The sequence below is a fragment of the Plantibacter elymi (nom. nud.) genome, assembly GCF_900177795.1.
Lineage (GTDB): Bacteria > Actinomycetota > Actinomycetes > Actinomycetales > Microbacteriaceae > Plantibacter > Plantibacter elymi.
Genome location: NZ_FXWJ01000007.1, coordinates 1 through 54,186, shown reverse-complemented (window position 1 = coordinate 54,186; position 54,186 = coordinate 1). Strand labels below are relative to the sequence as shown.

59 protein-coding genes and 1 tRNA gene (1 of these 60 only partly in view) are annotated in these 54,186 nt (G+C 69.3%); 43 read left to right on the top strand and 17 right to left on the bottom strand.

Annotation, left to right across the window (positions count from 1 at the left end; translation table 11 throughout):
- Positions 1 to 370: the final stretch of a flotillin family protein gene (locus CCK91_RS19180; protein ID WP_064295482.1), read on the top strand. The gene continues 1,151 nt to the left of window position 1, outside the view; 370 of the gene's 1,521 nt are visible here — the last part of the coding sequence; the start codon falls outside the window, past its left edge; the stop codon is at positions 368 to 370.
- 154 nt (positions 371 to 524) lie between these two features.
- On the top strand, positions 525 to 2,345 hold the full coding sequence (locus tag CCK91_RS19175; RefSeq protein ID WP_086475410.1) for a long-chain-fatty-acid--CoA ligase: 1,821 nt from the start codon (positions 525 to 527) through the stop codon (positions 2,343 to 2,345).
- Positions 2,346 to 2,425: 80 nt separating this feature from the next.
- Here CCK91_RS19175 and CCK91_RS19170 read toward each other — a convergent pair whose 3' ends face one another.
- Positions 2,426 to 2,626, bottom strand: a complete 201-nt coding sequence (locus CCK91_RS19170; protein ID WP_086475409.1) for a hypothetical protein — start codon at positions 2,624 to 2,626, stop codon at positions 2,426 to 2,428.
- A 221-nt stretch (positions 2,627 to 2,847) separates the two neighbouring features.
- On the opposite strand from CCK91_RS19170, the gene CCK91_RS19165 reads away from it, so the two are divergent.
- The 15 genes from CCK91_RS19165 to CCK91_RS19105 all read left to right on the top strand — a co-directional run bounded on the left by CCK91_RS19165 (position 2,848) and on the right by CCK91_RS19105 (position 13,743).
- A tRNA-Pro gene (locus CCK91_RS19165) sits at positions 2,848 to 2,924 on the top strand.
- A gap of 445 nt (positions 2,925 to 3,369) precedes the next feature.
- Positions 3,370 to 4,242: an ATP-binding cassette domain-containing protein gene (locus tag CCK91_RS19160; protein WP_369821921.1), complete on the top strand. Its 873-nt coding sequence runs from the start codon at positions 3,370 to 3,372 to the stop codon at positions 4,240 to 4,242.
- Positions 4,235 to 5,050, top strand: coding sequence for a hypothetical protein (locus tag CCK91_RS19155; protein ID WP_133060051.1), 816 nt, complete (start codon positions 4,235 to 4,237; stop codon positions 5,048 to 5,050). The genes CCK91_RS19160 and CCK91_RS19155 overlap by 8 nt, the downstream gene beginning before the upstream one ends.
- Complete coding sequence (locus CCK91_RS19150) at positions 5,047 to 5,862, top strand: ABC transporter permease (protein WP_086475406.1); 816 nt, start codon at positions 5,047 to 5,049, stop codon at positions 5,860 to 5,862. Before CCK91_RS19155 ends, CCK91_RS19150 begins: the two co-directional genes overlap by 4 nt.
- A 76-nt stretch (positions 5,863 to 5,938) precedes the next feature.
- Positions 5,939 to 7,111 carry a sensor histidine kinase gene (locus tag CCK91_RS19145; protein WP_086475405.1) on the top strand — a complete coding sequence of 391 codons (1,173 nt, stop codon included), beginning with the start codon at positions 5,939 to 5,941 and terminating at the stop codon, positions 7,109 to 7,111.
- Positions 7,108 to 7,821 carry a response regulator transcription factor gene (locus CCK91_RS19140; RefSeq protein WP_086475404.1) on the top strand — a complete coding sequence of 238 codons (714 nt, stop codon included), beginning with the start codon at positions 7,108 to 7,110 and terminating at the stop codon, positions 7,819 to 7,821. Before CCK91_RS19145 ends, CCK91_RS19140 begins: the two co-directional genes overlap by 4 nt.
- Positions 7,822 to 7,947: 126 nt before the next feature.
- The gene (locus tag CCK91_RS19135) at positions 7,948 to 8,319 is read left to right on the top strand and encodes an SdpI family protein (RefSeq protein WP_086475403.1); all 372 of its coding nucleotides are present in this window, start codon (positions 7,948 to 7,950) and stop codon (positions 8,317 to 8,319) included.
- Between the two features lie 196 nt (positions 8,320 to 8,515).
- Positions 8,516 to 8,626, top strand: coding sequence for a lasso RiPP family leader peptide-containing protein (locus CCK91_RS19435; RefSeq protein ID WP_119863579.1), 111 nt, complete (start codon positions 8,516 to 8,518; stop codon positions 8,624 to 8,626).
- A 94-nt stretch (positions 8,627 to 8,720) separates the two neighbouring features.
- Entirely contained in the window at positions 8,721 to 9,347 is a 627-nt protein-coding gene (locus CCK91_RS19130) for a hypothetical protein (protein ID WP_086475402.1), read from the top strand.
- Positions 9,348 to 9,419: 72 nt separating this feature from the next.
- Positions 9,420 to 10,007 carry an SdpA family antimicrobial peptide system protein gene (locus tag CCK91_RS19125; protein WP_086475401.1) on the top strand — a complete coding sequence of 196 codons (588 nt, stop codon included), beginning with the start codon at positions 9,420 to 9,422 and terminating at the stop codon, positions 10,005 to 10,007.
- On the top strand, positions 10,004 to 11,044 hold the full coding sequence (locus CCK91_RS19120) for a sporulation-delaying protein SdpB family protein (protein ID WP_086475400.1): 1,041 nt from the start codon (positions 10,004 to 10,006) through the stop codon (positions 11,042 to 11,044). Before CCK91_RS19125 ends, CCK91_RS19120 begins: the two co-directional genes overlap by 4 nt.
- 5 nt (positions 11,045 to 11,049) lie before the next feature.
- A complete protein-coding gene (locus CCK91_RS19430; RefSeq protein ID WP_119863578.1) occupies positions 11,050 to 11,160 on the top strand; it encodes a lasso RiPP family leader peptide-containing protein in 111 nt (36 codons plus the stop codon).
- 78 nt (positions 11,161 to 11,238) lie between these two features.
- A complete protein-coding gene (locus CCK91_RS19115; protein WP_086475399.1) occupies positions 11,239 to 13,035 on the top strand; it encodes an asparagine synthase-related protein in 1,797 nt (598 codons plus the stop codon).
- Positions 13,036 to 13,040: 5 nt separating this feature from the next.
- Positions 13,041 to 13,310, top strand: coding sequence for a PqqD family peptide modification chaperone (locus CCK91_RS19110; protein WP_165767096.1), 270 nt, complete (start codon positions 13,041 to 13,043; stop codon positions 13,308 to 13,310).
- Positions 13,303 to 13,743, top strand: coding sequence for a lasso peptide biosynthesis B2 protein (locus CCK91_RS19105; protein WP_165767095.1), 441 nt, complete (start codon positions 13,303 to 13,305; stop codon positions 13,741 to 13,743). Before CCK91_RS19110 ends, CCK91_RS19105 begins: the two co-directional genes overlap by 8 nt.
- A gap of 131 nt (positions 13,744 to 13,874) precedes the next feature.
- Here the strand turns inward: CCK91_RS19105 and CCK91_RS19100 are convergent, their stop codons facing one another.
- Complete coding sequence (locus tag CCK91_RS19100; RefSeq protein ID WP_086475396.1) at positions 13,875 to 14,249, bottom strand: winged helix-turn-helix transcriptional regulator; 375 nt, start codon at positions 14,247 to 14,249, stop codon at positions 13,875 to 13,877.
- Between the two features lie 117 nt (positions 14,250 to 14,366).
- Between CCK91_RS19100 and CCK91_RS19095 the strand changes: the two genes are divergently transcribed.
- The gene (locus CCK91_RS19095; RefSeq protein ID WP_086475395.1) at positions 14,367 to 14,732 is read left to right on the top strand and encodes a DoxX family protein; all 366 of its coding nucleotides are present in this window, start codon (positions 14,367 to 14,369) and stop codon (positions 14,730 to 14,732) included.
- A 34-nt stretch (positions 14,733 to 14,766) separates the two neighbouring features.
- On the opposite strand, the gene CCK91_RS19090 is transcribed toward CCK91_RS19095, so the two are convergent.
- Positions 14,767 to 15,729, bottom strand: coding sequence for a zinc-dependent alcohol dehydrogenase family protein (locus CCK91_RS19090; RefSeq protein ID WP_086475394.1), 963 nt, complete (start codon positions 15,727 to 15,729; stop codon positions 14,767 to 14,769).
- Between the two features lie 86 nt (positions 15,730 to 15,815).
- On the opposite strand from CCK91_RS19090, the gene CCK91_RS19085 reads away from it, so the two are divergent.
- Positions 15,816 to 16,445: a TetR/AcrR family transcriptional regulator gene (locus CCK91_RS19085; protein WP_086475393.1), complete on the top strand. Its 630-nt coding sequence runs from the start codon at positions 15,816 to 15,818 to the stop codon at positions 16,443 to 16,445.
- Between the two features lie 15 nt (positions 16,446 to 16,460).
- Here the strand turns inward: CCK91_RS19085 and CCK91_RS19080 are convergent, their stop codons facing one another.
- Positions 16,461 to 16,859 (bottom strand): VOC family protein, encoded by a 399-nt coding sequence (locus CCK91_RS19080; protein ID WP_086475392.1) that lies wholly within the window; start codon positions 16,857 to 16,859, stop codon positions 16,461 to 16,463.
- 96 nt (positions 16,860 to 16,955) lie between these two features.
- Between CCK91_RS19080 and CCK91_RS19075 the strand changes: the two genes are divergently transcribed.
- On the top strand, positions 16,956 to 17,945 hold the full coding sequence (locus CCK91_RS19075) for a helix-turn-helix transcriptional regulator (protein WP_086475391.1): 990 nt from the start codon (positions 16,956 to 16,958) through the stop codon (positions 17,943 to 17,945).
- 121 nt (positions 17,946 to 18,066) lie between these two features.
- On the opposite strand, the gene CCK91_RS19070 is transcribed toward CCK91_RS19075, so the two are convergent.
- Entirely contained in the window at positions 18,067 to 18,567 is a 501-nt protein-coding gene (locus CCK91_RS19070; protein ID WP_207568267.1) for a hypothetical protein, read from the bottom strand.
- Positions 18,568 to 18,612: 45 nt separating this feature from the next.
- On the opposite strand from CCK91_RS19070, the gene CCK91_RS19065 reads away from it, so the two are divergent.
- Entirely contained in the window at positions 18,613 to 18,963 is a 351-nt protein-coding gene (locus tag CCK91_RS19065; protein WP_086475390.1) for a hypothetical protein, read from the top strand.
- 24 nt (positions 18,964 to 18,987) lie between these two features.
- Here the strand turns inward: CCK91_RS19065 and CCK91_RS19060 are convergent, their stop codons facing one another.
- The 3 genes from CCK91_RS19060 to CCK91_RS19050 are packed head-to-tail and all read right to left on the bottom strand — an operon-like array spanning position 18,988 to position 21,394.
- Positions 18,988 to 19,314: a YciI family protein gene (locus CCK91_RS19060; RefSeq protein WP_086475389.1), complete on the bottom strand. Its 327-nt coding sequence runs from the start codon at positions 19,312 to 19,314 to the stop codon at positions 18,988 to 18,990.
- Positions 19,315 to 19,358: 44 nt separating this feature from the next.
- Positions 19,359 to 20,771, bottom strand: coding sequence for a flavin monoamine oxidase family protein (locus CCK91_RS19055; protein ID WP_086475388.1), 1,413 nt, complete (start codon positions 20,769 to 20,771; stop codon positions 19,359 to 19,361).
- Positions 20,768 to 21,394 (bottom strand): dihydrofolate reductase family protein, encoded by a 627-nt coding sequence (locus CCK91_RS19050; protein WP_086475387.1) that lies wholly within the window; start codon positions 21,392 to 21,394, stop codon positions 20,768 to 20,770. Before CCK91_RS19050 ends, CCK91_RS19055 begins: the two co-directional genes overlap by 4 nt.
- 185 nt (positions 21,395 to 21,579) lie before the next feature.
- Here CCK91_RS19050 and CCK91_RS19045 point away from each other — a divergent pair, with 185 nt between their 5' ends.
- The gene (locus tag CCK91_RS19045) at positions 21,580 to 22,065 is read left to right on the top strand and encodes a glutathione peroxidase (protein WP_056005205.1); all 486 of its coding nucleotides are present in this window, start codon (positions 21,580 to 21,582) and stop codon (positions 22,063 to 22,065) included.
- Between the two features lie 21 nt (positions 22,066 to 22,086).
- On the opposite strand, the gene CCK91_RS19040 is transcribed toward CCK91_RS19045, so the two are convergent.
- Positions 22,087 to 22,959: an oxidoreductase gene (locus CCK91_RS19040; protein WP_086475386.1), complete on the bottom strand. Its 873-nt coding sequence runs from the start codon at positions 22,957 to 22,959 to the stop codon at positions 22,087 to 22,089.
- A 199-nt stretch (positions 22,960 to 23,158) separates the two neighbouring features.
- Between CCK91_RS19040 and CCK91_RS19035 the strand changes: the two genes are divergently transcribed.
- The 3 genes from CCK91_RS19035 to solA all read left to right on the top strand — a co-directional run bounded on the left by CCK91_RS19035 (position 23,159) and on the right by solA (position 26,706).
- Positions 23,159 to 23,650: a PadR family transcriptional regulator gene (locus CCK91_RS19035; protein ID WP_085514431.1), complete on the top strand. Its 492-nt coding sequence runs from the start codon at positions 23,159 to 23,161 to the stop codon at positions 23,648 to 23,650.
- Positions 23,651 to 23,711: 61 nt separating this feature from the next.
- Entirely contained in the window at positions 23,712 to 25,415 is a 1,704-nt protein-coding gene (locus CCK91_RS19030) for an ABC1 kinase family protein (protein WP_086475424.1), read from the top strand.
- A gap of 130 nt (positions 25,416 to 25,545) precedes the next feature.
- On the top strand, positions 25,546 to 26,706 hold the full coding sequence (gene solA, locus CCK91_RS19025) for an N-methyl-L-tryptophan oxidase (RefSeq protein WP_086475385.1): 1,161 nt from the start codon (positions 25,546 to 25,548) through the stop codon (positions 26,704 to 26,706).
- 30 nt (positions 26,707 to 26,736) lie between these two features.
- Here the strand turns inward: solA and CCK91_RS19020 are convergent, their stop codons facing one another.
- Positions 26,737 to 28,542 carry a GAF domain-containing protein gene (locus CCK91_RS19020; protein ID WP_199862084.1) on the bottom strand — a complete coding sequence of 602 codons (1,806 nt, stop codon included), beginning with the start codon at positions 28,540 to 28,542 and terminating at the stop codon, positions 26,737 to 26,739.
- 202 nt (positions 28,543 to 28,744) lie between these two features.
- On the opposite strand from CCK91_RS19020, the gene CCK91_RS19015 reads away from it, so the two are divergent.
- The 7 genes from CCK91_RS19015 (at position 28,745) to CCK91_RS18985 (ending at position 37,289) form a co-directional block, all read left to right on the top strand.
- Positions 28,745 to 30,019, top strand: a complete 1,275-nt coding sequence (locus CCK91_RS19015) for a hydroxymethylglutaryl-CoA reductase, degradative (protein ID WP_086475383.1) — start codon at positions 28,745 to 28,747, stop codon at positions 30,017 to 30,019.
- On the top strand, positions 30,016 to 30,996 hold the full coding sequence (locus CCK91_RS19010) for a hydroxymethylglutaryl-CoA lyase (RefSeq protein ID WP_086475382.1): 981 nt from the start codon (positions 30,016 to 30,018) through the stop codon (positions 30,994 to 30,996). Before CCK91_RS19015 ends, CCK91_RS19010 begins: the two co-directional genes overlap by 4 nt.
- Positions 30,993 to 31,667: an FMN-binding negative transcriptional regulator gene (locus tag CCK91_RS19005; protein ID WP_086475381.1), complete on the top strand. Its 675-nt coding sequence runs from the start codon at positions 30,993 to 30,995 to the stop codon at positions 31,665 to 31,667. The genes CCK91_RS19010 and CCK91_RS19005 overlap by 4 nt, the downstream gene beginning before the upstream one ends.
- Entirely contained in the window at positions 31,664 to 33,133 is a 1,470-nt protein-coding gene (locus CCK91_RS19000; RefSeq protein ID WP_086475380.1) for an amidohydrolase, read from the top strand. Before CCK91_RS19005 ends, CCK91_RS19000 begins: the two co-directional genes overlap by 4 nt.
- Positions 33,133 to 34,803 (top strand): amidohydrolase, encoded by a 1,671-nt coding sequence (locus tag CCK91_RS18995; protein WP_086475379.1) that lies wholly within the window; start codon positions 33,133 to 33,135, stop codon positions 34,801 to 34,803. Before CCK91_RS19000 ends, CCK91_RS18995 begins: the two co-directional genes overlap by 1 nt.
- On the top strand, positions 34,800 to 35,981 hold the full coding sequence (locus CCK91_RS18990; RefSeq protein WP_086475378.1) for a M20 metallopeptidase family protein: 1,182 nt from the start codon (positions 34,800 to 34,802) through the stop codon (positions 35,979 to 35,981). Before CCK91_RS18995 ends, CCK91_RS18990 begins: the two co-directional genes overlap by 4 nt.
- A gap of 123 nt (positions 35,982 to 36,104) precedes the next feature.
- Positions 36,105 to 37,289 carry a sensor histidine kinase gene (locus CCK91_RS18985; RefSeq protein ID WP_086475377.1) on the top strand — a complete coding sequence of 395 codons (1,185 nt, stop codon included), beginning with the start codon at positions 36,105 to 36,107 and terminating at the stop codon, positions 37,287 to 37,289.
- On the opposite strand, the gene CCK91_RS18980 is transcribed toward CCK91_RS18985, so the two are convergent.
- Positions 37,278 to 37,823, bottom strand: a complete 546-nt coding sequence (locus CCK91_RS18980) for a CGNR zinc finger domain-containing protein (RefSeq protein ID WP_086475376.1) — start codon at positions 37,821 to 37,823, stop codon at positions 37,278 to 37,280. The genes CCK91_RS18985 and CCK91_RS18980 overlap by 12 nt on opposite strands.
- 25 nt (positions 37,824 to 37,848) lie before the next feature.
- Here CCK91_RS18980 and CCK91_RS18975 point away from each other — a divergent pair, with 25 nt between their 5' ends.
- Together CCK91_RS18975 and CCK91_RS18970 are read left to right on the top strand one after the other, a co-directional pair.
- Positions 37,849 to 38,067, top strand: a complete 219-nt coding sequence (locus CCK91_RS18975; protein WP_086475375.1) for a hypothetical protein — start codon at positions 37,849 to 37,851, stop codon at positions 38,065 to 38,067.
- Between the two features lie 89 nt (positions 38,068 to 38,156).
- Positions 38,157 to 38,621, top strand: a complete 465-nt coding sequence (locus CCK91_RS18970; protein ID WP_079706065.1) for a carboxymuconolactone decarboxylase family protein — start codon at positions 38,157 to 38,159, stop codon at positions 38,619 to 38,621.
- A gap of 6 nt (positions 38,622 to 38,627) precedes the next feature.
- Here CCK91_RS18970 and CCK91_RS18965 read toward each other — a convergent pair whose 3' ends face one another.
- Entirely contained in the window at positions 38,628 to 38,813 is a 186-nt protein-coding gene (locus CCK91_RS18965; protein ID WP_086475374.1) for a hypothetical protein, read from the bottom strand.
- A 123-nt stretch (positions 38,814 to 38,936) separates the two neighbouring features.
- On the opposite strand from CCK91_RS18965, the gene CCK91_RS18960 reads away from it, so the two are divergent.
- The 3 genes from CCK91_RS18960 to CCK91_RS18950 are packed head-to-tail and all read left to right on the top strand — an operon-like array spanning position 38,937 to position 41,586.
- Positions 38,937 to 39,614 (top strand): response regulator transcription factor, encoded by a 678-nt coding sequence (locus tag CCK91_RS18960; RefSeq protein WP_079706060.1) that lies wholly within the window; start codon positions 38,937 to 38,939, stop codon positions 39,612 to 39,614.
- On the top strand, positions 39,607 to 40,965 hold the full coding sequence (locus tag CCK91_RS18955) for a sensor histidine kinase (RefSeq protein ID WP_086475373.1): 1,359 nt from the start codon (positions 39,607 to 39,609) through the stop codon (positions 40,963 to 40,965). Before CCK91_RS18960 ends, CCK91_RS18955 begins: the two co-directional genes overlap by 8 nt.
- A gap of 57 nt (positions 40,966 to 41,022) precedes the next feature.
- Positions 41,023 to 41,586 (top strand): hypothetical protein, encoded by a 564-nt coding sequence (locus CCK91_RS18950; protein WP_086475372.1) that lies wholly within the window; start codon positions 41,023 to 41,025, stop codon positions 41,584 to 41,586.
- A gap of 84 nt (positions 41,587 to 41,670) precedes the next feature.
- Here the strand turns inward: CCK91_RS18950 and CCK91_RS18945 are convergent, their stop codons facing one another.
- Positions 41,671 to 43,500, bottom strand: a complete 1,830-nt coding sequence (locus tag CCK91_RS18945; protein WP_086475371.1) for a DEAD/DEAH box helicase — start codon at positions 43,498 to 43,500, stop codon at positions 41,671 to 41,673.
- A gap of 92 nt (positions 43,501 to 43,592) precedes the next feature.
- Entirely contained in the window at positions 43,593 to 44,429 is an 837-nt protein-coding gene (locus CCK91_RS18940) for a DUF1206 domain-containing protein (RefSeq protein WP_086475423.1), read from the bottom strand.
- A gap of 116 nt (positions 44,430 to 44,545) precedes the next feature.
- On the opposite strand from CCK91_RS18940, the gene CCK91_RS18935 reads away from it, so the two are divergent.
- The 3 genes from CCK91_RS18935 (at position 44,546) to ligD (ending at position 48,229) form a co-directional block, all read left to right on the top strand.
- Entirely contained in the window at positions 44,546 to 45,478 is a 933-nt protein-coding gene (locus CCK91_RS18935; RefSeq protein WP_086475370.1) for an alpha/beta fold hydrolase, read from the top strand.
- A gap of 173 nt (positions 45,479 to 45,651) precedes the next feature.
- Entirely contained in the window at positions 45,652 to 47,133 is a 1,482-nt protein-coding gene (locus CCK91_RS18930) for an MFS transporter (RefSeq protein WP_242664624.1), read from the top strand.
- 70 nt (positions 47,134 to 47,203) lie between these two features.
- Positions 47,204 to 48,229 carry a non-homologous end-joining DNA ligase gene (gene ligD / locus CCK91_RS18925; protein WP_086475369.1) on the top strand — a complete coding sequence of 342 codons (1,026 nt, stop codon included), beginning with the start codon at positions 47,204 to 47,206 and terminating at the stop codon, positions 48,227 to 48,229.
- A gap of 64 nt (positions 48,230 to 48,293) precedes the next feature.
- Here ligD and CCK91_RS18920 read toward each other — a convergent pair whose 3' ends face one another.
- Complete coding sequence (locus CCK91_RS18920; protein WP_064295440.1) at positions 48,294 to 48,614, bottom strand: hypothetical protein; 321 nt, start codon at positions 48,612 to 48,614, stop codon at positions 48,294 to 48,296.
- Positions 48,615 to 48,875: 261 nt separating this feature from the next.
- Between CCK91_RS18920 and CCK91_RS18915 the strand changes: the two genes are divergently transcribed.
- Positions 48,876 to 49,919 carry an NAD(P)-dependent alcohol dehydrogenase gene (locus tag CCK91_RS18915; RefSeq protein WP_086475368.1) on the top strand — a complete coding sequence of 348 codons (1,044 nt, stop codon included), beginning with the start codon at positions 48,876 to 48,878 and terminating at the stop codon, positions 49,917 to 49,919.
- 21 nt (positions 49,920 to 49,940) lie between these two features.
- Positions 49,941 to 51,164 carry an MFS transporter gene (locus CCK91_RS18910; RefSeq protein ID WP_086475367.1) on the top strand — a complete coding sequence of 408 codons (1,224 nt, stop codon included), beginning with the start codon at positions 49,941 to 49,943 and terminating at the stop codon, positions 51,162 to 51,164.
- Here CCK91_RS18910 and CCK91_RS18905 read toward each other — a convergent pair.
- Complete coding sequence (locus CCK91_RS18905; protein ID WP_086475366.1) at positions 51,161 to 51,928, bottom strand: PIG-L deacetylase family protein; 768 nt, start codon at positions 51,926 to 51,928, stop codon at positions 51,161 to 51,163. The two genes, CCK91_RS18910 and CCK91_RS18905, sit on opposite strands and share 4 nt — an antisense overlap.
- Positions 51,925 to 53,157 (bottom strand): glycosyltransferase, encoded by a 1,233-nt coding sequence (locus CCK91_RS18900; protein WP_086475365.1) that lies wholly within the window; start codon positions 53,155 to 53,157, stop codon positions 51,925 to 51,927. Before CCK91_RS18900 ends, CCK91_RS18905 begins: the two co-directional genes overlap by 4 nt.
- Positions 53,158 to 53,296: 139 nt before the next feature.
- On the opposite strand from CCK91_RS18900, the gene CCK91_RS18895 reads away from it, so the two are divergent.
- Positions 53,297 to 53,719, top strand: coding sequence for a VOC family protein (locus CCK91_RS18895; protein ID WP_369821920.1), 423 nt, complete (start codon positions 53,297 to 53,299; stop codon positions 53,717 to 53,719).
- Positions 53,720 to 54,186 lie beyond the last annotated feature (467 nt).

Sequence of the window (54,186 nt, the reverse complement as noted above, 5' to 3'; positions counted from 1 at the left end):
TCTGGCGGAGGCCGAGGCGATCGACGCGAAGGCCGAGGCGCTGAAGAAGTACGGTGAGGCCGGACTCGCGTCCGAGATCATCGCCCGTCTGCCCGAGATCACTCGTGCCGTGTCCGAGCCGCTCGGCAACATCTCGAATCTCACGGTCATCTCGACCGAGGGTGCGTCGGCTGTCACGAAGACGGTTGGCCAGGTCGTCAGCGAGGTGCCGAAGGTCGTCAAGGACATCACCGGGCTCGACCTGTCCGCCCTCCTGGGCGGGGTCGCCGGTGGCGCGCTGGGGGAGAACCTCCAGCAGGCGATGTCCGACAACGCCGCTGCGGCCGCGAAGCGTCAGCCGAAGACGCCCGCGTCACCCGACGCCGTCTGAGTCGCTGGATCATCGGGAGCCGGTCGCCTTCGGGTGGCCGGCTTCTGGCGTTGTTCCACGACTCCTCGGGCGATTCACCGGTGTCGCTTTGGAGCTTGTCAAGCGGTCCGGTCGCATCCCCGGTCGGGCATACGCGCCCGCCTAGGGTGGAGGCATGCGTGCGGTGCGCACGGGTGTCATCTGGAGGATCGTCGTGGACCATCGAGGAAACACAGCCGAGCAGCGTGAGGGCGGGCAGTCGTCGGAGCCGACCGAGGCCGGCGAGGCACAGCGTCAGCGTCTGGCCGAGCGGCCATGGCTGTCGTCCTACGCCAGTGGCGTTCCCGCCGACATCGACGAGGTTACCGAGACGGTCGTCGACCTGCTCGACACCTCGGTGAAGCGCTTCGGTGATCGCATCGCCCTGGAGTTCTTCGGTGCCGAGACGAGCTACAGCGAGCTGGGCGAACAGGTTGCGCGAGCGGCCGAGGGGCTCCGCAAGCTCGGCGTGAAGCCGGGTGACCGCGTGGCGCTCGTGCTGCCGAACTGCCCGCAGCACGTCGTCGCGTTCTATGCCGCGCTCCGGCTCGGCGCGACGGTCATCGAGCACAACCCGCTCTACACGGCTCGCGAGCTGCGGCATCAGTTCGAGGACCACGGCGCGCACGTCGCGATCGTGTGGGACAAGGTCTACGACCTCGTCGCCGACCTTCCGGCCGACGTGATGCGCGGCCGGATCGTGTCCGTCGACATCACCCAGGCGCTGCCGTTGTCGAAGCGTCTGGCGCTCCGGCTGCCGGTGAAGCGTGCGCGCGAGTCGCGTGCGGCGATGACCGCGACCCCGTCGGCCAAGCACGTGCTCCCGTGGGAGCGGCTGATCGGCGGACGGAAGCTGTCGAAGCGGGTCGTGCGTCCGACGCTCGACGACACCGCGCTCCTGCAGTACACGAGCGGGACGACCGGGGCACCGAAGGGTGCCATCCTGACGCATCGCAACCTGCGGGCGAACGCCGAGCAGGGACGCGCCTGGGTGCCTGGCCTGAGCGAGGGCGGCGAGGTCTTCTACGGGGTGCTGCCGCTGTTCCACGCCTATGGCATGACGCTGTGCCTGACGTTCGCGATGAGCATCGGGGCGCGGCTCGTGCTGTTCCCGAAGTTCGACCTCGAGCTGGTGCTCACGGCGGCGAAGAAGTCGCCGCCGACGTTCCTGCCGGCGGTGCCGCCCATCTACGACGCGCTGTCGCGTGCTTCGAGCCGCAAGGGCGTCGACCTGACGAGTGTCCGCTTCGCGATCTCAGGGGCGATGAGCCTCCCGGTGTCGACGGTCACGCGGTGGGAGGAGGCGACCGGCGGTCTGCTCGTCGAGGGCTACGGGATGACGGAGTCGTCGCCGGTGGCGCTCGGCAACCCGATCGGTCCGTCGCGTCGACCGGGCACCGTGGGTGTGCCGTTCCCGAGCACCGAGATCCGTGTCGTCGATCCCGAGAACCCGTCGGTCGATCGTGCGGCGGGGGAGTCGGGCGAGCTGCTGCTCCGTGGCCCGCAGGTCTTCCAGGGGTACTGGGGTCGTCCGGACGAGTCGCGCGAGGCGTTGCTCGAGGGCGGCTGGTTGCGGACCGGCGACATCGTGACGGTGTCGGCGGACGGCTTCGTGACCGTCATCGACCGCGTGAAGGAGCTCATCATCACCGGCGGGTTCAACGTGAGCCCGTCCGAGGTGGAGGAGACGCTCCTGTCGCACCCGGATGTCGAGTCGGCCGCCGTCGTCGGCCTGCCGCGCGATTCCGGTGGCGAGGACGTGACGGCCGCGGTCGTCATGCGTGCCGGGACGGTGTTCGACGCCGGCTCGCTGCGCGACTACTGCCGGACCCGCCTCACGGCGTACAAAGTGCCGAAGCGGGTCGTGCAGCTCGACGAGCTACCGACGTCGCTCATCGGCAAGGTGCTGCGCCGCAAGGTGCGCGACCAGCTCGTCGCGGATCGCAAGGCCGAGTAGCCGCCTGCGTCCGGGCACGTGCCCGTCCTCGCGGCACGTCGTACAAGACGTGCCGCGAGGACTTCGGCGTGCCGCAGTGGTCAGCCGCGGGACTCGGGGTGCAGCCAGTGACGTACGACGGGGATGAGCAGTGACAGTGCGACGAAGGTGATGGCGCCGCCGATGACGGCATCGTCGACCGGTGTGTTGCGGCTGACCTGCACGATGCCGGAGACGATCGCGACCGGCAGGGCGGTGAGTGCCGCGACGCGGACCTCTTTCCAGTAACGGCTGTAGCGCATGGTGGTCCTTCGTCGGGTGACCGGATCGGTCGGTTCGTCCTGTCGCGCGGGTGCGGACGAGTCACGGTAGCGTGCCCCGTGCGGGGGTGGGCAGGGGAGACCTCCCACCCGACGAGTGCGGCTTGTCTGGGCCGCGCTGTGGTCGCCGGGGCCGTGTCACGGAGCGCCCTCGGAATCCGCTAGACTGTTCGAGTTGTCTTCTCCGCCCACGGAGATGGCATCGGGCTGTGGCGCAGCTTGGTAGCGCACTTGACTGGGGGTCAAGGGGTCGCAGGTTCAAATCCTGTCAGCCCGACCAGAATGCCAGAGGCGGATCGCTCCGAACGTGCGATCCGCCTCTTGCTGTTCGGGTGCTGGCGAAGCTCGTCCTCGCAGCGCAGGAACTTCCGCGCCGTGCATTTCTGCGCACCGTGCGCGGCCTCCGCAACTGGCGGCGCGCGTGGACAGTTCCGCGAGTACGCCATCCGGCCAGACGACCTGATGAGACGATGCTCATCGTCAGGCTTCGTCGTTAGAGCGATGAGTTCGTGTGCGCGCCCCTCCGGCTTCGGTTGCGTTGCATCGAGGTGCTGCCGACGTTCTCCCTCATGACGATCCTTGCCTTTCCCACCCAGGGTTGGTAGAGCCCTGATCCTGTCGATGCGTACGTTCGTGTCAACGCTGCACGAATGACGGAGAGGCCCGGGTGTGACATGACCGTTTCGGTGAGGAACCTGACCAAGCGATACGGAAGAACCCTCGCGGTGAACGACGTCTCGTTCGATGTCGCGCCCGGCAAGGTCACCGGGTTCCTCGGACCCAACGGTGCGGGGAAGTCCACGACGTTGCGCTCCATCGTGGGCCTCGACTTCCCCACGACGGGGGAAGCACGGATCGACGGCAGCAAGTACATCGAGCTGAAGGCTCCGTTGCATGAGGTCGGCACGCTGCTCGACGCCAAGGCGGCGCACCGTTCCCGACGTGCGGTCGATCATCTTCGCTGGATCGCGGCTACCCATGGCATCCGCCGGTCCCGGATCGACGAAGTCATGGATATCGCCGGTCTCACCTCGGTGGCGAAGAAAAAGGTCGGTGGCTTCTCCCTCGGCATGGGGCAGCGGCTGGGCATCGCTGCCGCCCTCCTCGGCGACCCGGGGACGCTGATCCTCGATGAGCCGGTAAACGGTCTCGACCCCGACGGGGTCACCTGGATCCGCGAGCTCCTGCGGGGGTTCGCCGCCGAGGGACGCACGGTGTTCCTGTCCTCTCACCTCCTGGGTGAGCTCTCGCTCATCGCCGAGCACATCGTGGTGATCGGGCAGGGGAAGATCATCGCCGACGCGCCCCTGGACCAGCTCGTTCAGACCTCGAGCGTCGTGCGGGTGCGCACCCCCGACGTCGCACGCCTCGCAGCCCTCGTTGCGGGCCCCGGCATCATGACCACGACTGCGGCCCCGGATCACCTCGAGATCGAAGGGCTGCCGGTCGAGCAGATCGCTCAGATCGCCGCACGGGAGCAGGTCGTCGTGTATGGAATCGGTCAGGTCACGCGCACACTGGAAGACGCCTACAACGACCTGACCCGCGGAGCTGTCCAGTACGCACCTCAGGACGCTGAGAGTGCGAATCATGTCTGACGCCGTCGTCGTGACAAGGAGCAGACGCACGACCTGGGTGGGCCATGTCACCCTTCCGCGTGTGATCGTCGCGGAACTGATCAAGCTCACGACGCTGCCCAGCTTCGTCGTCTCCTTCGTCCTCGCTGTCGTCCTCCTCGCTGGTCTCGGCGTCATGACAGCCGTTGCTCGCATCGTCCAGCAGGATGGGGAGCAGACGGTCAGCGCCGAGCCTGGGGCGGTCCTCGCGGGCGTGCAAGGCACGCAGTTGATCATCGTCTTCGTCGCCGCTGTCTTCGCGACCACCGAATTCGCGAATCAGACGGTGCAGCCGAGCTATCTCGCCGTACCGAGACGGGTGCCTGTGCTGCTCGGCAAGGCGGTCACCGTCGGCTCGATCTCGCTGGTGTTCGGAGCGGCCGGAGCCGCCACGGCACTGGCTGGAGCATCACTGCTCCTGGGCAGCGCAGGATTGCCCTTCGACGTCTCGAACGCGTACTCCGCCCAATTGATCGTGGGCACGGCGCTGTACTTGCTGGCGATCAGCCTGATCGGACTCGCACTCGGCGCTCTGATCCGAAGCACCGTCGGCGCGATCCTGACCGGACTCGCCGTGTTGAACATCCTGCCCCTCATGCTCGGCGCGGCTCCCTTCGCCTGGCTCAGGGACGCTGCGGCGTACCTGCCATCCACCGCCGGGCTCATGATCCTGCAGCAGCAGGTACCTGAGGGAGCCACCCAGCCGTGGCCGGGACTCGCCGTCGCCGTCGCCTGGGGTGTGCTGCTCTTCATCACCGCCGCTCTCGTGACTCGGAGGACCGACGCATGACCACGACAACGCCCACCCGACCTGCTCTCCGGGGCTCGACGAGGCCGTTCGGATCGAGCGTCCGCGCAGAATGGATCAAGTTCTGGACGCTCGTGTCGAACCGGATCCTCGTGGGCATCGCGGTGTTGTTCGTCCCACTGAACGCCCTGCTGTTGTCGACATCGCTTCGCCAGCGAGCTGAAGACCCCGACCCTGCGGTCCACATCCCGTCGGTCGGCTACCTGACCTTTTTGGACAGCGTGCTCTGGCTGCAGTTGCTGATCGCGGTCATCGCTGTGCTTGCTGCGTCCAGTGAGAACGGCGGGAAGATCGGCATGTCGTTCCTGGCGATCCCGACCCGGCTCCCGGTTCTCGGTGCGAAGGCGATCGTCGTGACGCTGGTGTCCTTCGCTGCCGGCGCCGTCGGCGCTGCGGCCGGCCAGCTGCTGCCGTACGCGTTGCTCTCGGGAGTCGATGTCACCTACGTCGCCGATGGCGCTGACATCGTCTGGACGTCCCTCGCATCGGGACTCTATCTGGGACTGATCGCGGCGATCAGCCTCGGCATCATGATGCTCGTGAGGAATCTCATCGTCGGGCTCCTCCTGCCGCTCGCGCTGTACACCATCGTGCCTTCGGTGATCGGCTCGGTCGGAGGAGAAACCGGAAGCCAGATCTCGGGATTCTTCCCGACCGTCGCCGGTCGGACGGCGATCTCGGCGATGGAGAATCCGGCCGGGCTCGATGGCACCGCGGGGTTCCTCATCATGGTCGCCTGGGCCATCGTCGTCCTGATCGGTGCCGGACTGCGGTACCGGTTCGGCGACGTCTGAGCCACATCCGCCTGCTGGAAGCCGCTCAGTAGACTGCCTCACGGACCAGACGAGACGAAATGAGGGGAGATGACTGATGAACGCGCCTGACATCAGTGCCTCTCGTCCTCCCTGGCAGCTGTGGGCGCTCGATATCGGACTTGCAGCGATCGCCGTAGTGCCCGGCGTCGTCAACGTGCTCGTCGAAGAGCCGGCGCCGGCGCTGACCGTCACGTTGCTCGGAGTCACCGCCGTGGTGCTGTGCGGACGCAGGCGCGCGCCATGGGCAGTGCTCACCGTGGTAGCGGTGCTCGCGGCGATCGGAGACGGCCGGTCGTTCACGTTGGCGGTCTGTCTGGCCGTGTTCGAGGTCGCCCTCCGGGCCCCCCTCGGCCGTGCTGTCCTCGGGTACCTCCTCGCCGTCGGCGTTCCGCTGCTCGGCACCACGGTGAAGATCATGCTGGGCGTCGACGCTGCGGCCACCGGGGACGTCACGCCGGCGATCGGCGTCGGCACGAGCATCATCGACCCCTACGTCGTGCTGGCCTTCGCCGCGGGAATCGTGGTCCAGAGCACGCGCCAGCGCCGCCGCGCGCAGGACGCTCTCCTGGAGCAGCGCATCGACAGTGCTCGAGCGCTGGAACGTGCGAGGATCACCGCCGAGATGCACGATGTCGTCGGCCACGCGCTGACGGTGATGATCTCGTTGGCCAATGGTGCCCGCTCTGCGTGGCAGACGGATCCTGAGCGTTCGACACAGGCGCTGACGCATCTCGGGGAGGTCGGAGCGACAGCTTTGGAAGACATGCAGCGCACCTTGCGCGTGCTGCGAGACTCGGACCAGGAACTCGACGACGCCCTGCACCATTCCGGATACGACCTGTCCGACATCGATGCCATGATCGAGGTGTTCCACACCGCCGGGATGCCCGTGACACTCCGACACGCCGGGGATCCGATCCCCGAGAGCGCGATGCTGCACGCCGCCATCCACCGCATCGTGCAGGAGTGCCTGACCAACGTGCTGCGCTATGCGCGTGGGGCGAGGACCGTCGAGGTCTCGCTCGATTGCTCCGCCAGCGCAGGCACCGTCGCGATCACCGTCGTCGACGACGGCGCGCCCACCGATGCTCAGAGCCTCGGGACGGGGCGCGGCCTGATCGGAATCTCCGAGAGAGCGGCTTCATTCGGAGGCAGTTGCGCCTACGGTCCCAGGTCGCCTCACGGCTGGGCCGTCATGACCACACTACGAACGGAGAAGCCGAGATGATCGATGTGCTCATCGTCGACGACCAGACGCTCGCGCGCATGGGGAACTCGCTCGTGGTCGAGAGCGCTGACGATCTCCACGTCGTGGGTGAAGCGGCAACCGGTGAAGAAGCGGTCAGGCTCGTGCAAGACCTCCACCCCGACGTCGTCCTCATGGACGTCCGGATGCCCGGTATGGGCGGCATCAGCGCGACGCACGCCATCACCTCGGCCAATCCTGCGACCCGGGTCGTCGTCCTCACATCCTTCGACCTCGACCAGTACGCTTTCGGTGCCTTGGAGGCCGGTGCCAGCGCATTCCTGTTGAAGAGCGCCACTCCCGAGCGTCTGACCGATGCCATCCGGACTGTCTCTCGTGGCGACGCGGTCGTGGAGCCGCACATCACCCAGAAGCTGATCCAGCGCGCCATTCGACCACGTCCGGTGCATGCAGCTCCGCCGACCTCCGGAACGATTCCCGCTGCACTGGCCGTGCTCAGCCCGCGTGAGCAAGACGTCTTCCTCGCCATCGCCACAGGCATGACCAACGCCGAGATCAGTAAGCGACTGTTCCTGTCACCCGCGACGGTGAAGAGCCACATCAACAAGATCTTCACCAAGCTCAAGCTCCGTGATCGCGTGCACGCGGTGATCCTCGCGCATCGCCTCCAGATCACCGATCCGATGCCCGCTGACAGCTCCGTCGATTCCACCGCTCAGAGGCGCAGCTAACGAGTCGCGAGCACCACTAGCCGCCCCACGAGAATCAACCCGTGGTTGGTGGTCGACCTCGCGCGCCCGGCGATACGTTCCTTACAAGACCTCTTCCGCCCGTCAGCCGTCCTGGGAGCTCACATCATGATCGGGATCATCGCGGCAGCTCTGCTGGTACTGATCGCTGGGCTGCTTGCTCTGTGGTGGGCACGTGCCTCACGCAGAGGTACGCTGCCACAGAACTGGATCTTCGGGTACCGGACCCCGCTGACGCTGAGGGACAAGAACGCCTGGGTCACGGTCAATCGCGCGTCCGCACGGTTCGCCATCATCGCCGGCGTTGGCGCCGGCATCGCCGGTCTGGTCGCGATCATCCTCGCGCTCGTCGGCATCGAGGACATCTCATCGGTGCTCCTCGGTTCCGGCCTGGGGTGGCTCCTGATCTGGACGCTTCTCGGAGTCATCCCGGCACATCGTGCCGCCAGGATGTACAAGCAGACGCTGAGTTCTTCCTGACGGTCCTGTTCCGCCCACGCCGCAGTTCCTGAAGCTGCGCGTGTTCCGTGCTGCGCAGACCGTTCTCTCGTCGACGCAGCTCCTCGCCAGGTATCCCTGGAAGCCATTCTGCGGCAGCGTGCTGCGGCATCGTCGCTTCGACGACGCCTGGGGAGCCGTCGCCAACCACAGATTCTTCTCAAGGGGGTGAATATCCATGGACGAACGCTATGAGGCACCACGCGCGGTGCTCGTCGCCGACTTCCGGCGCGACACCGCGTTCACCAGCCGAGGTGGCTGGCCCGACCTCCTGGGCTGGTGGTACTGACGACCGCTCGCAGGTACCGAGGCACGGCGGGAGGCGAGCAACCGCCCCGCCGTGCGACCAGATCAACCGAACACGTGCAACAGAAGGAGGAATCATGAAGAACGCAGGCAAGCTGCTCGTGGCGAGTATCACCGCCGGGGCGCTCGTACTCGCCGGAACGTCCGCGGCTTCGGCGAGTGCAGTTCGTCAGGACCCGACACATCTCGTGAGCGCCGATGTCACCGCCAATGACTACAGCGACCGTGAAGTGATCGAGTTCCTGGCCTTCGGATCCGGCAGCATCGATGCTGACCACCCGGGTCTGATCGTCGCACTCGGATACGACGAACTCGCGGCCGAAGCACCACCGGCGGAGCTGGTCGACGACATCGTGGCAGGGGTCACGGAAGTGAACCCTGAGTTCCACGACCAGGTCACGGAGCGGCTGCAGAGCGGCGATCCCGTCGCAGTCGAAGCTGCACTGACCACGTACAACGACTCGATGGTCGAGTACGTGAAGAGTTCGGACGACTGGGCTGTCGGATCGGATGAAGACGGCACGGCCACCGCCTACTGCCTCGTCTTCCCGCTCGCCTTGGCCGTCGCGCTCGTCGTCGCCGTGGTCTCGACGCGCATCGTCGCATATGTCGGCCCGAGCACTCCGTCGGCGACATTGGCGTCTGACGATCGGCTGACACGTCAGGAAGCGGCAGCGGCAATCGCGTCCGTCATCACGCCCTGACACTCACGGTGCCCGTCTCGCCCCGACAGGTGGCGGGACGGGCACCCCTCACCCTTCTTGGAGGAACACCTGATGGACCCACGCGCCGACACCGCCGTGCCGAGGAGTTCTGTGATCTCATTCACGGTGACACTCATCATCCTGCTGCCGGTCCTGTTCGTCTCGGTGCTGGTCGCCGTGCCGCCGACCGCCATCTCGTTGGGGATGACCCAGGAGTTCCGCAACAACTACAGCGCGTTCGTCTCCCAAGGGTGGAACTTCTTCACCAAAGACCTCCAAGGCAATCAGTTCGGTGCCTACGAGCCCGGGCAGGCCGACCCCGCGAGCCTCCTGATCACCCCGCAGACCCGTATCGACAACGCATGGGGTCTCACCCGAAACCAGCGTGCGCAAGGACCCGAACTGGCGAACCTCGCCAATGAGATCACCGATTGGCAGAGCTGCACAACCATGCGCATCTCCTGCGCCTCGGAGCTCACGGGCGAGCCGATCGTGATCGCGAACACGAGCCCGATTCCGACCCTCTGTGGAGACATCGTGATCACACAAGAACATCAGAGCCCCTGGAGCTACCGCGGCTTCCCGTCAGCCCACGAACAGATCGTCGACAAGATCGCCCTGGTCTCGATCACCTGCGATGCCGAAGGCGACGCTCCATGACCCTCCGCACTCCTCTCCTGACCTTCGACCATCGACGCCCGTGGTTCGGTGTCGCGCGGACGATCCTCGCCTCGGGGCAGATCGTACTTCTCGCCTTCACCGATCCACGTGCGCTTCTCGTTCCTGTTGCCGGTCAGGCTCCAGCTCCGTACTGCGACGGTGTGAAAGCGATCAGTGCGTACTGCATCGGTGGCGAGGTGCTCGATCCGATCGCACGCCATTGGATCATGCTCGTGCTGCTACTCCTCGTCGCTTCCGGCTTGTATCCCCGTGCGACCGGATTCCTGCACGCCTGGGTGACCTTCTCGATCGCAGGCAGCATCGCCCTCCCTGACGGGGGAGAGCTCGCCGCAAAGGTCATCGCCCTGCTCCTGATCCCCATGTGCCTGACCGACAATCGCCTGTGGCACTGGGGACGGCCGAGAACACCACTGCGACCTGCATCGAGAGGTATCGCCTATGCCGCCCTCTGGGCTGTGCGGCTGCAGGTCGCCGGCATCTACCTCCATTCAGGACTGGGCAAGTTCGCCAGTTCGGATTGGCTCTCCGGGACGGCCGAGTACTACGTGCTCCGTGACAACATGTTCGGGGCTGCGGGATGGATGCGGGACCTCGCTGTCGCCATGATGTCTGTGCCATGGCTGGTCTTTGCCGTCACCTGGGGTTCCATCGCGCTCGAGCTCAGTGTCGGGGTCCTCCTCCTCCTCGGCACCGATCGCCTTCGCCGCCTCGCGCTGACGCTCGTCATCGTGTTCCACGTCGGGATCATCGTCACGATCGGTCTCTGGACGTTCGCGCTCGTGATGATCGGCGCAGTCGCCCTCGCCTGCATGCCGGTGAGCGCTCTCGATGATGAACGACCATCCACTGCTGTCGGCAGGCTGAACCTCGGGCGGCGACTCTTGTACCTCACTGGCGTGACGGCCAGGCCACCTGCTGTCCACGAGCCCGAGGAGCCACCAATCGTCGCCCCGCCCGTGGACCATCGCATCGAATCCCCGCACCCCGCGGTGGTCGACGCACAGGAGAGGAGGTGAGACAGATGACCGAGACCTATGAGAAGCCCCAGGTGCTCGTGGTGGGTGATTTCCGCAAGGACACCGCTTTCACGTCGCAGGGCTACTGGACCGACGTCCTCGGCTGGTGGCTCTAGCTCGCCAGCTGATCTGAGGTGGGGGCAGGCGCGTCGTCTGCCCCCACCGTCCCTCTCACACGATCGGAGTCGACCGACATGCAATTCCTCCTCTTTGCGGATCGCGCCGTCCGCAGCCCTGAGAGCGCTGCGGGCTTCACCAAACGCCTTTCTCACGCGTCCGGTCGCGATTGGCTTGTCGGCGATTGGGACGACGACGAGTGTGTTCGAGCCTCCAACGGCGCGTTCACGGTGGTGCTGCTCGGTACCGTCGGAGGTACTGCTTCCGAACTCCAGGCTTGGCTGGACTCGCAAGGCCGATCGCCGGACTTCACCACGATCTACCGCACGATCGCTGGCGCCTACTTCACGCTCGTGACAACCGCTGCAGGTGCCGTGCAAGCATTCGGAACGCTCTCCAGCTTCCGGCGATTGTCCTATTCGACCGACCCCGAGTTGCCGGTGGCATCGAACTCGCTCCGACTGCTCATCGGCGTCCTCCGTCCTCGGCTCCGCGAAGGCCTCGTGCCGCTGGCGCTCGTCGCTCCGCGCGCTCCGTGGCCACTCGGAGACTCAAGTTACTGGACCGACATCGAGAACGTGCTGCCCACGCATCAGCTCCGGTCGGACGGTTCCGGTCCGTTCCGGGTTGAGCAGCGATGGTCGCTGCCCCACGGACACGTGCCCCAGAGCGAGATCACGCCGGCCCTCACCGCCGCCCTGCACGACGCGGTGGAAGCACGAGCACGGAACGGCCGCTCCTCGCTCAGCTCCGACCTGTCGGGCGGGATGGACTCGACCTCACTGGCATTCTTCGCCCGGGAGCACGTCGATGACCTGACGACGATGCACCTCGGAATCAGCGTCGAGATGAACGACGATGCCGCGTGGGCCGATGCCGCCGCCCTGTCGTTGCAGAGCAATCACATTCGCGTCTCCCATGAAGACCTCCCCAAGTGGTTCGCCGGGTGGCACGCGTCCGAGGAGCGGTTCGCGGCGGAGCCCGAGCCTTCGATCCGTACCGAGGGGATGCACCGTGCGATGGCGGAACGTCTGCACGACGCTGGGTCCACGATCCATCTGGCCGGTTCCGGTGGTGACGAATTGTTCTATCCGGACGAGGCCGTGCTCCCGGGACTGCGGCGCGAGGCACCGAGTGCGCTCTACGGTGCGATTCGTGGGATGGCAACGCTGCATCGGTGGCCCATGGGACAGACCATCCGTGCTGCGATGAACACGACCGATGCTGCGAAGTGGCTCGTTCAGGAGACCGCGAAACTGGGAACGACCGAGTTCGAGCGTCCATCTCCAGCATGGGACGTGCCCTTCTCATTGTCCCCGTGGGCCACCGATGCAGCACGCTCCTCGGTTCAGCGTCTGGTCCTCGAGCATGCTGCAGGCAGGCATCTCGACGCTGCCTTCGCCACCGATGCCGTCGCCTACGGCATGATCACCCGTAACGGGCAGATCCACCGAGCGCTCGACGAGCAGACTCGTGAAGTCGGTGTCCGCTACGAAGCGCCGTTCCTCGACGACGCCGTGATCGATCTCGCGCTCCAGGTCCGATTGGTCGATCGGCTCAACACGCAGCGCTTCAAGCCAGGGCTCGCTGCAGCCGCCCGCGGCGTCGTGCCCGAACCCTTCTTGAACCGCCGATCGAAGGGGGACTACATCTCACTGATCTACGCCGCATTCAATGAGCGCCGGCGAGACATCGCGGCACAGCTCGACGAGTTCCACCTCGTGAAACGAGGCCTCCTCGACACGCAGAGCCTGAGGACGTATCTGCTGAGCATGCAACCGCAGGCCCAGCACTTCTTCCCGTTCGAATTCCTGCTGGCGACCGAGAGATGGCTCCGCTCGGCAGACCAGACCATCGTCATGAGCGAGAGATGAGTACGATGCCTCACACCTACCGATTGGCCAGCGATGTCGTCTTCAAGGAAGTGAGCGACGGGGGAGTGCTGCTCAGCCGGAGTTCGGGGCAATACCGCCAGGTCAACACCACCGGCACCCGTGTCCTTCAGCGACTCGTCGCCGGTGAACCCTGGACCGCCATTCTCGATCACATGATCGAGCGCTACCCAGGCATCGACGAGGGACGGCTTTCTCAGGATCTCAGCCAGATGCTCGAAGGCCTCGCCGACGAGGGGGTACTCGTACGTGTCTGACATCGTCGTCCCGCTCGAGCCTCGTCACCGGACTTCGTTCATCGACCGTGTTCGCGCTCGACTCGTGCTGCCCCTCGTATTCGTGCTAGTCAGGCTGCAACCAGCTCGTCTGCAGCAGATGCTGAGCCGAATGGCGCACGGCAGTGACGCTGCGGATCTGACGCTCGTCGAGCGCGGCCTCGACGCCGTCGTCGCCGTCAGCCGACGATGTGCCGGCCGCTACTGCCTCGATCGAGCGACGGCGACAGCCGTGTTCTGCTGGACGCTCGGACGATGGCCAGAGTGGCACGCCGGAGCTGCCATCGACCCATTCCGAGCACACGCCTGGGTCTGTGTCGATGGTGAACCCGTCCGGGAGCCGGCCTCGCTGAACAAGTACTTCGTGCCCATGGTCAGCGTCATGCCACGAACAGCCCCTGACGATCGAATGTGACTGTCGCGAAAGCACTCCGAGAACCTCGAAGGGGTGGGAGCCACTGATGCCCCTCATGTCGCCCGACAGAACAGTCCCGGAGACGATCTGGTTTCCGGGACTGTTCATCGTCTCGCCGCGCGGCCCAGTGATCAGAACCGCTCGTCGTATGCCGTTCGACTCGCTTCGATCACGGGGACGTGCTCGCCGGCCCACTCGGCGAGTGCCACCGCATGGGGGATGAGCGACTGCGCGAGGTCAGTCAGCTCGTACTCGACCCGTGGCGGCACTTCGGCGAAGGTGGTGCGGGTGACGAGGCCGTCGCGTTCCAGGTTCCTGAGAGTGAGGGTGAGCATGCGTCGGGAGATGCCCGGGATACGCTGCTCGAGCTCGGTGAACCGGAACGGGCCGTCGTGGAGCGTCGCGATGAGGAGGAGCGCCCACTTGTCGGCGATGCGGTCGAGGAGTGAGCGGATGGCCTTGCCCTGGTCGCCCCGGACGGAACACAGCCTCTGGTAGCGGAACACGGCACCCCTCGCGGCTCGGTCACACGCGTGTGCCTTTTGTACGCCGGTCCGATCCGGTCCACACTTGCGTCGGTTACCCATCGTAACCATCAACGCACACGCACTCGGAGGTTGCACATGGTCATCGCCTATTGGATCGTCGCCGGACTGCTCGCGGTCCTGTACCTGTACTCGGGCGGCATGAAGCTCGTCCGCTCTGCAGAGCAGCTCCGCCCGATGATGGCGTGGGTCGACGGCATGCCGCTCTCGACGGTTCGAGTGATCGGGCTGCTCGAGGTGCTGGGCGTGGTCGGTCTGATCCTGCCGCCGCTCGTGGGCGTCCTCACCTGGTTGACCGTCGCTGCGGCGGTCGGGCTGGTCCTGGTGCAGATCGGCGGCATCACGCTGCACCTGCGTCGCGGCGAGATCCGGGTCCTCGGGCTGAACGTCGCCCTGCTGGTGCTCGCCGCCGTCGAGATCTGGCTGGCGACGATCTGGCTGTAGCGGTGGCGGATCGGTGCCTGCCTCGTCATCCGACTCAGGGGACGAGCACGATGCGCCCGAACACGTCCCCGGCGTCCATGAGACGGTGCGCCTCGGCTGCGTCGCTCAGCGGCAGGGTGTCGTGGACCACAGGCGACAGCGCTCCTCGGACGGCGTCATCGAACACTTCGGCTCGCACCCGCGCGAGTTCCTCGCGCGGCACGGTGTCGAGGCTCAGGGTTCCGAAGGTGATCGATCGGCGGAAGCCGGCCAGCAGCGCCTGGCCGAAGTCGGCGGGCGGGAACCCGCCCACCACGCCCACGGCGATCAGGCGGCCGTTCGGCGAGAGCCGCTCGATGAACCGGGGGAGATCGGGACCGCCGACGATGTCGAGGATGACGTCGAACTCCGCCGGGGCGTCCGCATCGCCTGTGCCGGAGCGGTCGAGCACGTGGGTTGCACCGAACGCCCGCAGACGTTCCCCGCGTTCGGAGGATGAGGTGGTGACGGCGATGACGCCGGCGCCGGCGCGAGCGGCCAGCTCGACGCCGGCCAGGCCGATACTCCCGGCGGCCCCGCGCACGAGGACGGATTCGCCCTTGATCGGGCGAGCGCGTTCGAGCGCGAAGTGCGCGACCGGGAACGCGCTGCCCAGCGTCACCGCCTGGACGGAAGTCAGGTCGGAGGGCAGCTCGACGATCTCGTCTGCTCGCGCGATCGCGTACTCGGCGTACGCGCCCGAGGTCCCCGTGAACGCCCAGACCCGTCGACCGACCCACGCGGGGTCGACGTCGGGCCCGGTCGCGGTGATGACGCCGGCGGCCTCACTCCCCGGGATCATCCCCGAGTCCCGGGCGGCTTCGGCGATCCCGCCCCGGCGGATCACGACGTCGACCCCGCCGACGCCTGCGGCCTCCGTTCGAACCAGAACCTCACCGACCCCGGGCGTGGGGACGGGCAGGTCCGTCACCTCCATCCCACTCGGGTCGCCGAAGGTCCGGATGATCACTGCGCGCATGGCTGCACTCCGTTTCGCGGCGGGGGATCTGACCCGCCTCCCGAAACGTAACGGACGCACCCGTCCACTTGAGTAATGTGAGACATATGTCCGCAACACTGCCTCAGAACCTGCGTTCCGACGCCCAGGAGAACCGTGACCGCGTCCTCGCGGCAGCCCGCGAACTGTTCGGGACCGACGGTCTCCACGTGACGATGCGAGAGATCGCCCGCCGAGCCGGTGTCGGGCCGGCCACCCTCTACCGACGGTTCCCGACCAAAGCCGATCTGGTCAGAGCCGCCTTCGTGAACGAGCTCGACGCCTGCCGCTCGATCGTGGTCGACGCCCTCGCAGACGTCGACCCCTGGCGCGGCTTCCGCGGCATCATCGAGGAGGTCCTGGTCCTCAACGCTCGGAACCAGGGGTTCACGGACGCGTTCCTCGCCGCCTACCCCGATGCCGTCGACTTCCGGACCCAGCGCGAACAGGGCGTGCGCGCGATCACCGCCGTCGCTCGTCGCGCCATCGCCGCCGGCGCGCTGCGCGCGGACTTCGTCCTCGACGACTTCCTCGTGGTCCTGCTCGCGGCTCGCGGACTCTCACGGACGACGGAGACGGAGCGCGTCCGAGCTGCACGACGCTACGCCGCGCTCGTGATCGACGGACTGCGTGCGTCAGACCGGCACGAAGCGCTCCCGCCAGCACCGCGACTCATGTCGAGCGTCATCCCGGCGTAGCCGGCCGGTGCAGGTTCACGATGCGACGCGTTCACCGGCGTCGGTGGTGATCGGGGTGAAGACGTTCACGAGGTTGCCGTCGGGGTCGCGGAACAGCAGCGACCGGTTGCCCCACGGCATGTTCGTCGGCTCGTTCACGAACGTCTCCACGACGCCCTGCAGCCTCGTGTAGACCGCGTCGACGTCATCGACGAGCAGATCGAGGATGACGGATCGGTTGGCTCGCGGCGCGGCGGCGTTCTCGCCCAGCAGTGGGATGGTCGCTGAACTGGCGATGGCGAGCGTGCCGGTGTCGGTGCGCACCTCGGCGAACAATGGGTGCAAGCGTGCCACGGTCGCACCGGTGACCCGTTCGTAGAACGCGACCAGGGTGTCGACGTCGTCGGTGATGATCCGGGTGGCTGCGAGTTGCATGCGTGTCTCCTTGACGGGTGGGGCTCCCCGCGGGTGCGGCGGCGGTGACGACGATAGAGCGAATACCGGACATATTTCGCCCGGTATTCTCATGAGATGGGACATGCCAGCTCGCCGACTGCTCGAGCGCTGCAGCTGTTCGAGTTGCTGCAGTCGTCGGAGATCCGCAGCGTGCCAGAGCTCGCCGAACGGTTGGGCGTTGATGAACGGACCGTGCGCCGCTCCGTGCAGCGTCTCGTGGACATGGATGTCCCGATCGAGTCGGTGCGCGGCCGCTACGGCGGGTACCGCCTCGCCGTCGGCCGACGGGTGTCGCCGATCATGCTCACTGACGAGGAAGCGGTCGCCGTCTTCCTCGGCTTGAGTGAGGCTCAATCGTCCTTGGACTCCCCGGACGTCGCAGCGCAGATCGCCCTCGCGAAGATCCGACGATCCCTCCCGGCCGCATCCGTGGACCGCCTCGAGGCGGTCCTGCAGGCCGCAGCACGGAGACCGACGCGCCACGACGTGCCCGACGCGGGAGTCCTGCTCACCGTGTCGGACGCGATCCGAGCGAGACGCCCCGTGGAATTGCGCTACCGCGACGCGGAGGACACGCCCTCGCGTCGCACGGTGCATCCGTTCGACCTGCTCGTCCATGCCGGTCGTTGGTACCTGGACGCGTTCGACGTCGAGCGAGCGGAGGAGCGCACCTTCCGGGTCGACCGCATCCGATCGGCGCGGACGTTGCCCGGCGTCGTCTCGGGCCCGATTGTTCGAGCGGAGCGCCCTCCACTCGTCGATCGCTTCGCGGGGGCGGACTACCGATGGCACGTCCGGTTGCGCATCCAGGCGAGCGTCCCGCAGATCCGGGCCCACTTCCCGGAGAGCGTGGCCGTCGTGGAGCCGATCGAGGACGCACCCACCTGGCATCGGGTCTCGATCCGAGCCAAACGCCTCGACTGGCTTCCAGCGGTGATCGCCGGGCTGGGGGATCATGCGGTGATCGTCGACGAGCCTGAAGACCTCAGAGCACTCCTCCACGCGACAGCGACGCGGATGCTCCGCATCGCTGGCGGCGCGGATGGGACGCCTCCGCTCCCGTAGGGCGCGACCATGCGAATCACGTCGAAGCACGCCGCCGGTCGCCCGGGGTGGCGGTGACCGCCACAGGTTCCGGCGGGCGTGCTCGGAGCGGCGGCCGTCCGACCAGCGCCCAGCCGCCGCGTCACCGTCCGATGAGCCGCTCGGATTCGTCCCAGAGTCGACGGGCGTCGTCCAGGTTCCGCATCGGCGGCCACAGGGTCGGGAGGAGCGCGGGTCGGCCACCGATGGTCCTGACCGGGCCGTAGAACTCGTCGCCTCGCGCGGTCGGTGCCGTCGCGGCCATGAGCGCGGGCTGAGCGGCACTCGACACCGTGCCTGCGACGCCGAGGCGTGAGAGCAGGCGGACTACACGACGGGCTCCGGTGTCGCGCTGTCGGCCCATGCCCGGCTGGGCGGCCAACAGGTTGGTGGGGGAGACGCCGGGGTGCGACAGGTTGCTGGAGACACCCCAGCGGCTCGACGACGTGTTCGCCCCTCGTGGTCGAGCGCACGGGCTGGAGGACCGCGGCGCCAGCCCGGGCGAGGTCGGTGGCGATGCTTCGACCGATGCCGAGGATCCTGGTCGGCGTGAGGACCGCTCAGCTCGCCAGCTGCCCCCCGCCTTGGGGGTTGTCGATGCCATGGCGCGGTAGGAGCATCAGCTGCATCGGAACCAATGGAGGTTCGAATGCGGAATCCAGAGGTATGGCTCGCTCTTGTCGGCTTGCTCGGGGGTGTCGTCATTGCAGGTGCCCTCTTCGCGCCGATCGCAGCGATCATCGCCGGGGTCGGATTCCAACTCAAGCGGAAGGAACGGGGCATCGCTCCAGGGCTGTTGCTTTTCAGCCTTGCTGCGATCGTCTTGGCGATCTTCATCTACCCGGCCCACTTCCGTGCCGTCGCCACGTGTGATGCGATCGCCGCAGGGGCTTCGAACTCGCCGGTGGAGCGACTACTCGATACACCCACGGAGCGGCGGATGGACGCACTGGAGGCAGGCTGCAACGATCTGCCGTTCTACGAGATGAGCGAGTACTGACCCCCGGTCTCGACAGCGTGCCGTTCAGCTCGTTGCAGGGAACGGGCGCAGCTCCAGGCGGCCGTTGCGGGCCATCGGGTGGCGGGCGGCGATGTAGATCGCCTCGTCGAGGTCGGCGCACTCGAGGATGTCGAAGCCCCAGAGGGTGTCGGTCGCTCCCGGGATCGGGCCATTGGTGACGAGGCGCTCGCCGGCGCGGACACGGACGCCGCGCGCCTCGCTCGGGTCGAGCACGTCGCCGAGGAGTCGCCGCCCGGTCGTGTCCAGCTCCTGGACCCACTGGTCGACGTCGGAGTCGTCGCTTGGTTCGTCGGGCACGGGGTCCGTGAGGACGAACATCATGAATCGCATACGTTTCCTCTCCTTCGACGCTCGCGCGAGCGCACTCGTGGTCGCTATCGGACCGGGTTGACGACCGGTACTGCGCTCTCGTCGCGCCAGAGGGTCTCGATGGGGATCGACTGACCGAGGACGCGCTCCGCCGCCCGATGGCCGGAGTGGAATGCCGCCGTCACCGTCGCGGGGTCGTCGGTCCACGTCGCCTCGCCCGCGAGATGCAGGACGCCGCCGACCGGGATCGCGAGGGCGTCATCGTCGTCGGTCGTCGAGCCGACGGTCATGTAGGCGTAGGACCCGCGGGAGAACGGGTCGTCCTGCCAGCGAGTGACGTGCACCTCCGTCGGCTCCTCGACGCGGTCGCCGAACAAGCGCCGCAGCTGCTCCAGGTTCGACTCCACGACGCGCGACTCGTCCCAGTCCCGGATCTCCACGGCCGTCGGGCCGGCGGCGAAGGTGAGCAGCGTCGGCGATCCGTGCGCCGTCGTGAGGTCGTACCAGGAGTGCCAGCGACGGCTCTCCTGCCCCTGTTGACGAATCGCGTAGACGTCCTCGTCCCAGAATCGCCGCTCGAACCGGAGGAAGACCTTCTCGAACGCGTTCATCCGCAATCGCGAGAGTGCGCCGGCGACCGGCTCCGGCAGCGGGGGATCGATCGTGAACTCCTCCGACTGCAGCACCCCGACCGGCACCGTCACCACCACCGAGCCCGCATGCAGCACCACCTCGCCCATCGGTCCCTGCGCGGTGACCTCGACGCCGTCCGCGGACCACCGGACGCCCTTCACCACGTGCTCCAGGCGCACGTCGAGCCCCTCGGCCAGTCGCCGGGGGAGCACGTCGTATCCGTCGGGGAACACGACCTCGTCACCGTCGATCGCGTCGTCGTCGAGCCCGTGGGCCGCGAGGTCCTCGATCCATGCGCCGTACTGTTCCTCCGAACGATGCTCCAGGTACTCGCGGACCCGCTGCACCCGCTCGGCGTCCCAGTCCTGCAGCGCGAGCGCCGCCTCGGTCACGTCGCGGTAGGACGCGTCCGGCGCGGACTCGGCGACGACACCGAGCAGCGTCGCGTCGAGGGCGTGGACGTCCTCGGCGAAGCCGCGAGCCTCGGCGTCCGACAGGCGCTCGCCGTCGGGACCGTAGTACGCGATCGGTCGGCTGTCCGGCTGATAACCGCCGACGGTGAACTCGACCGTCCGCATCCCGAACGCGTCGGCTGCCGCGGCGACCGCACTGTCATTCACCCCGTGCACCCACGATGCGCCGAGATCGGTCACCCGACCGTCGCGACGCTCGGTCGACACTCGCCCGCCGACCCGGTCACGGGCCTCGACGACGACCACCGTTCGTCCGGCGGCCGCGAGGAGTCGTGCGGCGACGAGCCCGGCGACGCCGGCACCGACGACGACCGTGTCGAAGCGGGTGTCGGCTTCGGGCGACTGCGTCGACGCCTCGTCCGACGCGCTCATCGCGGGTCGCCCATGTCGCCGGTGGTCGGTGTGCCGTCGATGCGTTCGTACCTGAGGTGGACCGTCCCTGCGGGGGACGTGGTCGCTGGGCCGAGCAGGCGCAGCGAGGACGGCACGGTGCCGGTGGCGAAGACGCGCTTCCCGGTGCCGAGCGTGATCGGGTACACCCAGAGGTTCAGCTGATCGAAGAGTGCCTCAGCGAGCAGGGTCTGCACGAGGTCGAGGCTGCCGATGACGTGGATCTGCGAGTGACGCTCGCGCAGCGCTCGAACAGCCTGGGGGAGGTCCGGTCCGAGTTGCGTCGAGTTCGCCCACCCCAGCTCCCGCGGCTCGCGTGACGCGACGTACTTCGGCAGTCGGTTGAAGAGCCGGGCGATGCCGTCGTCCTGGCCACCCTCCTGGTGCGGCCAGTATCCGGCGAAGATGTCGTAGGTCCGGCGCCCGAGCAGGAGGGCGTCCATGCCCACCATGCCGGCGTCGATCTGCTCCCCATCGACCTCGTCGATGAGCGGTGCCTGCCAGCCGCCGAACGCGAACCCGTCACTGGGGTCCTCCTCCGGCCCGCCGGGCGCCTGAGCGACGCCGTCGAGGGTCATGAAGAGGTCGATGTGGATGCGTCCCATGTCCTGCTCCGATCTGCTGCACTCACGATCCACCGGCGGGCAGACGGTGTCAACGGCTGTCGGCTGGGAACGCACTGACGAAAGGGCATCGGCCGTGTCCTGGGCGAGTAGCGTTCGGAGTGGATCCGCTTGCGCACACCAGTGCACGGGCAGGACGTCGTTCGACAGATGAGAGGCATCACACCATGACCGATCTGGACACCATCCCCGTCACCACCCTTGACGGCCGGGACACGACCCTCGCGGAGTGGGACGGGAAGGCCAAACTCGTGGTCAACGTCGCGAGCCGCTGCGGCCTCGCGCCGCAGTACGAGAAGCTCGAGGCACTCCAGAAGGAGTACGCCGACCGCGGTTTCACGGTGATCGGGTTCCCGAGCAACCAGTTCCTGCAGGAGCTCGGCGACAACGAGAAGATCGCCGAGTACTGCTCGGCCACCTGGGGCGTCACGTTCCCGATGATGGACAAGGTGAAGGTCAACGGCCGCAACCGGCACCCGCTCTACCAGGAGCTCGTGAAGACCGCCGACGCCAACGGCAAGGCCGGCAACGTCAAGTGGAACTTCGAGAAGTTCCTCATCGCGCCCGACGGCACCGTGCACCGCTTCCGTCCGACGACCGAGCCGGACGCCCCCGAGGTCATCGCCGCGATCGAGGAGAGCCTTCCCGCGTGACGCCGGGACGGTCGAGCGCGCTCACCGGTAGGTGACTCCGGTGAGCGCCTCGGCCGTCGTCCAGAGTTCGGCGGCGACGTGCTCGTCGCGGGCCGCCGAGGTCCGGCCGACGGGCTTCGGGCCGCCGCGCATCTCGCCGAAGCCGCTCGGACCGTAGTAGCCGCCGGGCTCGACGTCAGGCGAGGTCGCCGCGTACAGCGTCGGAAGCGCACCCATCTCCGCGCTCTGGCCGAGAAGCCGGGTTCCCCAGGCGAGGAGCGGACCCTGCGCGGACTCGGTGTGGGACTGGAGTTCGGTCGACGCGAAGCCGGGGTGTGCGGCCACGGACAGCACCGAGGAACCCTCCGCCGTGAGGCGTCGCTGCAGCTCGGCCGAGAACATGAGGTCGGCGAGCTTCGACTGGCCGTAGGCCGACCAGCGCCGATACTTGCGGTTGCGCCAGTTGAGATCGACCAAGTCGATCTTGCCGGCACGATGCGCAGCGCTCGACAGCGTCACGACCCGCGTGGTGATGCGGTCGATCAGGAGGCCGGTGAGGGCGAAGGGCCCGAGGAAGTTCGTGCCGATCTGCATCTCGAAGCCGTCGGCCGTGCGTCGTTCGGGAACCGCCATGACGCCGGCGTTGTTCACCAGCACGTCGACCCGCTCGACGCCGTCGGCGAATCGACGGACGGACGCCAGGTCGGCGAGGTCCAGCTGCCGCACCTCGACGTCGCCGGTCATCGCCGCCGCAGCCCGCGCGCCCTTCTCCGTGTCGCGGCAGGCGAGGATCACGGCGGCACCGTGGGCGGCGAGCTCGCGGGCCGTGACCGCGCCGATCCCGCTGTTCGCGCCGGTCACGATCGCAACGCGGCCGTGCTGATCGGGGATGTCTGCTGCGGTCCAGGGGCTCATGAGGGCGACGTTACGCCATCACGATCTTCCGATTACACATATCGTTCACAGCTTCACCGATATATCGTTGAGCATCGTTCACGTACGACGAAGGAGAGCAATCATGGGTGGATTCCCAAGCGGTGGCGCAGGATTCGGTGGCGCAGGGTTCGGTAACGGCGGAGGCTTCGGCAACGGAGCCGGCTTCGGGACCGACGGCATGTGGCAGATGATGGAGCAGCTGCGTTCGAAGTTCGAGAAGAGCGCCGGCTCGCGCGTCGGCCGCGGCGACGTCCGCTCAGCCGTGCTGGCCCTCCTGGCCGAGCAGCCGATGCACGGCTACCAGATCATCCGCGAGATCGAAGAGCGCAGCGGCGGCTCCTGGAAGCCCAGCGCAGGCTCGGTCTACCCGACGCTGCAGCTCCTGTCCGACGAGGGCATCATCACGGCCGAGGAGTCGGGCGGACGCAAGACGTACGCACTGACCGAGGCTGGTCGCGACGAGGTCGCCGAGTCCGGGGCATCCGCTCCGTGGCAGAACGCCGAGTCGTCCGAGCACCCCGGCTTCACCGCTCTGCCGAAGGCCGGCGTCGAGCTGGCTCAGGCCGCAGCCCAGGTCGGCCGCACCGGCACGCCCGAGCAGGTCCAGCAGGCCGTCACCATCCTCGACGACGCTCGCAAGCGCCTCTACGCGATCCTCGCCCAGGACTGACCGAGTGTCGTCGACCGGCGGGACGCCCAGCGACTCGGCGTCCCGTTTCGGCGAGCTCCCCATGAGCGGGCGGGCCGGCGTTCCTGCCGGTCCGCCCGCTCACGGGCGCGCCCGGTACCGTCGCATCCTCCGCTTCGCGAGCTGGCACCTGGCCGCCGCCTGGTGGTTCGAGATCGTCCTGCCCCGGTTCGGACTCATCAAACTGACGGAGCGGACCCGCACGCGCCGCATGCAGAAGTTCGCACGACGCTTCCACGTGCTCGCCGTCGACCTCGGCGGCCTCATGATCAAGGTCGGCCAGTTCATGTCGTCGCGCCTCGACGTGCTCCCACCGGAGATCACGAAGGAGCTCGAAGGCCTCCAGGACGAAGTCCCGCCCGTCGCCTTCCCTCGCATCCGCGCGCTCGCCGAGTCGGAACTCCGTGTGCCGCTCTCGCAGGTCTTCGCCGGCATCGACGAACGCCCCGTCGCAGCGGCCTCGCTCGGCCAGGCACACCGCGCCCTGCTCGCCCCGGCGCTCGCCGCAGACACCGGGCTCGACGCCGTCGTGCTCAAGGTCCAGCGGCTGGGTATCGACGAGATCGTCACCGTCGACCTCGCCGCCCTGCGCAAGGTGGGCGGCTGGTTGCGCCGCGTCCGGCTCGTCTCCGACCGCGTCGACATGCCCGCACTCGTCGAGGAGTTCGCCGCGACGAGCCTCGAGGAGATCGACTACCTCCATGAGGCTGCGAGCTCCGAGCGGTTCGCCGCCGACTTCGCCGGCGACGACCGCGTCTCCGTACCCGCGGTGGTGTGGGAGCGCACGACCCAGCGCGTCCTGACGCTCGAAGACGTCACCGCGATCAAGATCACCGACGCGGACGCCCTGCGCGCCGCCGGCATCGACCCGGTCGACGTGGCGCCCGTGTTCGCCGCCGTCATGTTCGACCAGCTCTTCACCAACGGGTTCTTCCACGCCGACCCGCATCCCGGCAACATCTTCGTGACGCCGGTCGACGCCGCCCCGGGCGAGCGACCCTGGAAGCTGACCTTCATCGACTTCGGGATGATGGGCGAGGTCCCGCCGACCACGAGGCGTGGCCTCCGGAAGCTCCTCATCGCCGCAGCCTCCCGCGACGGCAAGGGCCTCGTCGACGCGATCCGAGACCTCGGCGTCCTCCTGCCCTCGGCCGACACGACCGAGCTCGAGCGGGCCATGACCGCGCTGTTCGGACGCTTCGGCGGCATGGGGTTTGCGGAACTGCGCGACGTCGATCCGAAGGAGTTCCGCGACTTCGGCAACCAGTTCAGCGAGGTCATCCGCACGCTGCCGTTCCAGCTGCCCGAGAACTTCCTGCTCATCATCCGCGCGATCTCGCTCACCTCCGGTGTCTGCAGCGCACTCGACCCCGAGTTCAACCTCTGGGACTCCGTCGAGCCCTACGCCGCGCAGCTGCTCCGTGACGAACGCGGCAACGTCGTCCAGGATCTCGGTCGCGAGGCACTCGACATCGCCACGGTCGCCGTCCGCCTGCCGAAGCGTCTCGACGCGGTCATCACGCGGGTCGAAGCCGGCACGGTCGCGACCACCAACCCGAGACTGGAACAGCGGATCGCGCGGCTCGACCGCACGACGGGCCGGGTCGTCTCGGCCGTACTGTTCGCCGCGCTGCTCGTCGCGGGAGCCGTCCTCCGGTCCGACGACGCCGTGCTCGGCACCGTCTTCATGGTGGTCTCCGTCGTGCCGCTCCTCCATGCACTGTTCTCGGGGCGACGCGGGCGCTGACCCCGGCGAGGGGCCGTCGCCACGGCACACTCCTGACGCGAAAACCTGGATCAACGGTCCATAGGTCGGTCTCCGGCGCTCCAGCACACTTGCCTGAATCGATCGGGCAAGCACGAGGGAGCACCACCGGATGGAATCGTTCGACGTCGCGGTTGTCGGCATGGGAGCTCTCGGCAGTGCCGCCGCCTACCACCTCGCCCGTCGGGGCGCGAAGGTCGTCGCCTTCGAGCAGTTCGAACTCGGGCACGTCCGCGGTGCCTCGCACGACACCTCGCGGATCGTCCGGACGTCGTACGGCGCACCGCAGTACGTGCGACTCGCACAGTCGGCGTACCGCGACTGGGCTGACCTCGAGCAGGAGTCTGGCGAGCGGTTGCTCACCATCACCGGTGGGGTCATCTTCCTGCCCGTCGACGGGCCCTACTCGGCCACCGACTTCACCGCGGCCCTGGAGGAGTGCGGGGTCCCGCACGAGCTGCTGACGCCGGCCGAGGTGCAGGCGCGGTGGCCGCAGTTCCGGATCCCCGAGAACGTGGAGACGGTCTACACCGCCGACACCGGCATCGCCCACGCGGCGCGCACCGTCGCGACGCTGCAGCTCCGTGCTCGAGCACTCGGGGCGGACATCCGCGACCGCACCCGGGTCGACGCGCTGACCCCCGACGGCGACGGGGTCGTGGTGCAGACCTCCAGCGGCCCGGTGCGTGCTGGCAAGGTCGTCCTGGCCGCCGATGCCTGGGCCAACGAGCTGCTCGAACCCCTCGGTGCGGCGATCCCACTCGACGTCATGCAGGAGCAGGTCACCTACTTCCGCCCGGCCGACGCCGAGCAGCTCGATCGCGAGCGGTTCCCGGTGTGGATCTGGGAGGACGAGGAGTGCTACTACGGCTTCCCGACCTTCGGGGAACCGACGGTGAAGGCCGCCCGCGACGTCTCGGAGAACCGCATGTCGCCGGCGGAGCGCACCTTCGTCCCGTCGCCGGAGCTCACCGGGCAGCTGGCCGACTTCATGGCGGACCTCGTGCCGGCGTCGGGCCCCGAGCTCCGCACGGTGACCTGCCAGTACGCGCTCACCCCTGACCGGAACTTCGTCCTCGGCCCGCTCGAGGAGCACCCGGACGTCATCGTCGCCCTCGCCGCCGGTCACGGCTTCAAGTTCACGCCCGCGTTCGGACGCATCCTCGCGGAGCTCGCGCTCGACGGGGAGACGAGCGACCACATCGCGAGCTTCGCCCCGTCCCATGCCCGCAGCGCCGACCGCCTCTCACCGATGCCGACCTCCGCGAGCTGATCCGGAGCGGGCCGGTCCGAGGGCTGCCGGTTACCGTCCGGCCTGCAACTGCTCGCGGAGCTCGTCGAGGCGGACGGCGATGCCGAGCCGGAACATGCGCTCGTCCTCGCGCCAGGAGGCTCCGAGGACCTGGTCGAGCCGGTCGAGGCGCTGCAGGATCGTGTTCGTGTGGAAGTTCAGGGCGCGCGCCGTGCGGGTGGGGCTCGCGTTGTTCCGCACGAACGCACGCAGCGTCCCGAGCAGGTCGGCGTTCCGCTCGGCGTCGTAGCGCCGGACGAGTCCGATGGTGTCTCGCAGGAAGTCGGCGAGCGCCCGCGCATCGGTGTCGAAGATCGCCGAGTAGGGCAGGAAGTCGTCGGTCGATGCGGTGAGGTCCGAGAGTTCCAGTGCGGCGATGAGTCTGGCGGTGCGCATCGCGCTGGTGAACGCGGAGGTGAGGGCGTCGGGGGCGGTGCGGGGCACGACGGCGACGACGGGCTGCTGGATGCTGCCGGCGACGTGTCGGCGGACGGCGTCGGCGTCGAGCGGCCGACGGCCGGAGGAGTGTGCGGCGACGACGTACCCGCGGTACTCGCCGACGAGCGCATGGTCGTCGAGTCGGCGGCTGAGCGCTCGGGCGGCGGTGGTCTGTTGGTCTCCCGGGACGGCGAGGAGGAGCAGGGAGTCGAGTTCGTGCAGGTCGATGCCGAGGCGCCTGGCGCGTCGTTCGACGTCGGATCGGCGTTCGGGCACGTCGTCGAGGAGGTCGGCGATGAGCTCGCTGCGGACGCGGTGGTCGGCGCCCGAGGCCGCCTCCTGCTGGAGTTCGAGAAGTGCCGCGACCTGCGCCGCGCGTTCGACGGTGCGGAGGTCCACGGCGCCGAGCTCGAAGTCGCCGTCGCCGAGGATGAGGGCGCCGAAATGCCGGCTGCCGGCGGACAGGGCGGCGACCGCTCCGACACCGCCGCTCGCGACCAGGACGCAGTGGCCCGAGCGACGGCTGTCGGTGATGGCTGCGCGGGTGACGTCGTCGAGGTCGAGCATGCCGGGGGCGAGCGGGAGACCGGCTGCCGCGATCACTCGGTCCTGCGCGTCGGTGACGGCGACCGCACGGCCGAGTGCGGTGGCGAGCGTCTCCGCGACGGGTGCGAATCCGCCCCCGGCGAGGACCGCCTGGACGAGTTCCTGGTGGACGGTGTTCGCCCGGTCGCGTTCGACGAGGTGGGCGGTGAGGTCCGCGAGGTTCCGTCGGCTGGCGTCCTCGGAGTCCTGCAGGTCGCGGAGGGTCTGCGTCGTCTGGAGGATGACCGAGGCGTGGTCCGCGAGCGCCGCCAGGAGCGCGACCTCGTCGGGGGAGAAGTCCTTCCGGTCGCGGTTGCCGACGAAGAGGACGCCGAGGACGTCGTCGCTCGTGAGCATCGGCACGCCGAGCAGTGAGACGAGCCCCTCCGCTGCGACCGCGTCGTCGATGCCGCGCTCGTGTCGGTCGGTCGAGTAGTCGGAGTAGTCCGCGACCCACTGGGCCGTGCGCGATTCGACGACGACGCTCGCGAGTCCGCGCCCGGGAGGCACCCGGAGCGTCTGGAACGACGGACTGACGGAGCCACTCGTCTCGCGAACCCGCAGCTCGTGGGTGACCGGGTCGAACTCGGACAGATAGGCCAGATCGACGCCCATCATCTGGTGGGCGCGCTGGACGAGCCTGGCGAGCACGGCGTCGCTGTCGCGAAGCTCGGCCAGTTCGCGGGCGCTCGAGAACAGGGCGGAGAGCTCGTGCTCGCGGCGTCGCAACCGGATCAGCTCCCGCTCGGTGTCGTGGACGGGTTCGGCGTCGACGAGGTCGGTGGCCGTTCGCACGTCGGCAGGCTCTCGCATCGGGTCTCCTGACTGGTCCCTCAGGAGTCTAAAGCGACGGCCGGTCCAGCGGGGTGTGGGATCCACCCACACGATCGCCGATCCGCTGAGTCATCCGCCCATCGTCGTCGACGATCACCGCTCCTAGGGTCGTCTTGACCGCAGCACCGAGGATCCGGTGTCTGCCTGTACCGAAGGGCGACCCATGCCGAGAAACAGCCGAGTCCAGGGGCTGCGCGACCACACGCCGGACGAGCGGCTCGACCTCGTCGCCGAGGGGGCCGGGATCGCGGCGGAGGCGCTCGCCGCACTGCGACCCGACGCCGGCCTGTCGATCGCCCAGGCGGACCACCTCGTGGAGAACGTCGTCGGCGTCATCGCCGTCCCGGTGGGCGTCGCGACGAACTTCACCATCGACGGCGAGGACCGACTCGTCCCCATGGCGACCGAGGAGCCGAGCGTCGTCGCCGCGGCATCCAACGCCGCCCGCATCGCACGCGTGCACGGCGGCTTCCGGACGTCGTCGTCGGGCGACGTCATGATCGCGCAGATCCAGATCCTCGACGCCGTCGACCCGCACGCCACGCGGCTCCGCGTCCTCGAGGCCAGAGACGAACTGCTCGCCCTCGCGAACGAGCTCGACCCGATCCTCGTCTCCTTCGGCGGTGGCGCCCGAGACATCGACGTCCGGATCCTGCCGACGCGCGTGGGGACGCAGGTCATCGTCCACCTCCACGTCGACGTCCGCGACGCCATGGGTGCGAACGCCGTGAACACGATGGCTGAGGCGATCGCGCCCCGCATCGCCGAGATCGCCGGATCGCGGACCCTCCTGCGGATCCTCACCAACAAGGCCGATCAGCGCATCACCCGCGCCAGGGCGGTGTTCGACGCCGACCTCCTCGGTGGTCCGCAGGTCGTCGCCGACATCGTCGCCGCCAGCGCGTTCGCCGAGGCCGATCCCTACCGGGCGGCCACGCACAACAAGGGCATCATGAACGGCATCACAGCCGTCGTCCTCGCCACGGGCAACGACACCCGGGCGGTCGAGGCCGGCTGCCACTCCCACGCGGCCCGGTCCGGTCGCTATTCGGCGCTGTCGCAGTTCGAGCAGGACGCCGACGGGAACCTCGTCGGCACGATCGAGGTCCCGCTGGCCGTCGGGCTCGTCGGTGGAGCGACGAAGGCGCATCCGACGGCGCAGGCGGGCGTGACCCTCCTCGGCGTCGAGACGGCCCGGGAACTCGCGGCCGTCATCGCCTCGGTGGGCCTCGCCCAGAACCTGGCCGCGTGTCGGGCGCTCGCCGCCGAGGGCATCCAGCGCGGCCACATGACCCTGCACGCCCGGACGATCGCGGCGAGCGCCGGTGCGACCGTGGATGAGATCGGGGCGGTCGCGGCGAGGATCGTCGCCGACCGTCGGATCCGGGTCGAGTACGCGCGCGAGGTGCTCGACGAGCTCCGGGCGACGTCGGCATGAGCGGCCTTCCGCAGCCCCGGATGGAACCGGTCGACGGTCTCCCGACGCGGGTGCGCGTCTACGAGGTGGCGCCGCGCGACGGGCTGCAGGCCGAGACGGACATCCTGCCCACGGCGGTGAAGGCGGAGCTCTGTCGGCGCCTGTACGAAGCGGGGTCGCGGGACCTCGAGGTGACGAGTTTCGTGCCGGCCACCTGGATCCCGCAGTTCGCAGATGCGGAACGGCTCGTCGCGGGCCTCGACGTGCCGACGGGTGCACGGGCGGTCGGCCTCGTGCCGAACCTGCGCGGCCTGCATCGGGCGATCGACGCGGGTGTCCGGGAGGTGTCCGTGGTCGTGAGCGCGTCGGAGTCGTTCGCCAGGGCCAATCTCAACACCTCGCGCGAGGGGGCCGTCGAACGGGCCGAGGAGGTCGTCGCCGCCGCGACCGCGGAGGGCGTGCCGGTGCGCGGCTACGTGTCGATGGCGTTCGGGGACCCCTGGGAGGGTGCGGTCGATCCGGCGACGGTCGTCGAAGCAGCCGTGCGGCTGTACCGCGCCGGGTGTTCGACGGTCGCCGTCAGCGACACGATCGGGGTGGGGACGCCCGGGCTCACGACCTGGGTCGTCCGGGACGTGCTCGCCGCCGGGATCCCGGTCGAGGCGGTCGCGCTGCATCTGCACGACACCTACGGGCAGGGACTCGCCAACGTGTACGCGGCGCTCTCGCTGGGCGTCGCCGAGTTCGACTCCTCCGTGGGTGGCCTGGGTCGCTGCCCGTACGCGAAGGGCGCCACCGGTAACCTCGCAACCGAGGACCTCGTGTGGATGCTCCACGGGCTCGGGATCGAGACCGGGCTCGACCTCGGGGCCCTCGCTGCGACGACCGCCTGGTTGGCGCGCGTCCGGGGCGTCGCAGCCCCCTCGAACGTGGCGACGGCCCTGGCGGCCGCAGCGTCCGCGGTCGACACCCCGAGCACCGCAGGAGGCGGCAGATGAGGCACACCACCGAGTACGTCCAGGGCGACGTCGAAGCGGTCCGCGCACTCGTGCGCGAGCACCCCTGGGCGACGGTCGTCAGCTTCGTCCCCGGTCGTGGGCTCGTCTCCTCGCACTATCCGGTCCTGCTCGAGGAAGACGAGGACGGGATCGTGCTCCTCAGCCACGTCGGGCGGCCGGATGAGCGACTGCACGAGCTCGGTCAGCACGAGGCCATGGTGATCGTCTACGGCCCCCAGGGGTACGTGTCGCCGAGCTGGTACGACACGTCGCCGGCCGTCCCCACCTGGAACTTCGCGGTCGCGCACCTGTACGGGGTGCCCGAACTGCTCTCGGACGAGGAGAACCTGCAGGTGCTCGACCGCCTCGTCGCCCACTTCGAGCGTGTGCTGCCCGAGCCGTACCTCATGAACGGGACGATCGCGAACAGCGAGTACGCGGCACGCATCGTCCATGGGACGGTCGGATTCCGCCTGCGCGTGACCCGGTTCGAGGCCAAGGAGAAGATGAGCCAGGACAAGCCGGCCGAGGTCGTCGAACGGGTGGTCACGGCGCTCGGGGAGCCGGGTCCGTACCAGAACGTGCCCCTCGCCGCCCGCATGGCTGCCCTCCACGGGCTCGACACGGGGACAGCTGCGCCGACCACCGACGACGGGACACCGGCACGGTGACCGCGACCGACCTCACGCTCCGGAACGCGCGACCCTCCGGCAGCGAGCCCGTCGACATCCTCGTCCGCGACGGTCGGATCGCCGAGATCCGACCGGCCGGGACGGCCCCGGCGTCCGGCGAGGTCGTGGACGTCGCCGGACGCACGATCGGACCGGGGCTCTGGGACGCCCACGTCCATATGACCCAGTGGGTGATCCAGCGGCGACGGATCGACCTGACGGAGACCGCCAGCGCGGCCGACGTCCTCGCGGCCGTCCGTCGCGCGGTCGACACCGATGCACCCCTCACTGACGGGTTCCTCATGGGGTACGGGTTCCGCGACGGCCTGTGGGCGCAGCCGGCGACGCTCGCCGCGCTGGAGGCCACCGAATCGGACGTACCCGTCGTCCTCGTCAGCGGCGACCTCCACTGCGCCTGGATGAACACGCGCGCCGCGCGACGACTCGGCCTGGACCTGGACGCGAGCGGTGTCGTCGCCGAGGCGCCGTGGATCGAGGCACTGCAGCGGATCGACCAGCACTCGGGGCTCGCCGCACACGCCTACCGGGACGCCGCCGACGCGGCAGCCCGACGCGGTGTCGTCGGGGTCGTCGAGTTTGAGAACACCGACAACCTCGGCGAGTGGTCCGAGCGCATCGCGAACGGCGCGACGAGCCTGCGGATCGAGGCCGCCGCGTGGCCCGACCGACTGGAGTCCGTCATCGCGGCGGGACTCCGGACCGGCGACGCGATCGACCCGGCGGGACTCCTCACCATGGGTCGACTCAAGGTGGTCGTCGACGGTTCCCTGAACACGAGGACCGCCTGGTGCTGGGACCCGTATCCGGGCGTCGACCCGTCGAGTACGCACGCCTGCGGTGTCGAGAGCGTCTCGGTCGACGAGCTCCGCCGACTGCTGGAACGAGCGAGGGGCGCCGGGATCGAGGCGGCCGTCCACGCGATCGGCGACCGAGCCAACACCGAGGTCCTCGACACCTTCGAAGCGCTCGGGATGCGCGGCGTCATCGAGCACGCCCAGCTCGTGCGCGAGCAGGACTTCGCCCGGTTCGCGAGCCTCGGGCTCATCGCGAGCGTGCAGCCCGAGCACGCGATGGACGACCGGGACGTCGCCGACCGCCACTGGAGCGGCCGCACGGGTCGCGCCTTCGCGTTCGGATCCCTGCACCGCGCAGGCGTCGGCCTCCGACTCGGCTCGGATGCTCCGGTCTCGCCACTCGACCCGTGGCAGGCGATCGCCTCCGCGACGAGCCGGAGTCGCGACGGGCGCGACGCCTGGCACCCCGAGCAACGGCTCCCGCTGGACGTGGCCCTGGCCGCGAGCATCCGCACCTCGATCGCGGTCGGTCAACCCGCCGACCTCGTCATCACGGACCTCGACCCGTTCGATGCCGACACCGAGCGGCTGCGGTCGATGCCGGTCGCCGCGACCCTGCTCGGCGGTCGCTTCACCTGGCGCGCGATCTGATGGCAGCTGAGACCGAGACGGAGACCCCCACCATGACGCAGACCGACACCGCGACGCCGACTCACTCGCAGCTCTTCACGAACGCCCGGGTGTTCACCGGCACCGACGAGACGGGCTTCGCCTCCGCGTTCCGCATCGTCGACGGCCGCTTCGACTGGGTGGGGGAGGCGTCCGCGGTCGCGGGGGAACCCGCGGTCGACCTCGGCGGACGCACCGTGCTCCCCGGCCTCATCGACAGCCACACCCACCCGGCGCTCATGGCCGCCACCGCCGTGGCCGCCGAGTGCTTCCCGCCGTCAGTGGTCTCGATCGACGGACTCGTGGAGCGGCTGCGAGAGCATCAGGCGGCGCTGACCTCGCCGAGCGCCTGGGTGCTCGGCCGCGGGTTCGACGACACGAAGTTCCCCGAGGGTCGGATGCCGACCACGGCCGACCTCGACGCGGTGTCCGCCGAACGCCCCGTCCTCGTCTGGCGCTGCGACGCCCACTCCGCCGTCTGCAACACCGCGGCGCTCCGCCTCGCGGGCATCACGTCCACCACGCCCGACCCGGCCGGGGCGCGTTTCGAACGCGGACCGGACGGCGAACCGAACGGCGTCCTCACCGAGATCGCCGCGGTCGAGGCGGTCGCGAGGTTCATCCCGGTGCCGGAACGCGACGAGCAGGTCGCCTCGCTCGTCGCGATCGGCGAGGAACTGGCCTCGCGAGGGATCGTCGCCGTGTGCGACCTGCTGTCCAACCGGCTGCACGACCCCCTCGACGCCTTCCGCGCCGCTGCCGCCAAGGGGCTCCGCACCCGCGTCGCCCTCTACCCGGGCTGGGACCCCTCCGCGCCACTCGCCGAGCTGACCCCGGACGATCGCGAGGGGCGGATCCGTATCGGCGGCGTGAAGGTCGTCCTCGACGGGGCCTACTCGAACCGCACCGCCTGGGTCGCCGAACCGTATCCCGAATCCTGCGACCACGGACTCCGACTCGTCGAGGACGACGACGTCCTCGCAGCCGGCGCCTGGGCTCGCCGCAACGGCGTCCAGCTCGCCGTGCACGCCATGGGTGACCGCGCGCTCGACCGCGTCGCGAGCCTCTTCGAAGACCAGGAGCCCTGGCTCGACGGCATCCCCTCCGTCCGCATCGAGCACGCGACCATCATCAGCGAGGAGTACGCCGAACGGCTCCGCTCCGCGCGCATGACGTTCGGGATCGCCACCCACACCGTGTTCTTCTTCGCCGAATACGACGGCTACGAGCTCGCCCTCCGCGCCGAACAGGTCCCCGACGCCTACCCGATCGCCCGGTTGTTCCGCACCATCGGGCCGCTCGCGCTCTCCTCCGACCGCCCGGCCACCGCCTGGAGCGGCGCCGACGACGTCATGCTCTCCGTCGAGGCCGCCGTCCGACGCCAGGCCTACAACGGCGCCGACTTCGTCCCCGAGGAGGCCATCAGCGTCGCCCAGGCGCTCCTGCTGTACACGGGACGAGCCGGCCTGCTCTCGCCGCTCGAGAGCGTCGGTCGGATCGCCCCGGGGTACGACGGCAGCTTCGCCGTCCTCGACCGCGACGTCTTCTCCGTCCCGGCGGACGAGATCGCCACCGTCCGGGTCGCCGAGACGTGGATCCGCGGCGAGCAGGTGTACCGGCGCTCGCCGCAGGACGAGGGGGTCCGCCCATGACGGGCTTCCAGGAGGACGCGACCGCGATACGCGACGAGCTGATCGCCGTCCGACGTGAGCTGCACCAGGAGGTCGAGGTCGGCCTCGACCTGCCCATGACCCAGGGGATCATCCTGCGCGAACTCGCGGGGCTCGGCCTGGAGATCACGACCGGCACCGGGCTCTCCTCCGTCGTCGCCGTCCTCCGGGGCGGCGCCCCCGGCCCCACCGTGCTGCTCCGTGCCGACATGGACGGTCTGCCGGTCACCGAGGCGACCGGGCTGCCGTTCGCGTCGACCTCCGGGGCCATGCACGCCTGCGGCCACGATCTCCACATGGCGGGTCTCCTCGGCGCCGTCCGCCTGCTCGTCGCCCGTCGCGCCGACCTCGCCGGCACGGTCGTGTTCATGTTCCAGCCCGGGGAGGAGGGCCAGGCCGGCGCGCGGATCATGCTCGAGGAAGGTCTGCTCGACATCGCCGGAGAGCGACCCGTCGCGGCGTACGCGCTGCACGTCGACTGCAGCACCCCACGCGGGCAGCTCGTCACGCGGGAGGGCGCGATGATGGCGAGTGCCAACGCGTTGCAGCTCACCGTCCGCGGGACGGGCGGTCACGCGGCGTTCCCGCACCTCGCCGTCGATCCGGTGCCGGTCGCCGCACACCTCATCCTCGCCGTGCAGACCTTCGCGGCCCGTCGGCTCCCGGCCACCGACCAGGCCGTCATCTCCATCACCCGGCTGAGTAGCGACTCCGAGGCCAGCAACGTGCTCGCCTCGGCCGTCAGCCTGGAGGCGAACATCCGCACGCTGTCGAAGGCGACGCTCGAGACGGTGCGTGAGCAGCTGCCTGAGCTGCTGACCGCGATCGCCGAGGCGCACGGCTGCACCCTCGAGTCGACGTTCATCGCGTCCTACCCCGTCACCGTCAACGACCCGGAGGAGACGCGGTTCGTCCTCAGCACGCTCGACGCGCTCGTGGGGCCCGACCGGGTCGTCCGGCAGGAGGTGCCGTCGATGGCGTCGGAGGACTTCGCCTACATCCTCGACGAGATCCCCGGCACGCTCGTCTTCGTCGGTGCCGCCCCCGATGAGGGCTCCGTCGCCCTGCATTCCGAACGCGCGGTGTTCGATGACGGCGTCCTGGACCTACAGTCCGCGGTGCTCGCCGAACTCGCCTGGAGACGTCTCCGGCTCGCGTGAGCGACGGTCGACCGTCCGGGTAGCGAGTGGCACATCCCGGACGTATCCGACAGCCGGGGCAGTGCATGTGCCCTGGATGGGTAGCATGGACACGTTCCGGATTCCGACGACGAAAGGGCGCGCGTGATCACCGCAGAGGACATCACGAGGCGCTCCGCGATCGCCGAGTACCAGGTCGTCGGTCGTCCGCCCGAGACGGACCTCGAGAGCCTCGTCCACCTCGCCGCGACCATGTGCGACGTGCCGACCGCCGTGATCAACATCATCGACGACCGGTTCCAGCACCAGATCGCTGCGGTCGGGTTGGAACCGGCGAGCTGCTCGCGCGAAGACTCGATGTGCGCGGTCGTGTTCCAACAGCAGGTGCGGACGATCGTCTCGGACGCTCGGGAGGACCCGCGCTTCGCGGCGAACCCCTTCGTCACCGGTGAGCTCGCCAGCGTCCGCTTCTACGCGTCGAGCCCGCTCGTCACCCCCGACGGCGTCCCGATCGGCACCCTGTGCATCTTCGACGACCGGGTCCGTGAGCTGACTCCGGAACAGGGCAAGGCCCTCGACCTCCTCGCGAGGCAGGTCGTCGACGTCCTCGAGCTGCTCCGTCTCACCTACGAGCTCGGCCAGTCCAACGAGCAGCTCGCCCAGTTCGCCGGCCAGGTGAGCCACGACCTGCGCAACCCGCTCATGGCGGTCTCCGGGTTCCTCGAGCTCGCGACCGACAGCCCGGAGATGGCGAACGCGCCGCACGCGGCGAAGGCGCTCGCGCGAGCCGAGTCCGCCGCCGACCGGATGGCGGCGATGATCACCGACCTGCTCGACTTCGCCCGGATCGGTGGCGCCCGTCCGCGACGCGTCCCGATCGACCTCGAGCCGCTCGTGTCCTCGGTGGTCGAGGACCTCGACGCGACCATCACCTCGACCGGCGCGACCGTCGACGTCGACACGCCCTTCCAGGTGCACGGCGACGAGACGTTGCTGGGCGCGCTGCTGCAGAACCTGATCGCGAACGCGGTGAAGTTCAGCGCAGCGGCCGGAGTCGTCCCGCACGTGCTGGTGCAGGCCGAGCGGGTCTCCGCCGGGGTGCTGGTCGCGGTCGAGGACAACGGTCCCGGTGTCGCTCCGGAGCTGCGAGAGCGCGTCTTCGACCTCATGGAACGCGCGGCGGGGAGCGAGGTCGCCGGCCTCGGCATCGGCCTCTCGACCTGTCGACGCATCGTCGAGGCGCACGGTGGCCGGATCGAGATCGACGAGTCGGGGCTCGGGGGAGCGAGCGTCTGGTTCCTGTTGCCCGACGCCCGATCAGCGGCCTGAGCCGCCCGCACGTGCGCGGTGCCTGCGGACGCCCGACCGGTTGGCGCACCGCACCGAGCAGTAGCGCTGACGGCCGTTGCGGGTGACGTCGACGACGACCCGCCGGCAGGTGTCCCCCGGTTCGGTCCCCGCGGCACACCGACCGAGACGCTGCATCCCCCTCGTCGTCAGGTGGAGGGCGGTCCCGACGCTGATCACCGCGGCGAGGACCTCGGGGAGCGCCTGGTGCTCGTCGCGGTAGTGCAGGTGCCACCCCTCGCCGTCGTGGTCCGTCAGCCGCGGGAACGCGGCCGCAGCGGCCATCTGGCGGTTGAGCGCGGCCGCCCTGGCCTGATCGTCTGCCGCGTCGACGACGGTCAGCCACTCGTCGACGACCCGGCGGACGCGGGCGTGGTCACGGTCCACCTCGGTGAAGGGCATCGTCATCCCGTGTTCGCGGGTGCGGGCGACGATGCCGTCCCGGTCCTCGGGCCAGTCGTTCGCCAGCGACGCGGCCAGGAGGACGGCGTACGAACCGTAAGGGTTGAGATGCATAACGCCATTACATCATGGTGGAGTCATGACCCTCCTCGACGCACCTCCGCAGCCCTCCGAACCGTCGCCGAAGGCCCTCGACGCCTGCCGCCACGCCTGGGCGACGGAGTCGGCGCACACCACCTCGGAGGGGTCGCTGCGCTACCTCCGGTGTACCGCCTGCGGCAGTCGTCGAATGGAACTGCGACCCCACGACGATGCATCGGCGGTCCCGGTCACGCGCCAGGACATCCCGCCGCGGTGACGCAGCACGGCGACGTCCTCCCGCAGCGCGCGTTAGCGTTGGAGGAGTGGTCTGCGGGACCGCACCCGCCCAGTGACGAGAGGAACCCCATGAGCGCCGACGTCTGGCTCGACAAGGAATCACCCGAGGTCTATCAGGCGCTCGTCGAGACGGGCCGCGCCGCGGGTCGTGCGGCTCTCGACGCCGGCATCGACAAGCGGCTCATCGAGCTGATCCGGATCCGGGCCTCGCAGATCAACGGTTGCGCGTACTGCCTGCGTCTCCACGTCGCTGACGCGATCGCGCTCGGCGAGACCACGGAACGCCTCGCCATCCTGTCCGCCTGGCGCGACAGCGAGTACTTCAGCCCGGTGGAGCAGGCCGCACTCGCGATCACCGAGGACGTCACCCTCATCGCGGACGTGCAGCACCGCCGGCGCCTGCCGGACGACGACCTGTCGACGCTCACGAACGGTCAGATCGCCGCGGTCCGGTGGCTGGCGATCGTCATCAACGCCTTCAACCGCGTCTCGATCACGAGCCACTACCCGGTGCACCCGGAGCAGGCGGACTGACGGCGGTCAGTCCTTCCGGCGCCTCGCACCACGGAACCACGCTGCGACACGGGTGCCCAGCCCGTCGGAGTACTCGTTCGAGAGGTCGAGCGTCTCCTTGCCGAGATCGCCGCCGTTCCTGATCGACTCGAGCGCCCGCAGTGCCCGGGCCTCCTGCTCGGCGGCTCGCTTCCGGCGGTCCTCATCACCCATGCGCCCAGCCTAGACGGGGGTCCACGCCGGACCGTCCCGCTTCAGCACTGCTTCAGCTTGTCCGCGCCAGACTGGGACGCGCCGCTCGACCGTCGACCGGCACGGAGCCTGGAGGTCGCACGGATGCGGATACTCGTCGTGGACGATGAGGTGCGACTCGCCGACGGCGTTCGGAGAGGGCTCGAAGCGGAGGGCTTCGCGGTCGACGTCGCTGCGAACGGGGTCGACGGCCTCTGGATGGCCGGCGAGCATCGCTACGACGCCATCATCCTCGACATCATGATGCCGGGCCTCAGCGGCTACCGCGTCTGCCAGCAGCTCCGCGACGCGGGCGACTGGACCCCGATCCTCATGCTCACGGCGAAGGACGGCGACTGGGACCAGGTCGAAGCCCTCGACACCGGTGCCGACGACTTCCTGAGCAAACCGTTCTCCTTCGCGGTGCTCGTCGCGCGGATCCGCTCACTCGTCCGACGTGGATCGCGAGAGCGGCCGGCGGTGCTCGAGGTCGGCGAACTGCGGCTCGACCCGGCGTCGAAGCAGGTCCACCGGGGAGACGTCCCGATCGACTTGACCTCGCGCGAGTTCGCGGTCCTCGAGTTCCTCATGCGACGCGGCGGCGAGGTGGTGTCGAAGCGCGAGGTCCTGCAGAACGTCTGGGACGACGATTTCGAGGGCGATCCCAACATCGTCGAGGTCTACGTCGGGCATCTCCGCAACAAGGTGGACCGCCCCTTCGAGCGCGCCTCGATCGAGACGGTGCGCGGGTTCGGATACCGGTTGGCGGGCGGGCGTGGCTGACGCCGGGCCGCACGGAGCGGTCGCACCCCGGCAGCGGCCGTGGCGCTCGGTCCGAGCCCGCGCGGCACTGGGATCCGTGCTCGCGGTCGGACTCTTCCTCGGGGTCGGCTCCGTGGCGTTCGTCGGCCTGTTCTCCGCGGCGCTCCGTTCCGGTGTCGAGCAGAGCGCCTCGGCCGAGGCGGAGAGCGCCTCGGCGCAGCTGGTCGCGGCGGACGCGACGACGCTGCCCGAGGACGACGGTCGGCTCCTGGTCCTCGTCGAGGACGGCCGTGTCGTGGACCGGACGGACGATGAGATCGAGCTCCCGACGCCGATCCCGGACGGTGACGTGTTCGTCTCGGTCATCGACGACGAGCCGGTGGTGTTCGCCGGTGAGGACGTCGACGTCGACGGCCGCGACCTGGTCGTCCTCGCGGGCCGCTCCCTCGAGGAGACCGACGACGCCGTCGGACTCGTGTCGATGCTCCTGCTTATCGCTGTCCCCGTGCTCGTCGCCCTCGTCGGCGGCCTGACCTGGCTCCTCGTCGGGCGTGCGCTGGCGCCGGTGGAGCGGATCCGCCGCGAGGTCTCCGGGCTGGGGGCTGGCGAACTGCACCGACGGATCGAGGTCCCCGCCACGGGCGACGAGATCGGCCGCCTCGCCGGGACGATGAACGGGATGCTCGAGCGGCTCGAGGACGCCCAGACGGCGCAGCGGCGGTTCGTGTCGGACGCCTCGCACGAGCTCCGCTCACCGCTCGCGGTGATCAGGCAGTACGCCGAGGTGGCGGCGCTCCACCCCGACCGGGTCGACCCGGCCGAGCTGGCCTCGACGGCCCTCGAGGAGGGTGCCAGGATGCAGGGGCTCGTCGAGTCGCTGCTCCTGCTCGCGAAGCTCGATGAAGGGGGAACGGGCACCACGCGGCGCACGGTCGACGTCGACGACCTCCTGCTGGCGGAGGCTGCTCGTCTCCGATCCGCCGGTGGACTGCGTGTCGAGTCCGCGGCCGTCGCGGCGGCGAGGGTCGACGGCGACGACGTCCTGCTCGCCCGGGTGGTGCGGAACCTCGTCGACAACGCCGTCCGGCATGCGCACTCCGTGGTCCGACTGGGATCCGCCACCGACGGTCGGTTCGTCAGGATATCCGTGGAGGACGACGGCCTCGGTGTGCCGGTCGAGTCCCGCGCACACGTGTTCGAACGGTTCGTCCGCCTCGACGAGAGTCGTTCGCGCGACGCCGGCGGTTCGGGCCTGGGCCTGGCGATCGTGGCCGACGTCGTGCGGTTGCACGGTGGGTCGATCGAACTCGTCGACAGCGCGCTCGGCGGGGCGGCGTTCATCGTCACGCTCCCGGCGTCGTCCGCTTCCTGAACGCCGCTTCAGCTCGATTCAGGTCCGCTTCAGCGCTCCTCGGACAGTCTGGGGCACATGAACGAGCACACCGCCTCCCAGCCCACCGATCCCACGCAGCCCACCGCAGCCACTGAGCGCATCGAGCCCGTCGAGCACGTCGAGGCGACCGATCACACCGCCATCCCCGCGACCCCGACGACCACCGGGAAGCCGGCCTTCTGGCGCCGGAAGCCGGTGTGGATCACCGCGATCGTCGTCGGGGCCCTCGCCCTCGGCGGAGCCGGCGCCGCCTACGCGGTGGACGAGTTCGGAGACGCCGACGACGACCGCGTCGCGGCTGCGTCCAACACCGACCGCGACGGCGGCACCGCCATCGACGACGGTGACACCACGGCGGCCACCGATGATCGCGACGCCCGTGACGCAGACGACGTGCCGCTGACCGACACCGAGTTCGACGCGGCCTCGAAGGCAGCGCTCGCCGAGGCGAAGGGCGGCACCGTGACCGACGTCGACCGCAGCGACGACTCGGGTGAGGCGTTCGAGGTCGACGTCCTCCTCGAGAACGGCGACGAGCTCGAGGTCGCGCTCGACGCGGACTACGCCGTCGTCACGAGCGTGCTCGACCCGCGCGACTGACGGACGCACCCCACCGGGTGCGGAACGACGAGGGCCGGACGGAATCCCAGGATTCCGTCCGGCCCTCGTCGTGTGTGTGGCGTCCTAGGAACGCGGCTTGCGGTCGTACGAGCCGCCGCCCGTGCCGCCCTCGTCGTCGCGTCGGCGGGCCGGGCCGCCGCGGTCGGGACGGAGCTCGATGAGCTTGCCGCTGATGCGGGTGTTCTCGAGGCGGTCGAAGACGTCGTTGCCGAGGCTCGCGGGGAGTTCGACGATCGAGAAGTCCGGCTTGATCTGGATCGCGCCGAAGTCCTCGCGCTTCAGGCCGCCCTCGTTCGCGAGCGCACCAACGATCTGACGCGGGTCGACCTTCTGGCGACGACCCACCGCGATGCGGTACGGGGCCATCGGTCCGCTGGACGGACGGCTGCGGCGCTCGGGACGGTCGCCCTGATCGCCACGGTCGCCGCGGTCGAAGCGCGAGCCGCGGTCGCCGGAGTCGCGACGGTCGCGACCGGCGCGGTCGTTGCCACGGTTGGTGTTGTCGAACTCCTCGCGGCGGCGGCGCTCGTCCTCAGCCGAGAGGAGCAGCGGCGTCTCGCCCTGCGAGACGACGGCCAGGGCTGCGGCGACATCGGCCTCGGGGACGTCGTGGTGGGAGACGTAGTGGCCGATGATCTCGCGGAAGCGCTCGATGCGGTCGGTCTGGCCGAGCGCTTCGGTGATCGCGTCGTCGAAGCGGGTGAGGCGCGTGGCGTTGACGTCGTCGACGCTCGGCAGCTGCATCTGCGTGAGGGGCTGGCGGGTGGCCCGCTCGATGGCCTTCAGGAGGTGCCGCTCGCGCGGCGTGACGAAGCTGATCGCGTCGCCCGTGCGCCCGGCGCGGCCGGTGCGGCCGATGCGGTGCACGTAGGACTCGGTGTCGACGGGGATGTCGTAGTTGACGACGTGGCTGATGCGCTCGACGTCGAGACCGCGCGCGGCGACGTCGGTCGCGACGAGGATGTCGAGCTTGCCGGCCTTCAGCTGGTTGACGGTCCGTTCGCGCTGCACCTGGGCGACGTCGCCGTTGATGGCGGCCGCCGAGTAGCCGCGCGCGCGGAGCTTCTCCGCGAGCGTCTCGGTCTCGTTCTTCGTGCGCGTGAAGATGATCATCGCGCTGAAGTTCTCGGTCTCGAGGATGCGGGTCAGGGCGTCGACCTTCTGCGGGTACGAGACCGTCAGGTAGCGCTGCGTGATGCTGGCCGAGGTCGTGGTCTTCGTCTTGACCGTGATCTCTTCCGGGTTGTTCAGGTACTTCGCGGAGATGCGACGGATGGACGACGGCATCGTCGCGGAGAACAGCGCGACCTGCTTGTCCTTCGGGGTGTCGGCCAGGATCGTCTCGACGTCCTCGGCGAAGCCCATCTTCAGCATCTCGTCGGCCTCGTCGAGCACGAGGTACTTGAGCTCCGTGAGGTCGAGGGTGCCCTTCTCCAGGTGGTCCATGATGCGACCCGGCGTGCCGACGACGATGTGGACGCCGCGACGGAGGGCCGACAGCTGGACGCCGTAGCCCTGGCCGCCGTAGACGGGCAGGACGTGGACGCCGCGCAGGTGGGTGGCGTACTTCTCGAACGCTTCGCAGACCTGGAGGGCGAGCTCACGGGTCGGTGCGAGGACGAGCGCCTGCGGCGTCTTCTGCGTGATGTCGAGGCGGGACAGGATCGGCAGGGCGAACGCCGCGGTCTTGCCGGTGCCCGTCTGTGCGAGGCCGACGACGTCGCGTCCCTCGAGCAGCAGCGGGATGGTGGCCGCCTGGATGGCGGACGGGGTCTCGTAGCCGACGTCCTTGAGTACCTTGAGCACCGCGTCGTCGAGGCCGAGGTCGGAGAAGGTCTGCGTAGCGCCGGCGGGTTCCGCCTCGGGCTGCGTCGTGGAATCAGAAGACGTCATACTCCTAACGGTAGTCGCAACGCAAGCGTTTGCAGGACATGGTCTGGAGCCGACCCGTCCGCGTCGCCGCCCGAGGCGCCCGCCTCACCGTCCTAGAGGCTGCCCCAGCGCGCCCGGGCACCGCAGAAGAGTCCGTAGGCGATGAGCCCGACGCCGACCACGAGCAGGATGACGACGCCGAACGGGAGCGCGGCCAATGCCGAGATGGCGCCGTCCATGCCGGAGGCCTTCTCGGGGTCCTGAGTCGCAGCGGCGACGATGAAGAGGATCCCGACCGTGACGAGCGCGACCCCCTTCGCGATCCACCCGACGACGCCGAGGACGACGACGGCGCGCTTCGTCGAGCCGGTGGGCGGGTGCACGTCCTCGAGGAACTTCTGCGTGACGCCCTTGAAGACGAAGAAGCCGCCGATGCCGATGACCACGAGGCCGACGACGATGACGACGAACACCCCACCGGGGGAGGACAGGAGTGTCGCGGTGAGGCCCTGGCTGGACTGCGAGGAGTCCTGGCTGCCGCCGAGGGCGAAGGTCAGCGCGGTCGATCCGACGGCGAAGTAGGCGATCGCGCGACCGGCGGTCGAGATCCGCTTGCTCCACCGCTTGCGGGTGTCGGACTCGCGCACGAGGAAGGCGGAGATCGCCGTCCAGAGACCGAGGGCGAACAGCCCGACGGCGACGACCCAGATGATGACGATCCCGCCGGGCGTGCCTGCAAGCGTCTTGAGCGCACCCGACTGGTCCGCGTCGCCGCCGCCGCCGGATCCACCGCTCGCGCCGGACAGCGCGATGGAGATCGCGATCCCGCCGATGAGGACGTGGAGCAAGCCGTTGACGGCGTGGCCCGTGCGGGCGAGGGTACGGAGGGCCGTGCTGTTCTGTGCGGTTCCAGCGGCTTGGTCTGCGGCGGCGCGTGCGTTCTCAGGCATCAGACCACGGTAGCGGCCGGGTTCCCGACCGGAAGGGGGGTTGCGCGCCGCACCGGGGGACCGGCGTCGTCGATCGAGCACCGATCCGAGCGGCACCTCGTTTCCGAATGACACGCATGCCCGTGAACTCCTCGCGTCCCGCCCCGCCGGACGACCCCTCCGTGATCACCGCCGATGCGACCGCGCTCGGCCTGGGACGCGTCACGGTGGACACCGACATCGGACCGGTCACCGTCCGGGCGGGTCGCGAAGCGGGCGGACCGGCCACGATCCTGCTGCACGGCGCCGCCGGTTCCTGGACCACGTGGTCTCCACTCCTCCGTGCCGACGACGAGCGGGGCGCGGTCGTCGACGACGTCATCGCCATGGACCTCCCGGGGTGGGGTGAATCGGCGCTTCCCACCGCCGACCCGGTGACGGTCGGAGACCTCTCCGCAGCCGTCGCGACCGTCGCCCGCTCCCTCGGCTACCGGTCCTGGCGCGTGGTCGGGCATTCGCTCGGCGGCTTCGTCGCGCTCGACCTCGCCGTCCGCGAACCCGAGGCGACGATCCGGGTCGACCTCGTCTCACCGACGGGGATCGGCGTCGTCGAGGCGATCCGCCAGCCGGTCGGTGGCGGCGTCCGGCTCCCGTGGTTCGCGGGCATGCTCCTCGGGATGCGTGTACTGCAGGCGCTCGGCGAACGCGGGCCCGGGCTCGTCCGCGCGCTGAACCGGATCGGACTGCTCGCACCGCTCATGTCGCCCCTGTTCGGACGACGCCGGGACCTCGACCGGTCGGTCGTCGACGCGCTCGCAGCCGACGTCCGGCCGGCGTCGTTCCTCCTGGCTGCCCGAGCTGCCGCCGCCTACGATCTGCACGTCTGGCGCGACGTGCGGTGTCCCGTCCGCTGCATGATGGGCGACCGCGACGTCTTCATCGGGCCTGACGACACAGCCGTCCTCACCGCCCTCGTCCCGGACCTCCGGCTGCGCACGCTGTCGGCGACCGGGCACTTCGCGGCGGTGGAACACCCGGAGGCCGTCCTGGAGCTCATCACCTCGGCGTGATCCGCATGGCCTCACGGGTGCAGCGAGGTCGGTATCCGCTATCCTGGTCCTCTGCCCGACTTCGTGGTTGGGGTGGTTGATCGTCCGCACCGTGCTGCACTCGCGCCGTGTGCCGAGCATCGATCTGGGGCTGGAAACCCCCAGCACCCCCACCCCTCGCACGGAGGTCCTCCTTGTCTGCATCCGCAGCCACCGCATCGCATCCCACCACAGCACCGTCCGGTTCCCCGGCCCGCCGCTGGTGGGTCCTCGTCGTCCTCGCGATGACGCAGCTCATCGTCGTCCTCGACGGCACGATCGTGAACATCGCCCTCCCGGCAGCCCAGCAGGAGCTCGAGCTGTCCGACACGCAGCGTCAGTGGGTCGTCACGGCCTACGCGCTCGCGTTCGGCGCGCTGCTGCTGCTCGGTGGCCGTATCGCCGACTACTGGGGTCGGAAGCGCACCTACCTGGTCGGCATGGTCGGCTTCGGCGCCGCATCGGCCTTCGGCGGGTTCGCCCAGAGCGGGACCGAGCTCATCATCGCCCGCGGACTGCAGGGCGTGTTCGCCGCGCTCATGGCACCTGCCGCACTCGCGCTCCTCACCGTCACCTTCTCCCACGGACGCGACCGCAACACGGCCTTCGCCGTCTTCGGCACCGTCGCCGGTGCTGGGGCGGCCGTGGGTCTGATCCTCGGCGGCGTGCTCACCGAGTTCGTCGACTGGCGCTGGTGCCTCCTCGTCAACGTGCCGTTCGTGATCGTCGGACTCATCGCCGGCCTCATCCTCGTGACCGAGAGCAAGGCCGAGGGCGACAACCGCTACGACTGGCTCGGCGCGATCACCGTCATCCTGGGCCTCGGCTCCCTCGTCTACGGCTTCACGCTGGCCGAGGGCGGCTGGGGGAGCGCCGACACCATCGGCTTCCTCGCGCTCGGTGCGGGACTCCTCTCCCTCTTCGTCTTCATCGAGATGCGCGTTGCGCAGCCACTGCTCCCGCTGCGCATCGTGGCGGACCGGGTCCGCGGCGGTGCCTTCCTCATGCAGATGATCGTCGGCAGCGTCATGATCGGGGCCCTGCTCTACCTGACGTTCCACCTGCAGATCGTGCTCGGCTTCCCGCCGCTCGAGGCCGGCATCGCGACCCTCCCGATGACCGTCGCGATCATGATCGTCGCCCCGATCGCCACGAAGCTCCTGCCGGCCATCGGCCCGCGCCCGCTGCTCATCATCGGTCCGCTCATCGCGGCGGCCGCCCTCGTGTACCTCAGCCGCATCACGGCCGACGGCGACTACTTCGTCCAGGTGCTGCCGGCGCTCCTGGTGCTCGGGATCGGCATGGCGATGATCTTCGTCCCGATGCAGAACCTCGCGCTGACGGGTGTCGCCCCGCACGACGCCGGTGCGGCCTCCGCCACGGCGAACGCCTCCATGCAGATCGGTGGGTCGATCGGCCTGTCGGTCTTCACCACGGTGTACGCGAGTGTCACCGACCAGGCGACGGTCACCGATCAGGCGTCGCAGCTCGTGGCGTTCACCCAGGGCTACTCGGCGGCGTTCATCGCGGCTGCGGTCGGCCTCGTGATCGCGAGTGTCATCGCCATCGTCTGCATCCGCGGTCGCAAGGAGGACCTCCTGCCCTCGGGCGACCAGCAGGCCGTCCACCTGGGCTGAGCGGGACGGCCCTGCCTCGTCGAGCGCAAGCCTCCTGACAGTAGGGTGCCGTCGGCGTACGGTGTCCGACATGGCCAGCACCGCGATCGTCCTCACCGTCCCCGGACCGCACGGCGACCGCGAGGTGCGTCTCTCCAGTCCCGACCGCGTGCTCTGGGAGGAGTCCGGTGTCACGAAGCGGGAGCTCGCGGAATACCTCATCGAGGTCGCGCCGGCCTTCCTCGCCGCCAACGGCGACCGTCCGGTGTCCCTGCAGCGGTTCCCGGGTGGCGTGGACGGTGAGTGGTTCTTCTCGAAGAATCCGCCGAAAGGAGCACCGGAGTACGTCCGGGCGGTCGACGTCGTGTATCCGAGTGGCCGGCGGCATCCGCAACTCGTCCTCGACGAGGCCGCTGCGGTCGTCTGGGCCGCGCAGATGAACACGGTCGTGTTCCATCCGTGGCCGTCACGGGCATCGGACACCGACCATCCCGACGAACTGCGGATCGACCTCGACCCGCAGCCGGGAACCGACTTCGCCGACGCCGTGCGCGTTGCGGGCTCGCTGCGGGAGCTGCTGACGGAGGTCGGCCTGACCGGGTTCGTGAAGACCTCCGGCAACCGAGGTGTCCACGTGTTCGCGCCCATCGAGCCGGAGCACGAGTTCCTCGACGTCCGGCACGCCGTGATCGCGGCGGCTCGGGAACTGGAGCGACGGGATCCCGACCGCGTCACGACCTCGTGGTGGAAGGAGGAGCGCGGTGAACGCATCTTCGTCGACTACAACCAGGCGAACCGCGACCGGACGATGGCCGGCGCCTACAGCCCACGTGCGCTGGCCTCGGCGACCGTCTCGTGCCCCGTGACCTGGGACGAACTCCCCGAGATCGACCCGGGCGCCTTCACGGTGCGGACCGTCCCGGAGCGGCTCCGGACGACCGGAGACCCGTGGGCCGGCATGCACGACACCGCCGGGCGCATCGACGTCCTCCTGCAGTGGTGGGAGCGGGACCTCGAGCAGGGGCTGGGCGAGCTCCCGTTCCCTCCCGACTTCCCGAAGATGCCGGGCGAACCGCCGCGGGTGCAGCCGAGTCGCGCCAGACACTCCGAGGACTGAGCCCGCCCGGACACACGAACGCCCGGTGATCGTGGATCACCGGGCGTTCTGCTGAATCAGGGCGCTATTCGGCTTTGCCGAGGGCGAAGCGGACGCCGCCCTGCTCGTCGATCTGCGCGTCGAGGACCGCGTCGCTCAGGGCGACGGCTGCGGACTCCTCGAGGAAGACGGTGGCTCCGGCGCTCTCGATGACCTGGTCGGCCTCGTGCGGCGTCGCCGTCATGGTGACTTCGAAGTTGTTGTCGTCGGAGCTGCTGCTGATGCGCAGTCCGGCGCCGTGCGTGAGCGACGACGCGTCGTCCGGGACGACCAGTCCCGGCGTGAGTGGTGCGTTCTCGGCGAGGGTCTTGACGACTCGGCCGGCGTTCTCGGTCAGGGTGAGCATGTGTGTTCTCCGTTCCGTTCGCGAATACGAGTTCCCCACCATGCTCGGGTTCGCGGCGAGATGCCACCCCGAGGCCGATCCTCTGCGGGAACTGCCAAGCAACTCTGCAGGGATTCACACCTCCGCACCGCTCGTAGCACAGCTCGGGTGATCGTCCCTTGGGGGTTCGTCCGGTGGAGTGGGCTGCTAGCGTCGAACGTGCTGTCCGGCGCGTGCATCCCGCCCCACGGCACCCCCAACACCCCCAGCCCGAGGAGTCCTATGACCACCGTCGCCGCCATCATCAAGCCCACCGCCGACGCGCCTTTCGAGGTCGGCACCATCGAGCGCCGTGCGCCGCGCGCCAACGACGTCGTCATCGACGTCCACTACGCCGGCATCTGCCACAGCGACATCCACCAGGCCCGCGAGGAATGGGGCAAGGCCATCTTCCCGATGGTCCCCGGCCACGAGATCGCCGGCATCGTCACCGAGGTCGGCGACGCGGTCACCAAGCACCAGGTCGGCGACCGCGTCGGCATCGGCTGCTTCGTCGACTCCTGCCGCGAGTGTGAGAACTGTCTCGCCGGCGAGGATCAGTTCTGCCTGAAGGGCAACGTCGCCACCTACAACGGCCGTGAGTACGACGGCGAGCCCACCTACGGCGGCTACAGCAAGCAGATCGTCGCCGACGAGAACTACGTGCTGAGCATCCCCGAGGGCATCGAGCTCGACGTCGCGGCACCCCTGCTGTGCGCCGGCATCACCACCTACTCGCCGTTGAAGCACTGGGGCGCCGGTCCCGGCAAGCAGGTCGCCATCGTCGGGATGGGTGGCCTCGGTCACATGGGCGTCAAGATCGCCCACGCCCTCGGTGCAGAGGTGACCGTGCTCAGCCAGACGACCTCGAAGGAGGAGGACGGCAAGCGCTTCGGGGCCGACCACTACTACGCGACCGGCGAAGAGGGCACCCTGAAGTCGCTCCGCGGACGCTTCGACCTCATCATCAACACGGTCTCCGCCGACCTCGACATCGACGCCTACCTGTCGACCCTCAAGCTCAACGGCTCGATGGTCTTCGTCGGACTGCCCGAGAACACGCAGCAGTTCCGGGTGTTCTCGCTCGTCGGTGGCCGCCGCTCGCTCGCCGGCTCGAACATCGGCGGCATCCGCGAGACGCAGGAGATGCTCGACTTCTGCGCCGAGCACGGCATCGGCTCGCAGATCGAGCTCATCGGTGCCGACGAGGTCGAGGGCGCCTACGACCGCGTGGTCCGCAGCGACGTCCGCTACCGCTTCGTCATCGACACGGCGACGATCGGCTGATCGCACCGATACCCTGAGAGCATGATCCGGCTCCCGTTCCGTCGTCCAGGCGGAGCGGGAGCCGTTCCTCGTGAGCCCCTCGGCCGCGAGGTCCTCGTCCTCGGCGGTGTCGCGTTCTTCGTGATGCTCGGGTTCGGTGTCGTGATCCCGGTCCTGCCCGTGTACGTGCGCAGTTTTGGCGTCGGTTACCTCGAGGTCGGGGCGGTCGTTTCGGTCTTCGCGCTCATGCGGCTCATCGCGAACCCGTTCGTGGGTGCGCTCGTCGACCGGATCGGTGAGCGGGTGGTGTTGGCCACCGGCATCGGGATCGTCGCGGTGTCGAGCGCGCTCGTCGGGCTCGCGGCAGACTATCCGCAGCTGCTCCTGCTCCGCGGGGTCGGAGGGATCGGGTCGGCGATGTTCTCCGTCGCCGCGATGACGCTGCTGCTGCGCACCACCCCACCGCACCGTCGTGGACGGGCGGTCGGGTTCTACCAGGGCGGGTTCCTCGTCGGCGGCATGGCGGGACCGGCCGTCGGTGGCCTGCTCGCGACCATCTCGCTCACGGCACCCTTCTTCTTCTACGCCGGGACCCTCGCGGTCGCCGGCGTCCTCGGACTCGTGATGCTGCGCGGCAGTCGGATCGCCGCGCCAATCGAGACCGCCACGCAGGCCGAGCCCTTCCGCACCGTCCTCGCCGATCGCCGGTACCAGGCGGCGCTCCTCGCGAACTTCGCCAACGGGTGGGCGTCGATGGGTGTCCGAGGCGCACTCGTGCCGGTCCTCGTCGTGGAGGCACTCCACGAGGAGGCCGCCTGGACCGGGATCGCCTTCGCGATCGCCGCTGTCGCGCAGACGCTCGCACTCGGTCCCGCCGGTCGCTTCGTCGACACCGTCGGACGGCGACCCGCGATGCTCGTCGCGTTCCCGGTCGCGGCGGCGGCGCTGCTCGCCATGCCGTTCGTCGGCGAGCTCTGGCTGCTGGTCGTCGCCCTGTGCGTCTACGGTGTCGCGGCGGCCTTCCTCGGGACCGCTCCGGCGGCGGCCGTCGGAGACGCCGCGGGTGGCCGGGGTGGTCGGGCCGTCGCGGTCTTCCAGGCGACGTCCGACCTCGGCGCCATCGTCGGCCCGCTGGTCGCCGGCGCACTGCTCGACGCCTTCTCGTTCCCCGCGGCCTTCGGTTCCGCGGTCGTGCTCATGCTGCTCGTCCCCGTGCTCGCGGCCCGCATGCCGCGGGAGCACCGGAACCAGCCGGCGACCGCTTAGCGGGACCGGAGTCGCAGGCCCACCGAGGTGGTGATGTCCTCGCGCTGACCGCCGGAGTGCACGAGCTGCTCGCCGTCGACCGTCAGCTGGCTGGCGTGTTCCGCGAGTGCCGCGGCGACGATCGGGAGGCGGTGCTCGAGTGGGAACCACACGGCGTCGTCGCTCAGCGGTTCGAGGTCGGTGCGGTGGTGCACGAGTTCCGCGAACGGCACCCCGCTCCTCCGTGCCGCGACGATCGCGGCCTCGTGCATCCGGAGGTGGTCCGGGTGACCGTACCCGCCGCCGTGGTCGTAGCTGATGACCAGGTCCGGCGAGACGTGTCCGATGAGCGCGACGAGGTCGTCGGCGACGTCGTCGAGCGGCGCGAGTGAGAACGCGCCGGGGGAGACGTCGTCAGCGGGGCCGGCGAGTCCCTCGCGCACCCACCGCATGCCCGAGTCAACGTATCGCGTCGACGTCCCCGGCCGGGCCGCCGGACTCGTCCCCAACCAGAACTGCTCGGCCACGCCGAGCTTCCGGCAGGCGGCGGCGAGCTCCGACTCGCGGTGGGACGCGAGTGCAGCGGTGCCGGCGAGGGACCGGAGAGGGCCGTCGACGACCTCGCCGCGCTCGCCTCGCGTGGCCGTCACGAGGACGACGCGAGCGCCGTGGTCCACGAGCTCGGCGATGAGCGCACCCGAGGCGAGCGTCTCGTCGTCGGGGTGCGCATGGGCGAACAGGACGGTGCGCCCGCTGTCGACGAGCGTGAGGAGTCCGCGGTTCACGAGGCGGAGGTCGCCGGGGCGGTGACGACGGCCGGAGTGGTGTCGAGCAGGGTCCGGTAGACGTCGACGAGGGCGTCTCCCGAGCGCTGCCAGTCGAACCGCTCCGCCCGACGTCGCGCTGCCGAGCCGAGCTGCGCGAGGCGCTCCGGGTCGCCGAGGATGGACGAGACGGCGGCCCCCCAGACCTGCGGGTCGCGGGAGTCGATGACGATGCCCGTCTCGCCGTCGACGACGGCCTCCCGCAAGCCGCCCGAGGCGGCCACGACGGTCGGCACACCGCTCGCCGCGGCTTCCAGCGCGACGAGACCGTACGTCTCCGAGTGTGAGGGGACCAGCACGAGCGTGCTCTCGCGGAACAGCGTGGCGAGCCCGACGCGCGACTGCGGCCCGACGAAGCGGACGTCGTCGGCGACACCGAGGTCGCGGGCGAGCGCGGCGAGTTCCTCGGCGTAGCGGTCGTAGTCGACCGAGACATCCCCGGCGATGACGAGTTCGGGGCGGAGCTCGGGCGCGACCGCGGCGATGGTCTCGATGGCGAGGTCGAAGCCCTTCAGCGGATGCAGGCGACCAGCGACCACCGCGGTCGGACGACCGGAACGAGGACCGTCGAGCGGGTGGAAGAGCGTCCCGTCGACACCGGGTGGCACGATCGACACCCGGTCGGGACGGGCTCCGAGCCGGACGATCGCGGTGTCGGCTTCGGCCGCGCTGATCGCGACGACCGCGTCCGACTCCGCGGCGAGCCGTGCCTCGCCGGCCAGGCGCCCGGGGGACTCGGCGCGCTCACCGTGCGAGAGCGGCGTGGTGGACTCGGCGGCGATGCTGTGGAAGCTCTGCACGTGCGGGATCCCCAGCTCCCGCGCGAGGGGGAGTGCGGCCATGCCGGAGAACCAGTGGTGGGCGTGCAGGACGTCGTATCGCGGTAGTCGGGCGAGTTCCGAGCGGAAGTCCTCGACGAACTCCTCATGCCGACCCTTCGCGACCGGCTCGACGGGACCGGCGTCGAGGAAGCGCAGGGTCACGCCGTGGGCGAGGGAGGCGGCGGACGGCTGGTCGGCCGAAGAACGCCGGGTGATGACGTCGACCTCGTGGCCCGCTGTACCCATCGCGACGGCCTGATGACGGACCACGACGTTCATCCCGCCGGCGTCACCGGAACCCGGCTCGTCACCGGGACTGGTGTGGAGCGAGATCATCGCGATGCGGAGGGGCTGCGGTTGCGAGGGCACCAGATGAGCCTAGTAGCCGTGGGCGTCCGAGCCCCTCGTGACGGAGACACCAGAACGTGCTCGCGCATCCGACGCCGGAGCGTGAGAATGATCGCGAGACGAGCGCAACGATGCGCCCGCCCAGGCGAAAGGGACGATCATGACGACGCTCAACCCGTACCTCGGCTTCCGCGGGACAGCCCGTGAAGCGATGGAGTTCTATCAAGGGGTCTTCGGCGGCGAACTGACGGTGTCGACCTTCCGCGACTTCGGTGCCGAGGTCGAACCGGACGAGCTGGATCTGGTCATGCACGCCCAGCTCACGGGTGATGCGGGTGTGGTCTTCATGGCGTCGGACACCCCGAAGCACATGGACTACAGCATGGGCAGCGACTTCTCGATGTCGCTGAGCGGGCCGAACGAGGACGAAGCGCAACTGACCGGCTACTTCGACAACCTTGCAGCCGGCGGGACGGTTCAGCAGCCACTCACGGTGGCGCCCTGGGGTGACTCCTTCGGCATGCTGCAGGACCGCTTCGGGGTCGCTTGGATGGTGAACATCGCCGCCCCGGCAGCCGCGTAGCCGGGGAACCCTTCCACCTGGACAAACCTGGGACCTCCCGTTCCGGTGATCCTCTCCCGGTCCCTGAGCTTGTCGAAGGGCTCGCGTAGGCACTTCGACAGGCTCAGTGACCGGGAGAGGTGCACTCCGCATTCACTCCGTTCGCCGAGCCCCCTCTCCGGTCCCTGAGCCTGTCGAAGGGCACACCAGAGACCCCGCGAAGCCGGTATCTCTTCTCCGGTCCCTGAGCTTGTCGAAGGGCACGCGATGGACCTCCGGCTCTGGTGTTCTTCTCCCGGTCCCTGAGCAACCTCTCTCGGTCCCTGAGCAACCTCTCTCGGTCCCTGAGCTTGTCGAAGGGCACACGGACAACTTCCACAGCCGACGCAACCTGGCATCTGGAATGTCAGTGGTCCATGGTGGACTGGTTCCATGACCGAGACCACCCGCACCGCGACCCGCGTCGGCGACGAATACGCCGCGCAGCT

Bases quoted from the DNA above. Each gene is read 5' to 3' on its own strand.
- CCK91_RS19175 (WP_086475410.1), top strand. From the start codon at position 525: ATGCGTGCGGTGCGCACGGGTGTCATCTGGAGGATCGTCGTGGACCAT.
- CCK91_RS19170 (WP_086475409.1), bottom strand. From the start codon at position 2,626: ATGCGCTACAGCCGTTACTGGAAAGAGGTCCGCGTCGCGGCACTCACC.
- CCK91_RS19155 (WP_133060051.1), top strand. From the start codon at position 4,235: ATGTCTGACGCCGTCGTCGTGACAAGGAGCAGACGCACGACCTGGGTG.
- CCK91_RS19150 (WP_086475406.1), top strand. From the start codon at position 5,047: ATGACCACGACAACGCCCACCCGACCTGCTCTCCGGGGCTCGACGAGG.
- CCK91_RS19145 (WP_086475405.1), top strand. From the start codon at position 5,939: ATGAACGCGCCTGACATCAGTGCCTCTCGTCCTCCCTGGCAGCTGTGG.
- CCK91_RS19140 (WP_086475404.1), top strand. From the start codon at position 7,108: ATGATCGATGTGCTCATCGTCGACGACCAGACGCTCGCGCGCATGGGG.
- CCK91_RS19135 (WP_086475403.1), top strand. From the start codon at position 7,948: ATGATCGGGATCATCGCGGCAGCTCTGCTGGTACTGATCGCTGGGCTG.
- CCK91_RS19435 (WP_119863579.1), top strand. From the start codon at position 8,516: ATGGACGAACGCTATGAGGCACCACGCGCGGTGCTCGTCGCCGACTTC.
- CCK91_RS19130 (WP_086475402.1), top strand. From the start codon at position 8,721: ATGAAGAACGCAGGCAAGCTGCTCGTGGCGAGTATCACCGCCGGGGCG.
- CCK91_RS19125 (WP_086475401.1), top strand. From the start codon at position 9,420: ATGGACCCACGCGCCGACACCGCCGTGCCGAGGAGTTCTGTGATCTCA.
- CCK91_RS19120 (WP_086475400.1), top strand. From the start codon at position 10,004: ATGACCCTCCGCACTCCTCTCCTGACCTTCGACCATCGACGCCCGTGG.
- CCK91_RS19430 (WP_119863578.1), top strand. From the start codon at position 11,050: ATGACCGAGACCTATGAGAAGCCCCAGGTGCTCGTGGTGGGTGATTTC.
- CCK91_RS19115 (WP_086475399.1), top strand. From the start codon at position 11,239: ATGCAATTCCTCCTCTTTGCGGATCGCGCCGTCCGCAGCCCTGAGAGC.
- CCK91_RS19110 (WP_165767096.1), top strand. From the start codon at position 13,041: ATGCCTCACACCTACCGATTGGCCAGCGATGTCGTCTTCAAGGAAGTG.
- CCK91_RS19095 (WP_086475395.1), top strand. From the start codon at position 14,367: ATGGTCATCGCCTATTGGATCGTCGCCGGACTGCTCGCGGTCCTGTAC.
- CCK91_RS19090 (WP_086475394.1), bottom strand. From the start codon at position 15,729: ATGCGCGCAGTGATCATCCGGACCTTCGGCGACCCGAGTGGGATGGAG.
- CCK91_RS19085 (WP_086475393.1), top strand. From the start codon at position 15,816: ATGTCCGCAACACTGCCTCAGAACCTGCGTTCCGACGCCCAGGAGAAC.
- CCK91_RS19080 (WP_086475392.1), bottom strand. From the start codon at position 16,859: ATGCAACTCGCAGCCACCCGGATCATCACCGACGACGTCGACACCCTG.
- CCK91_RS19075 (WP_086475391.1), top strand. From the start codon at position 16,956: ATGGGACATGCCAGCTCGCCGACTGCTCGAGCGCTGCAGCTGTTCGAG.
- CCK91_RS19070 (WP_207568267.1), bottom strand. From the start codon at position 18,567: ATGGCATCGACAACCCCCAAGGCGGGGGGCAGCTGGCGAGCTGAGCGG.
- CCK91_RS19065 (WP_086475390.1), top strand. From the start codon at position 18,613: ATGCGGAATCCAGAGGTATGGCTCGCTCTTGTCGGCTTGCTCGGGGGT.
- CCK91_RS19060 (WP_086475389.1), bottom strand. From the start codon at position 19,314: ATGCGATTCATGATGTTCGTCCTCACGGACCCCGTGCCCGACGAACCA.
- CCK91_RS19055 (WP_086475388.1), bottom strand. From the start codon at position 20,771: ATGAGCGCGTCGGACGAGGCGTCGACGCAGTCGCCCGAAGCCGACACC.
- CCK91_RS19050 (WP_086475387.1), bottom strand. From the start codon at position 21,394: ATGGGACGCATCCACATCGACCTCTTCATGACCCTCGACGGCGTCGCT.
- CCK91_RS19045 (WP_056005205.1), top strand. From the start codon at position 21,580: ATGACCGATCTGGACACCATCCCCGTCACCACCCTTGACGGCCGGGAC.
- CCK91_RS19040 (WP_086475386.1), bottom strand. From the start codon at position 22,959: ATGAGCCCCTGGACCGCAGCAGACATCCCCGATCAGCACGGCCGCGTT.
- CCK91_RS19035 (WP_085514431.1), top strand. From the start codon at position 23,159: ATGTGGCAGATGATGGAGCAGCTGCGTTCGAAGTTCGAGAAGAGCGCC.
- CCK91_RS19030 (WP_086475424.1), top strand. From the start codon at position 23,712: ATGAGCGGGCGGGCCGGCGTTCCTGCCGGTCCGCCCGCTCACGGGCGC.
- solA (WP_086475385.1), top strand. From the start codon at position 25,546: ATGGAATCGTTCGACGTCGCGGTTGTCGGCATGGGAGCTCTCGGCAGT.
- CCK91_RS19015 (WP_086475383.1), top strand. From the start codon at position 28,745: ATGCCGAGAAACAGCCGAGTCCAGGGGCTGCGCGACCACACGCCGGAC.
- CCK91_RS19010 (WP_086475382.1), top strand. From the start codon at position 30,016: ATGAGCGGCCTTCCGCAGCCCCGGATGGAACCGGTCGACGGTCTCCCG.
- CCK91_RS19005 (WP_086475381.1), top strand. From the start codon at position 30,993: ATGAGGCACACCACCGAGTACGTCCAGGGCGACGTCGAAGCGGTCCGC.
- CCK91_RS18995 (WP_086475379.1), top strand. From the start codon at position 33,133: ATGGCAGCTGAGACCGAGACGGAGACCCCCACCATGACGCAGACCGAC.
- CCK91_RS18990 (WP_086475378.1), top strand. From the start codon at position 34,800: ATGACGGGCTTCCAGGAGGACGCGACCGCGATACGCGACGAGCTGATC.
- CCK91_RS18980 (WP_086475376.1), bottom strand. From the start codon at position 37,823: ATGCATCTCAACCCTTACGGTTCGTACGCCGTCCTCCTGGCCGCGTCG.
- CCK91_RS18975 (WP_086475375.1), top strand. From the start codon at position 37,849: ATGACCCTCCTCGACGCACCTCCGCAGCCCTCCGAACCGTCGCCGAAG.
- CCK91_RS18970 (WP_079706065.1), top strand. From the start codon at position 38,157: ATGAGCGCCGACGTCTGGCTCGACAAGGAATCACCCGAGGTCTATCAG.
- CCK91_RS18965 (WP_086475374.1), bottom strand. From the start codon at position 38,813: ATGGGTGATGAGGACCGCCGGAAGCGAGCCGCCGAGCAGGAGGCCCGG.
- CCK91_RS18960 (WP_079706060.1), top strand. From the start codon at position 38,937: ATGCGGATACTCGTCGTGGACGATGAGGTGCGACTCGCCGACGGCGTT.
- CCK91_RS18950 (WP_086475372.1), top strand. From the start codon at position 41,023: ATGAACGAGCACACCGCCTCCCAGCCCACCGATCCCACGCAGCCCACC.
- CCK91_RS18945 (WP_086475371.1), bottom strand. From the start codon at position 43,500: ATGACGTCTTCTGATTCCACGACGCAGCCCGAGGCGGAACCCGCCGGC.
- CCK91_RS18940 (WP_086475423.1), bottom strand. From the start codon at position 44,429: ATGCCTGAGAACGCACGCGCCGCCGCAGACCAAGCCGCTGGAACCGCA.
- CCK91_RS18935 (WP_086475370.1), top strand. From the start codon at position 44,546: ATGCCCGTGAACTCCTCGCGTCCCGCCCCGCCGGACGACCCCTCCGTG.
- ligD (WP_086475369.1), top strand. From the start codon at position 47,204: ATGGCCAGCACCGCGATCGTCCTCACCGTCCCCGGACCGCACGGCGAC.
- CCK91_RS18920 (WP_064295440.1), bottom strand. From the start codon at position 48,614: ATGCTCACCCTGACCGAGAACGCCGGCCGAGTCGTCAAGACCCTCGCC.
- CCK91_RS18915 (WP_086475368.1), top strand. From the start codon at position 48,876: ATGACCACCGTCGCCGCCATCATCAAGCCCACCGCCGACGCGCCTTTC.
- CCK91_RS18910 (WP_086475367.1), top strand. From the start codon at position 49,941: ATGATCCGGCTCCCGTTCCGTCGTCCAGGCGGAGCGGGAGCCGTTCCT.
- CCK91_RS18895 (WP_369821920.1), top strand. From the start codon at position 53,297: ATGACGACGCTCAACCCGTACCTCGGCTTCCGCGGGACAGCCCGTGAA.